Annotated in this window: 38 protein-coding genes and 2 pseudogenes (1 of these 40 running past the window's edge); 34 read left to right on the top strand and 6 right to left on the bottom strand. The window is 55.8% G+C overall.

All coding sequences use genetic code 11. The annotated features are described in order from the left end of the window. From ACFQZG_RS00200 to ACFQZG_RS00170, 7 genes and pseudogenes are all read left to right on the top strand, one after another. Window positions 1–105, top strand: partial view of a hypothetical protein gene (locus tag ACFQZG_RS00200; RefSeq protein WP_378148982.1) — the 3' portion only. Its footprint begins 87 nt before the window's first position; only the last 105 of its 192 coding nucleotides appear in the window; its start codon lies beyond the left edge, outside the window; it ends in the stop codon at window positions 103–105. Between the two features lie 215 nt (window positions 106–320). After that, window positions 321–560 carry a DUF2512 family protein gene (locus ACFQZG_RS00195; RefSeq protein WP_378148981.1) on the top strand — a complete coding sequence of 80 codons (240 nt, stop codon included), beginning with the start codon at window positions 321–323 and terminating at the stop codon, window positions 558–560. 107 nt (window positions 561–667) lie between these two features. After that, on the top strand, window positions 668–1,138 hold the full coding sequence (locus tag ACFQZG_RS00190) for a DUF2243 domain-containing protein (protein ID WP_378148979.1): 471 nt from the start codon (window positions 668–670) through the stop codon (window positions 1,136–1,138). Next, window positions 1,033–1,419: pseudogene (locus ACFQZG_RS00185) on the top strand (cytochrome c oxidase assembly protein); the annotation flags it as partial. The gene ACFQZG_RS00190 and the pseudogene ACFQZG_RS00185, both read left to right, overlap by 106 nt. Window positions 1,420–1,648: 229 nt before the next feature. Then, window positions 1,649–3,214 carry an extracellular solute-binding protein gene (locus ACFQZG_RS00180; protein WP_378148977.1) on the top strand — a complete coding sequence of 522 codons (1,566 nt, stop codon included), beginning with the start codon at window positions 1,649–1,651 and terminating at the stop codon, window positions 3,212–3,214. Beyond that, complete coding sequence (locus tag ACFQZG_RS00175) at window positions 3,211–5,559, top strand: helix-turn-helix domain-containing protein (protein WP_378148975.1); 2,349 nt, start codon at window positions 3,211–3,213, stop codon at window positions 5,557–5,559. The genes ACFQZG_RS00180 and ACFQZG_RS00175 overlap by 4 nt, the downstream gene beginning before the upstream one ends. Window positions 5,560–5,779: 220 nt before the next feature. Then, entirely contained in the window at window positions 5,780–8,254 is a 2,475-nt protein-coding gene (locus ACFQZG_RS00170) for a glycoside hydrolase family 16 protein (protein WP_378148974.1), read from the top strand. 219 nt (window positions 8,255–8,473) lie between these two features. Here ACFQZG_RS00170 and ACFQZG_RS00165 read toward each other — a convergent pair whose 3' ends face one another. Continuing rightward, the gene (locus tag ACFQZG_RS00165; RefSeq protein WP_378148972.1) at window positions 8,474–9,778 is read right to left on the bottom strand and encodes a condensation domain-containing protein; all 1,305 of its coding nucleotides are present in this window, start codon (window positions 9,776–9,778) and stop codon (window positions 8,474–8,476) included. A 93-nt stretch (window positions 9,779–9,871) separates the two neighbouring features. Between ACFQZG_RS00165 and ACFQZG_RS00160 the strand changes: the two genes are divergently transcribed. From ACFQZG_RS00160 to ACFQZG_RS00145, 4 genes are read left to right on the top strand one after another with little or no spacing between them, the layout of a single operon-like run. After that, window positions 9,872–10,588: a RibD family protein gene (locus tag ACFQZG_RS00160; protein ID WP_378148971.1), complete on the top strand. Its 717-nt coding sequence runs from the start codon at window positions 9,872–9,874 to the stop codon at window positions 10,586–10,588. Further along, window positions 10,578–11,597, top strand: a complete 1,020-nt coding sequence (locus tag ACFQZG_RS00155) for a zinc-dependent alcohol dehydrogenase (RefSeq protein WP_378148970.1) — start codon at window positions 10,578–10,580, stop codon at window positions 11,595–11,597. The genes ACFQZG_RS00160 and ACFQZG_RS00155 overlap by 11 nt, the downstream gene beginning before the upstream one ends. Window positions 11,598–11,621: 24 nt before the next feature. Then, window positions 11,622–12,011 carry a 6-pyruvoyl trahydropterin synthase family protein gene (locus tag ACFQZG_RS00150; protein WP_378148969.1) on the top strand — a complete coding sequence of 130 codons (390 nt, stop codon included), beginning with the start codon at window positions 11,622–11,624 and terminating at the stop codon, window positions 12,009–12,011. Between the two features lie 49 nt (window positions 12,012–12,060). Continuing rightward, window positions 12,061–12,771 carry a GTP cyclohydrolase II gene (locus ACFQZG_RS00145; RefSeq protein ID WP_378148968.1) on the top strand — a complete coding sequence of 237 codons (711 nt, stop codon included), beginning with the start codon at window positions 12,061–12,063 and terminating at the stop codon, window positions 12,769–12,771. A gap of 316 nt (window positions 12,772–13,087) precedes the next feature. On the opposite strand, the gene ACFQZG_RS00140 is transcribed toward ACFQZG_RS00145, so the two are convergent. Then, window positions 13,088–14,056, bottom strand: a complete 969-nt coding sequence (locus ACFQZG_RS00140; RefSeq protein ID WP_378148966.1) for a helix-turn-helix transcriptional regulator — start codon at window positions 14,054–14,056, stop codon at window positions 13,088–13,090. 116 nt (window positions 14,057–14,172) lie between these two features. On the opposite strand from ACFQZG_RS00140, the gene ACFQZG_RS00135 reads away from it, so the two are divergent. The 6 genes from ACFQZG_RS00135 to ACFQZG_RS00110 all read left to right on the top strand — a co-directional run bounded on the left by ACFQZG_RS00135 (window position 14,173) and on the right by ACFQZG_RS00110 (window position 22,110). Further along, window positions 14,173–14,652, top strand: coding sequence for a hypothetical protein (locus ACFQZG_RS00135; RefSeq protein WP_378148965.1), 480 nt, complete (start codon window positions 14,173–14,175; stop codon window positions 14,650–14,652). A 32-nt stretch (window positions 14,653–14,684) separates the two neighbouring features. Continuing rightward, window positions 14,685–15,161: a GyrI-like domain-containing protein gene (locus ACFQZG_RS00130; protein ID WP_378148963.1), complete on the top strand. Its 477-nt coding sequence runs from the start codon at window positions 14,685–14,687 to the stop codon at window positions 15,159–15,161. Between the two features lie 202 nt (window positions 15,162–15,363). After that, entirely contained in the window at window positions 15,364–16,140 is a 777-nt protein-coding gene (locus tag ACFQZG_RS00125) for a hypothetical protein (RefSeq protein ID WP_378148962.1), read from the top strand. 41 nt (window positions 16,141–16,181) lie between these two features. Beyond that, entirely contained in the window at window positions 16,182–17,612 is a 1,431-nt protein-coding gene (locus ACFQZG_RS00120; protein ID WP_378148961.1) for a hypothetical protein, read from the top strand. Window positions 17,613–17,782: 170 nt separating this feature from the next. Beyond that, window positions 17,783–21,334: a fibronectin type III domain-containing protein gene (locus ACFQZG_RS00115; RefSeq protein ID WP_378148960.1), complete on the top strand. Its 3,552-nt coding sequence runs from the start codon at window positions 17,783–17,785 to the stop codon at window positions 21,332–21,334. A 179-nt stretch (window positions 21,335–21,513) separates the two neighbouring features. After that, window positions 21,514–22,110, top strand: a complete 597-nt coding sequence (locus tag ACFQZG_RS00110; protein WP_378148958.1) for an RNA polymerase sigma factor — start codon at window positions 21,514–21,516, stop codon at window positions 22,108–22,110. Here ACFQZG_RS00110 and ACFQZG_RS00105 read toward each other — a convergent pair. Then, the gene (locus tag ACFQZG_RS00105; RefSeq protein WP_378148956.1) at window positions 22,075–22,953 is read right to left on the bottom strand and encodes an alpha/beta hydrolase family protein; all 879 of its coding nucleotides are present in this window, start codon (window positions 22,951–22,953) and stop codon (window positions 22,075–22,077) included. The genes ACFQZG_RS00110 and ACFQZG_RS00105 overlap by 36 nt on opposite strands. Window positions 22,954–23,086: 133 nt before the next feature. Here ACFQZG_RS00105 and ACFQZG_RS00100 point away from each other — a divergent pair, with 133 nt between their 5' ends. From ACFQZG_RS00100 to ACFQZG_RS00050, 11 genes are all read left to right on the top strand, one after another. Continuing rightward, entirely contained in the window at window positions 23,087–24,301 is a 1,215-nt protein-coding gene (locus ACFQZG_RS00100) for an RNA polymerase sigma factor (protein WP_378148954.1), read from the top strand. A gap of 148 nt (window positions 24,302–24,449) precedes the next feature. Beyond that, window positions 24,450–25,466: an aminoglycoside phosphotransferase family protein gene (locus ACFQZG_RS00095; protein ID WP_378148952.1), complete on the top strand. Its 1,017-nt coding sequence runs from the start codon at window positions 24,450–24,452 to the stop codon at window positions 25,464–25,466. Between the two features lie 106 nt (window positions 25,467–25,572). Continuing rightward, window positions 25,573–25,833, top strand: a complete 261-nt coding sequence (locus ACFQZG_RS00090; RefSeq protein WP_378148950.1) for a hypothetical protein — start codon at window positions 25,573–25,575, stop codon at window positions 25,831–25,833. Window positions 25,834–26,052: 219 nt separating this feature from the next. After that, window positions 26,053–32,472 (top strand): fibronectin type III domain-containing protein, encoded by a 6,420-nt coding sequence (locus ACFQZG_RS00085; protein ID WP_378148949.1) that lies wholly within the window; start codon window positions 26,053–26,055, stop codon window positions 32,470–32,472. Window positions 32,473–32,864: 392 nt separating this feature from the next. Beyond that, window positions 32,865–33,302: a DUF6376 family protein gene (locus tag ACFQZG_RS00080; RefSeq protein WP_378148948.1), complete on the top strand. Its 438-nt coding sequence runs from the start codon at window positions 32,865–32,867 to the stop codon at window positions 33,300–33,302. A gap of 211 nt (window positions 33,303–33,513) precedes the next feature. Next, window positions 33,514–41,088, top strand: coding sequence for an InlB B-repeat-containing protein (locus ACFQZG_RS00075; RefSeq protein WP_378148946.1), 7,575 nt, complete (start codon window positions 33,514–33,516; stop codon window positions 41,086–41,088). 173 nt (window positions 41,089–41,261) lie between these two features. Next, entirely contained in the window at window positions 41,262–42,101 is an 840-nt protein-coding gene (locus tag ACFQZG_RS00070; protein WP_378148944.1) for a M15 family metallopeptidase, read from the top strand. Between the two features lie 232 nt (window positions 42,102–42,333). Continuing rightward, complete coding sequence (locus ACFQZG_RS00065) at window positions 42,334–43,095, top strand: eCIS core domain-containing protein (protein ID WP_378148943.1); 762 nt, start codon at window positions 42,334–42,336, stop codon at window positions 43,093–43,095. A 183-nt stretch (window positions 43,096–43,278) separates the two neighbouring features. Continuing rightward, on the top strand, window positions 43,279–44,073 hold the full coding sequence (locus ACFQZG_RS00060) for a phytanoyl-CoA dioxygenase family protein (protein WP_378148941.1): 795 nt from the start codon (window positions 43,279–43,281) through the stop codon (window positions 44,071–44,073). After that, window positions 44,070–44,915, top strand: coding sequence for a helix-turn-helix transcriptional regulator (locus ACFQZG_RS00055; RefSeq protein WP_378148939.1), 846 nt, complete (start codon window positions 44,070–44,072; stop codon window positions 44,913–44,915). Before ACFQZG_RS00060 ends, ACFQZG_RS00055 begins: the two co-directional genes overlap by 4 nt. A gap of 187 nt (window positions 44,916–45,102) precedes the next feature. After that, window positions 45,103–47,151, top strand: coding sequence for a transglycosylase domain-containing protein (locus ACFQZG_RS00050; protein ID WP_378148938.1), 2,049 nt, complete (start codon window positions 45,103–45,105; stop codon window positions 47,149–47,151). A 672-nt stretch (window positions 47,152–47,823) separates the two neighbouring features. On the opposite strand, the gene ACFQZG_RS00045 is transcribed toward ACFQZG_RS00050, so the two are convergent. Then, window positions 47,824–48,747, bottom strand: coding sequence for a VanW family protein (locus tag ACFQZG_RS00045; protein ID WP_378148936.1), 924 nt, complete (start codon window positions 48,745–48,747; stop codon window positions 47,824–47,826). A 67-nt stretch (window positions 48,748–48,814) separates the two neighbouring features. On the opposite strand from ACFQZG_RS00045, the gene ACFQZG_RS00040 reads away from it, so the two are divergent. The 5 genes from ACFQZG_RS00040 (at window position 48,815) to ACFQZG_RS00020 (ending at window position 54,311) form a co-directional block, all read left to right on the top strand. Then, on the top strand, window positions 48,815–49,678 hold the full coding sequence (locus ACFQZG_RS00040; RefSeq protein ID WP_378148934.1) for a hypothetical protein: 864 nt from the start codon (window positions 48,815–48,817) through the stop codon (window positions 49,676–49,678). A 164-nt stretch (window positions 49,679–49,842) separates the two neighbouring features. Next, on the top strand, window positions 49,843–52,143 hold the full coding sequence (locus tag ACFQZG_RS00035; protein WP_378148932.1) for a glycoside hydrolase family 97 N-terminal domain-containing protein: 2,301 nt from the start codon (window positions 49,843–49,845) through the stop codon (window positions 52,141–52,143). 131 nt (window positions 52,144–52,274) lie between these two features. Beyond that, window positions 52,275–52,493: a DUF378 domain-containing protein gene (locus ACFQZG_RS00030; protein ID WP_378148930.1), complete on the top strand. Its 219-nt coding sequence runs from the start codon at window positions 52,275–52,277 to the stop codon at window positions 52,491–52,493. A gap of 203 nt (window positions 52,494–52,696) precedes the next feature. Then, on the top strand, window positions 52,697–53,890 hold the full coding sequence (locus ACFQZG_RS00025) for a copper amine oxidase N-terminal domain-containing protein (RefSeq protein WP_378148928.1): 1,194 nt from the start codon (window positions 52,697–52,699) through the stop codon (window positions 53,888–53,890). A gap of 97 nt (window positions 53,891–53,987) precedes the next feature. Next, on the top strand, window positions 53,988–54,311 hold the full coding sequence (locus ACFQZG_RS00020) for a hypothetical protein (RefSeq protein WP_378148927.1): 324 nt from the start codon (window positions 53,988–53,990) through the stop codon (window positions 54,309–54,311). 446 nt (window positions 54,312–54,757) lie between these two features. Here the strand turns inward: ACFQZG_RS00020 and ACFQZG_RS00015 are convergent, their stop codons facing one another. Both ACFQZG_RS00015 and ACFQZG_RS00010 read right to left on the bottom strand, forming a co-directional pair. Then, window positions 54,758–55,855 carry an oxidoreductase gene (locus ACFQZG_RS00015; protein ID WP_378148925.1) on the bottom strand — a complete coding sequence of 366 codons (1,098 nt, stop codon included), beginning with the start codon at window positions 55,853–55,855 and terminating at the stop codon, window positions 54,758–54,760. A gap of 182 nt (window positions 55,856–56,037) precedes the next feature. Beyond that, window positions 56,038–56,991 (bottom strand): helix-turn-helix domain-containing protein, encoded by a 954-nt coding sequence (locus ACFQZG_RS00010; protein ID WP_378148923.1) that lies wholly within the window; start codon window positions 56,989–56,991, stop codon window positions 56,038–56,040. A gap of 157 nt (window positions 56,992–57,148) precedes the next feature. Here ACFQZG_RS00010 and ACFQZG_RS00005 point away from each other — a divergent pair. Then, window positions 57,149–57,373 (top strand): annotated as a pseudogene (locus ACFQZG_RS00005) (hypothetical protein); the annotation flags it as partial. Window positions 57,374–57,671 lie beyond the last annotated feature (298 nt).

Below are 57,671 nucleotides of genomic sequence, written 5' to 3'. Positions count from 1 at the left end.
ATCGGCACCTACCTCTACGGGCGCCGAATGTACGAGTCGATGGCGTACGGGGAGACGGCGAGCGCCGCTTCCGAAGCGGCGTCGTTCATCTTCACTACCGCGTGATCGTCCGTTCGAACGCGACCCCTTGCCCCAAAAACAAAAGCCAATCGACATAATAAGGCTGTTGTCCGAAGAGATGCAAGCCGAACCGGGTCTCGGGGGGGCTGCAGTCCGCCGAGGAAACGGGCCGATCGATTCCGCATCCCAGAGTACGGAATAGAACTCAGCTCCGTCGCGAAGGCTAAGATGACCAACGATCGCTAGAAAAGGTGATAACCATGAAATTCGTGTTCAAATGGCTGCTCAACGGCGTTATCGTCGTCACGATGCTGATGATGTACGCGGACGTATCGTTCACCGAAGCCGCGATTACCGCGACCGTGCTTACGATCATCGCCTACGTCTTGGGGGACCAACTCATTCTGCGGGCCACCAACAATACGATCGCCACCTTGTGCGACGCCGTGCTCGCGTTCCTGCTGCTTGGGTGGCGGCCGAAACGATGGATTGGCCGTTAAGCTTCAACGAAATGCTGATCATTACTGCGATACTTGGCATTGCGGAATGGGTGTATCACCGTTATGTCCTAGCATCGAGACTGACGGTCTCATAGTCTTCCGGATCGATGATCGCGCAACTGAGACGCAGCTTATGGTCGGGAGTTCTACTCGGATTGGGCTTCGTCGCGTTCATCGACGAAGCGGTTTTCCATCAACTGCTGCATTGGCACCACTTCTACGACAAGTCGACGACCGGTATCGGTCTCGCGTCCGACGGGTTGTTCCATGCGTTCAGCTGGTTGGCCACGATCGGGGGCTCGTTCCTCTATGCCCACCTTCGTAGAATCGGAGAGCTAAATCGGAAGGCTTGGCTCGGAGGCATATGGGCGGGAGGAGGGACGTTCCAACTGTATGACGGTACGATCCAGCATAAGCTGATGCGACTGCACCAGATTCGCTACGTAGACGAGGTCTACCTGTACGATTGGACATGGAACGTCGTCGCGGGCGTCATGATCGTCGTCGGTCTTGCGCTCTTCAGGCGCTCAGGCCAAGAGCCGCGAGCAGCCGGGAGCGGTGCTCATGGATCTTCATGACCACGGACACGGCGGCCTCGGTGCGCGATGGCCGCTGCTCGCGTTCGCCCTGGCCGCGCTTGCCTACGGCTTGTTCTACACGACGAACGCCTACGAATCGATGCACCGAAAGCCTACTCCTGCACGCCGCGGTACATCTCCATGTCTTCGCGGCCGGTTACCTATTCGCCGCGTCCATCGTCTATACGGACATTGTCTCTCATCGGAAGGGATGCGCGTATCGTACGATCGCGCTCTTAATCGCTTTCGCCTGCCATAATACGCTGGCCAAGCATGAATACGCGAACCCGCCTTCGGGCGTATCCGTTCCGGAGCGATCATGTACTATGCGGGAGACGCCGTCGACGCCATGCTCGCGTTCATTCTATTCTTGCATTGGTATCGGAGCGTCCGGCCCCGACATTCACAGAACTGATACTTGCGTCTTTCTTCCTGCATCGCGAAACCTCTTATCACCGAGACCGGTATCGGTTATGATCGAGGTAATCATCGCGTTGGAGGTGGTCCGGCTTGATCCGATCGTCATTCCGCTTGGCAGCAGTCACCCTCTCGTGCGCAGGACTCTTATCCGGCTGCGCGGCGGTTACGGACCGTTCCCCGGCGCACGAATCCGAAGCGGCGCCAGTCAGCATCTATAGCTTCGACAGGCAGGACTATGACAATCGGCCGGACCGCGTGCTCGAGCGTATCGAATCCGAGACCCGCACGAGCATCTCCTTGCAAACAGGTACGTGGGAGGACGCCCAGCTCGACGTGCTGATGGAGATGGGGGACTATCCCGACGTCCTGACGATCGTCGATAGCGAGAAGACGGGTCGCTTCAACAAGTGGGTCAAGGAGGGCAAGATCGTTCCGTTCACGGACGAGCTGCTCGAAGGACTGCCGAACTTGCAACGCGTCGTTCGGGACCCTCGGTTCGATGAGCTGAAGATCGGCGGTCGGCTGTACGGACTGCCGTTGCAGGACGAGCTGCCTCCCGGCAGCGTCGGCCAACATGTCCTGATCATGCGCCAGGACTGGCTGAACCGATTGGGCTTGAAGTCGCCAGACACGTTGGAGGAGCTTCGCGAGACGTTGATCGCCTTCCGCGACCGCGACCCGGACGGTAACGGCAAGCCGGACACGTACGGCCTCATCTCGAACGGACTCGTCTCGATCGTGCGCAACTTGATGGGTGCCTGGGGAATTCCCGTCGACGCCCGCAGTACCGGCTTCCTGAGAGTCGGCGACCGTTACGAGTATTGGGCGATCCAGCCCGAAGTATTGGAAACGCTTCAATTCGTGAGCTCGTTGTACCGAGACAAGCTCGTCCAACCCTTCACGCTATCCGCCACGACGAATGTCCAAGTACGGCCGACGTTCCTCGAAGGACGGACCGGCGCCTTATTCGACAATGCGAACTTCGAGGAGCTGCTGAAGAAGCAAGAGCAGTTGCGCCGAGCGGCGCCGGACGCGGAGCTCGTCGAGCTGCCGGCGTTGGCCGGTCCGGAAGGGAAGCTGGGCTACAGCGTCGGTGCCGGCTATTGGGCGTTCACCGTCATCACCGACAAGGCGAAGGATCCCCGAGCAGCGGCGCGGGTGCTCGATTACTTGCTGTCGGAGGAAGGCAACAAGCTGACGCTGTACGGCATTCCAGGCGTCCATTACGTCGATTCGGGCGATTCGCTATCCTTCGATCTGGAAGAGCGGGCGAAGGACGCCGGCTTCGGCTCGCTGCATCCCGACAAGGCGCACGAGCTGAACTGGGGCATCGTCAGCTGGTCGCGGATGACGGACGACGATTACTTGCGGTTCCGGGAATCGAGCGCCCCGGGGTTCACCAAGAGCGTGACGGACAACCTCGAGCGAATCAACCGCTATTTGATCGAACCGGCTTCGTACAGTTTGACGACGTCCAAGTGGCTCTCGTTCAAGCCGACGTCAGACGAGCTCGTCGAGGAATACTTCAACGCGATCGCGCTCGGGACGTTGGAGGCTGCGGCGGGCTTCGAGAAGTTCCGTACGAAGTGGTTGGAATCGGGCGGAGCGGAAGCGATGCGGGAGATGAGCGACGCGATCGCGGCGGAGCGCCCTTGAATGCGAACGGAGGAGAGACGATCATGACGCCGTTCAAGAAGCTGTCCGCCAATCTCGCCCGGAGCCGTCTGCCCTACTACTTCTCGCTCGTCGTGCTGCTCGTCGTCGCCATGCTCGCCTTGCCGATCTATTGGATGTACGCGGAGAAGCTGAGAACCCAGATCTCTTACGTGAACGACTCGTTGATCGGCCAAGTGCAGTCCGCCTTCGATGGCATGCTGCAGGAAATCGACCGGACGTCCATCCGGCTGGCAGAGAATGCCGGGTTGACCCGCTTCGTGTTCATGGATAACAACGGGTTGTTCGAGGACGAACAATCGTATCAGCTCTCGCTGAAGGAACTGCGCGGCATTATTGCCAACGAGGAGAAGTTCAACGCGAACATCGGCAATATCTACATATACCTTCCCCGAACGGACGTCATCGTCACGAGCGATTCGACGCTCGCCTTGTCCTCGTTCTCCGACCGGGATTACGTGGCGAAAATCGCGCGCGGCGAACAGCCGGAGGTTTGGAGCGGCGTTCGCGCGTCACACGCGAAGCGCGTCGGGGGTTACCCGGCCAGGGAAGACGTCGTCACCCTTCACCGGCATTTGACGAAGGACGGACTGGTCAATGATGCTACGCTATTCATCGACGTCAAGATGAGCCTGTTCAAAGAGACGGACCGCTACCGCAGCGCGGCGCCGCTCCGCTTGATCGTCACCGATTCCGACGGCAGTCTCATTTTCGCCGGACCGGGAAGCGCCGATCCCGTGAATATCGTCGATACGATCCGATCCGACGCGCGTTCGAATTATAACGATTGGAATTATACGATCGTCTTAAGCAAGCAATGGCTTTACGAACCGATGCAGGATATCAACCGGTGGACGGTCGGGGTCGCGGTCTCGGTCTTGGCGGTCGGGCTGCTCGTCTCGCTCTACTTCAGCAGGCGATTCCACCGACCGCTCGAGGCGGCGCTATCGAGATGGCGGAGGGCGGGCGCATCGACCCGAAGACCTTCTGACGACGGGACGAAGGGGAACTCGCTGCAGGAATCGCTGCATTCGCTCGTCGACTCGACGCTGTCGTATGCCGATCTGGTCGACGCGAATAAGGCGACGATCAAGAACGCGTTGCTGCTCGAACTGCTGCAGCGCAACGAATGGCCGCAGCCGGACGCGCTCATCGGCATGGACGTTGCGCGAGGCCGCTCTTTCTACCAAGTCGTCTCGTGCACGAGGGATGCGGTCGCGGACTTGAACGAACGCGATAAGGGCATCATCCGCTACGCCGCGCTCCATCTCGCCAAGGAAGCGTTCGAGGAGACGGGCGCCGCTTGCGGCTTCGAGGTCGTCGGAATCGACGACGATGCCTTCGGCATTCTTGTCTACGGAGCAGCGGAGGGCCGTCCTTCCTTGGCCGATGCCGAGCTTGGCGCGCTTCTGGATCGGTTGCACGAGCTGCTGCGACTCTACCCGCAATTCACGTGGACGACCGGCATAGGCAATCGGTACGCGGACGACGCTTTCGTCTCCCGGTCGTACCGGGAATCGCAATTGGCCGTCCAATACCGGATCTATCGCGGCAAGGGCGGCGCCATTCGCTTCAGCGAGCTGCAAGCGGCCGATAACGGGCTGACGCCCTCGTCCGACGAATGGAAGAAGTACAAGGACAAGGCGCTCGCAGGCATCCGCTCCCGCGATCTCGCCTCTACCCGCGCCGCCGTGACGGAGCTGTGCGAATGGATGTTACGCGCGCCGGGCATCCGAAGCGGACGGACGCGTCTTAACGGCATATACTACATCGGCTTCTCGGTGTTCACCGAGATCGAGAAGCTGATCTACGATCTGAACATGGATCGGGTCTCGATCTATCCGAACGATCGATCGTTCGCCAGGCTCATCGAATCCGACCCGACCGTCGTCGACATTCGCGATCTGCTTCTGGATACGTGCGAGCGAATGATCGGCTATCTGAACGACAAGCCGACGACCGGCAAATCCTCGTTCGTCGCGTCTATCGTCGATTACATTCGCGACGCATACATGGAGCAACAGATCAGTCTCGAGAGCACGGCCGCCCGGTTCGGCATGAACCCGTCCTATCTCGGACAGCTGCTCAAGAAGGAGCTGAACCGCACGTTCCTGCAAGTGCTGAGCGAAGCGCGGATCGAGCAGGCGAAACGGCTGCTCGCCGATCCGACCGTTCAAATCCAAGACGTCGCAGACCGCGTCGGGTACGGCAACCGTTCCACGTTCATCCGCATGTTCAAATCCTACGCCGGCCTTACGCCGTCAGAATTCCGCAACCGCACGTTGTTGGAAGCCAGGGAAATAACGCCGCTCAAGCAGGAAGGCTAACGAAAAATCCGAGGCGAACATGCCGCGGAAGGAACAACCCGAGCCGTATCCGGCTCGGGTTGTTTCGGCGTTCCGTCGGGCCTGGCGGGCGGCTCGTATCAGATTTCTGAATGTGTTGCAGATTCGTCGTTCGGCCTTCAAGCGATCTTGCGGGACGCAGGCGGGGCTGAAATAATAGCGATGCAATCACATATTCAGGCGAGAAGGGGAAGGTGGATTCATGAAATCGAAATGGAAGAAAGGCTTGTTGACAGCCGCCAGCGTGGCGCTGGCGATCGGAGGCTTGCAGATCGTCTCTCCGAAGGCCGACGCGTACGATTGGTACGGCCAGACCGACACGGGGACATTCCGGGAGGACTTCAACGGAACCGAGCTGGACCCGACCAAGTGGCTCATCGCTGCCAAGCAATGGGGAGGCAGCAACAACGGCGTCGTGCCGGAGAACGTCAAGCTGCAGGACGGCAAGCTTATTCTGGAAGCACATGGAGACGCTTACAACGGTCCGGTGACAGGATTGAAGAGGGACGGCTCCGTGCCCGGCAAAGTCAAGCAAGGCGGCAAGACGAGGGTGGGCTCCGCCATCGCTTCCAGAGAGTACCTCGGATCGGGCAAGTACACGATGCGCGCGAAGATTATCGGCGAGTTGGGCGTGGCGTCCACGATGTGGACGTTCCACTACCAGGAATACTACGAGGGAGATCCGGAATTCCAACGCGCGGTCAACGCGGGTCTCGTCCCACCGAACGCCGACTATTACGCATACAACCACGAGATCGACATCGAGCTGCCGGGACGTCCGGGACCCGCCCATTCGGGCCAATCGTTCAGCAAGGCGCTGTTCAACACGTTCACCGGCGAACAGGAAGGCGAATATCAGACGACGTACGGCAACTTGCCGGCCAACGTCGCCGACGGCCAATTCCACGACTTCAGCTTCGAATGGCATACCGGAAGCCCGACGGAGTCGCCGCGCGTCGACTTCTTCATCGACGGCGTCAAAGTCGCGACGAACACGAACAACATCCCGACGAACGCGGGCCGGCTGTGGCTCGGCGCCTGGTTCCCCGACACGTGGGCAGGCAGCCCTCCGAACTTCGACGTTCGCCAGATGGAGGTCGATTGGTTCGAGTTCACGCCGTTCCACGAACCGGGCGACACCTGGATGCCGGAGTCGTTCCCGGACGACGGCTGGGAGACGATGGACTTCCGTCCGATGACCGCCGCGGAGATCAACCAGCGCAATCCGTCCGCGAACGGCGTATGGAAAGACGATTTCAACGGCACGACGCTCGACCCGAACGATTGGCTCATCGCCAAGAAGAACTGGGGAGGACAGCTGGGCAACGGCCTTACGGGCCAAAGCTGGAACGGCGGCGTCCATCCCGACAACGTCAAGCTGGACGGACAGGGCAACCTCGTCCTCGAGGCGCACGGCAATTACTATAACGGCTTGCCGCTCGGCATCAACAAGAACGGCACGTCCCGCAAGGACGGCAAACGCGTCGGTTCCGCGATCGCCACGTCCCGTTATTTCGGCTCGGGCGAGTACGAGGTGCGAATGAAGGTGCCGAACGTGAACGGCGGATCCGCCCACGGGGCCGTTCCGGCAATCTGGACGTTCCACTACCAGGAGTTCGACGAAGGTTCGCCGGAATATAACGCGAACAACGGGTCGGGCGATTATTGGGCGAGCAACCACGAGATCGACATCGAATTGCCGGGACGTCCGGGGCCGGCGCACACCGGCATGACGTTCGAGAAGGCGCTGTTCAACACGTGGCAGGGCGAGCGGGAGAGCCCTCAGGAATACCACGCGAACTTCACGGAGCTCGGCGAGAACGTCGCCATCACGGACGGTGGCTGGCATACGTTCAAGTTCATCTGGCAGACCGGCGACGCGTCGCGCGGCATTCAGCCGAGCGTCGAGTTCTATCTGGACGGCGAGCTGAAATGGACGGCGAATACGTCGCATTACATTCCGAATAAGCCGGGCAGATTGTGGCTGGGCTACTGGTTCCCGCGGAACTGGGCGGGCACCGCGAACTTCTCGACGTCGCAGTTGCTCATCGATTACGTGAGCATCAAACCTTACGACGTCGGCGGAGCCGTCGTTCAATCCGAATCGTACCCGCTCGACGGCTTCGCGGCGTGGGAAGAGTATCCGGGATACTGCACGTTCCCTTGCGGCGGCGGAACGACGCCGACACCGACGCCAACACCAACACCAACACCAACGCCTACACCAACACCAACGCCTACACCTACACCAACGCCTCCGCCTTCGACGAACCTGCTGACGAACGGGGACTTCGCGAACGGGACGACGGGATGGACGCAGACCGGCGGCAGCGTCACGGCGACCGGAGGAGAGCTGGCGCTCGCATCGAACGCCGTCACGTCGCGCGCGGAGCAAGTCGTTACGGTTACGCCGGGCAAGACGTACCGGCTATCCGGTAGCTTGAAGAATAGCAACGGCTCTTCCTGGACCTATCTCGGGCTGAGCGGAACGGTTTCAAACGTAACGAATAGCCAGGGCACACCGAATACGGAGGCGGGAACCAACGCCACCTCTTATACGCCGGGATGGGTGCAGTTCACCGCGAGCTCCGGTAGCGTGACCGTCTATACCTCGTTCTACAAGGATCAACCGGGAAGCGGCTACGCGGATAACTTGACGCTGGTCGAGCTTCCGTAACGGAACGACGCGAATGATCTTGCGCAAGACAGATTCACCCTTAATCGTTCCGCCAGGAACGGTTAAGGGCTTTTTTACCGTCGAAAGGGTTGTCAAGATCTTGACCGCGCTGATGCAGCCTTACGGTGAAATCTACGAAGCTCTACTCGATAGCGAAAAATGAAAAAATATGGCGTTTTTTATGCAAAAAATGTTATTCTAGCAACATAAGGTCGAAATTTACGAGAGAGTGATATCGGATAGGTTGTAAGAACGATCGCTCAGCAAATCATCGACGAGTCGCAGGTAGGCCGCATCCCACTTGGCAAGGTCTTCCGTTCGGAGAATTCGGCTGTCGTATCTCCACTCGATTCCCGCGAAATAGGGCATCGCCGAATAGATCGTGAGCCCTATGGCATGATGCTCCAAGCCGTTCCAATAGATCCAATCGTTCGCTCCGGGGACGGAACGGACGGCCGCTTGTCCGTAAGACGGCGTATGGTCCGGCATCGGTATCAAATTGAAAAAGTAGCGCGGAATTCGGTCGTAGTCTTCTTGGAAGATCTCGCTGAATAGCTGCAAATACGGAAGCTTCGCATGACGGGATGCTTGGTATACGGAAGCTCTTGTCAACGCCAGCAGCTCTTGGAGCGAAGGATCTCCGTCTAATCGCGTTCGATAAATAACGATGTTGGCCAAATACCCGATCGTCGTTTGAAATTCCTTGGAGCGGTTAGCCAATATCGAGAAGACGCCGACGTCGTCATGTCCGAACGCGCAAGCCAGCAATCCGACGAACGCGGCTTTCAACACGATCTGGGCATGGGCCAAAGATCCGTCTCCCGACTCGGCCAATTTACGAATCGTTTCCTGCGGCAGCTGCGATCGGTGCAGGGACAGCTTCTCCGGAGCCGTCGGCATCGACGGCGAATCCGACGGATCGAACCCCTCCAAATACCGGCGCCAGAACGTCATCTGTTTGGAAGCATGCGGCCCCGCAAGAAAGCGGTTCTGTTCTTCGATGAATCGGTCGAAGTTGTGGGGCGTCGATGCCGAATGATCATCGTTGAAGAGATCTGCGCAGCGGACGAGAAGCAGGTAAGCCGATTGCCCGTCCGCGGCCATATGATTCAGCGTAGCGATCCAGCGGAAGTCCTTGTCTCCCAATCGATACATGCATCCTCGAATCGCCAAGGCAGACGTAAGCGGCATCGGGTCGGAATAGATTCTGTCCAAAGCGTCTCGGACAATCTCATCTTGTCGGTCCGGCGATTCGTTCCGAATATCCGCGAAATCAAAATCGATCCGACTTTCGGCGTGTACCTGTCTGAGCAGAACGCCGTCGCTTTCTCGAAAGGACGTTCGTAACGACTCTTGCTCGTTCGCCAACCGCGTTAAAGCGTCCCGAAAGCCCGCCGGGTCGACCGCTCCGTTCAATTGAAGATGGATATTGATGTTCATGAACGGCAGGTCCGGCCTGCGCGTTACGGTACGCCAAAGCAGCCGTTGTTGATGGGTCGTTTGCCGCATTTCGGTATTGTTCATCGAGAGCGCCTCCGTTATCGTGCAATTATTATCAAACTACTCATTTTATCGAAAACTGTCAACTATTGGCATAAGGATAGGAGAGGATCATTCGTGATTCTGGAGAGGGTACGGGAACGGTTGGCCAACGCGGACGATATCCAACGAGAGACGGGCTTTCCCTATTGCACGATTACGTATGCCCAAAGCATCGACGGAAGCATTGCCGCCGGCGCGGGATTGCCTCTCGCGATCAGCGGGACCGAATCGATGAAGATGACGCATCATCTGAGGGCGAACCATGACGCCATCCTCGTCGGTATCGAGACGGTGCTGTCCGACGATCCGAAACTGACGGTTCGGTTGGTCGACGGAGAGCATCCGCGACCGATCGTCTTGGATACGAGATTGCGTTGTCCGACTTTCGCCCGCGTGCTCGAGAATCCCAAGAGACCTTGGGTAATCACGGGAGACGACGCGTGTCCGAACCGCAAGTCGGAACTGGAGCAGTCCGGCGCGCGCGTCTATCCGATAAGGAAGAACGAGAATGGGCACCTCGACCTTTCGCAGGCGCTTCGAACCTTGGGACAATTGGGCATCCGAAGCGTAATGATCGAGGGCGGAGCACGGATCATCGCCGGTTTTCTCGAGAGAGGCCTCGGCAATCAGCTGATCGTGACGACCAGCCCGATGCTGGTCGGCGGCGTGCGACCGGTGGGGAACCCTTCTTCCTCCGGCAAGTATCCTTCGTTGAGCCGTGCCGTCTATCAACAATGGGGTCCGGACATGGTAATGGCCGCGGATCTGGAATGGAGCTCGAATGAGCCTTAAAACGTTGTATTTCACCGGTCCGGGATCTGTCGACATTCGCGAAAGCGAGATTCCGTCTCCGGAAGCGAATACGGTTCTCGTCAGAACGATCGCGTCGGGGATCAGCCCGGGAACCGAGTTGTTGATCTACCGCGGACAAGCCCCTTCGGATATGGTAGCTGACGCGACCATTTCCTCGCTTTCTCACGCGCTGACCTTTCCTTTTCCATACGGTTACTGCGCGGTGGGGGAAGTCGTCGAGACAGGGGTTGGCGTTCATGCGAGTTGGATCGGAAAGCGGGTGTTCGCCTTCCATCACCATGCCTCTTACTTCGTGGCTGCACCCGATACGTTGATCGAGGTGCCCTCGGATATCGGCACAGAGGAAGCGATCTTCATGCCGAATATGGAGACGGCAGTGAACTTGCTATTGGACGGCAGGCCGTTGATCGGAGAACGCGCGGCCGTGTTCGGACAAGGCATCGTCGGTTTATTGACGTTGAGCTTGCTGGCGATGCAGCCGATCTTTCGGTTGATCAGCTTCGATCCGAATCCGGAGCGGAGGAGAGCTTCGCTTGCGGCCGGCGCGCACTTCAGTCTAGACCCGCTCGCGACCGATTGCCGGGAACAAGCGAACGCCTTACTGTCCGATAACGGGTTCGACCTGGTCTACGAATTGTCCGGATCGCCCGCGGCTTTGGATCAAGCCGTCTCGATGACCGGATACGACGGACGCGTCATTGTCGGCTCGTGGTACGGAACGAAGCGCGCCTCATTGGACTTAGGCTCGCATTTCCATCGAAGCCGAATGAAGCTGATCAGCAGTCAAGTCAGCACGATCTCGCCCGACTTGCTCGGACGTTGGAATAACGCGAGAAGAATCGACGCGGCATGGGAGATGATTCGCCGCATTCGTCCCGCGAAGTACATTACGCACCGATACCCGATCGAGCGGGCGGCGGAAGCTTACGAAGCGTTGGACAACCAGGCGGACGCGATTATGCAAGCCGTCCTGACCTACGATAACTAATCCGAAAGCGAAGGAGAGTCATTCATGTACACGGTTGCCGTGAAAAGAGATTTTATTGCCCAGCATTATTTGATAGGCGGAGATTGGGGGAGAGAGAACTTCCCGCATTCCCATCACTTCGTCGCCGAGCTACGATTGCACGGGGAGCGGTTGGATCGACATGGCTATCTGGTGGATATTAAGGATATCGAAGCTGCATTCGAAGAGATTCTGGAAACGTATCGCGACCGCACGTTGAACGACCTTCACGAGTTTGTCGGTCTCAATCCGAGCATCGAGCATTTTTCCAGGATCCTATGTATCGCGTTCAACGATCGGATCGTCGCGCCCAACATCGCCGCCATTACGCTTAAGCTCTGGGAAACGACGGAGGCATGGGCTTCTTATCGCTTAGAGAGAGCAGCCCAACTTTAATCGGGAAGGGGAAATTGCCATGCATACGCTATCTCCGGAGCATAGAAGCATGCTGCTATCCAAATTGCGAACGTCCGTGAACGGAGAAGGGGAAGCGATACACCTCTTCGGACCCGTCAGCATGCCGATTCAGATCGATGAACAGACGCATTCGTTCCAATGGTACACCTGGTTGAAGCATCCGGACTTGCCTTCCGACCCCGAGGCGCTGCTGGATCGGCTAGACCGTCTGCCCTTGGCGGATTGGCAGCAAAGCTCGGTGTTGACTTGCGGCGATTTCGGAGACGCGGAGCTCGCCAAAGTGCGCATCCACAGCATTTGCCATACGGGCGACATCTTCGGCAGCCAACGTTGCGATTGCGGAAGCCAGCTGAAGTCGGCCTTTCGGCAGATCGTCTCGTTCGGAGCCGGAGCTGTCGTCTACGTCGCGGATCATGAAGGTCGCGGAATCGGACTCTTCAACAAATCGCTTGCCTATGCACTTCAAGAGCACGGCTTCGATACGGCGGAGGCGAACTTGGCGCTCGGTCATCCCTTAGACGAAAGAAGCTATCAGGACGTGGCCGTCGTGTTGACCCTTCTTCGGGAACTTCCGATTCGGCTTCTAAGCAATAACCCCTTGAAGCTCCAATCGCTTCGAAAGTACGGAGTTAACGTGACAGGCGCGGAGAAGCTGCACGGAGACGTCTCCGACTTCAACCGCTTATACTTGGAAATCAAAAAACAGCGGTTCAACCATACGCTCGAGACGTTGGTGTGAGGGAGGAAGGCCAACAACTTTTAACCCCCGTGTAACGAGGGGTTTTATTTTTTTGCGATCGGAATAAATCACCTCGTCCGATCGCGTCGTGACAAGCCTCTCTTCGTCCGCATATGAATGAACATGGACAAAGGAGTGATCGACATGGGTTGCGTCATTATCGGCAAAGTGATCATCGTGATCAATAAAGGAACCGTCATCATCGGGAAAAGAAGGGCGATCGACCCGACGAATCAAGAGAAGGACGTAAGAGGCTCCGGAACAGGCTTGTCCAGCAACCAAATCCGCGATACCGTAAACAGCGTTCGCGACGAACTTAGAACGTTGGCGGTACCCTTAACCGCTCTTCCAGCATCGCGCGCAGCTCAGCGGGAATCCGTTCGAACGCGACGCCTTTACCCAAGAACAAAAGCCAATCGACGTAATAAGTCAACGCCTCGGCGTCGGTGACGTCCAGTTGAACATGGAAAATCCCGCTCGTCTGAAACATCCCGGTAAAGGATAGAATAATGCCCGGCGGGTGCATGCGTTTAAAACGCTGAATCCCCGTCTTATCAAGCTTCACGACAAGATTGGACTCGCGCGCGGCAAGCCGTTTTCGGCTGACGATCTCTTGCTCGGACAACTTCAGCTCTTGCTCGGAAATCGCCGAATCCCGCAGCATGTCGACGGGCAAGTAACGAAACTCGTCCGTACCGAAATCATAGACTTCGGCCTGCCACTGGGCGTTCGAGTTGAAAATATGCAGCAAAAAAACGTCCATCAACTGCGGCCAGCCGGGACTCGTCTCGTACGTCAACCGCAAGTGCTTGTCCCGCACGGCAAGCGAAATCAGCTGGTTCAGCTCCGCGGGCGCCGCATCGTCGAGCTCCAGAAGATTCGGATTGGCAGGGTTCGTATTCTCGAACAGCAGGACGTTATTCAGCTCGATCAGCTCGTCTTGCTGGGACTGCGACGCGATGCCGATGAGTTTCTCCGTGATGGAGCGGCGATTATGCAGATACGGCAGCTGCGAATTTTTCGAGGCGATGAAGCTGATGAAGATCGCCTTCAACTCGTCCGGCGTGAAGCGGACGGAGGGCAGATACTGATTCTGCAGCACATGGTAGCCGCCGCCGCGCCCGAGCTCGGTCGTCAACGGGAAACCCAACGCCTGAATCTCGTTAATGTCGCGGATCGCCGTCGCGCGGGAAATCTTGAACTCCCGCCGAATCTCGGCGATCGTAAAATGCGCCCGGTTATTGATGTAGCGCATGATCAGGTTCACTCGTTCGGTTTTATTCATCATACTCCCTCCCCGAATCGGATGGTTTGGTTTGTTGAAAAAGAGTATCACTTTCTGATACATTCAGCAACTAGAATCAATCTTGTAAAGACCAAACCACAAGGGAGAGAATAACAATGACGAACTACTCCATCAAAAGCATCTCGGAAAACTACAAAATGACGGCTTACGGCGTCCCGTTCGAAGACTTCAACGACTGGGCGGGCAACGCGGCCAAAACCGCGGCGAAAAAAGCCGAAATCACCGAAAACGGCAAGCTTGCCGAGCTTCTCGCGCTCGCCGACGGGCAACCCTATCAAATCAACTACGTTCTCGACGGCAAAGCTTGGCGCGGATTCGGCGTAATGGGCGAGTTCGACGCGGAAGGCGCCGTCGTCCTCGATTTCCTCGCCGGAGATTACATCGTCGTTCCCGGCACCGGTACGGACCAAGACCGCCTTGCCGACGAAATCACGGGCAACGTATTCGGCGGTCTGTTGAATGAAATCAAAGACTACAAATACGTCGGTCCCGGCAACGCAACATTCGTCAAAGAAGCAGGAAACGGCGAGTTCTACGGCGAAATGTGGCTTCGTGCAAAAAAAACGGAAGGCTAATCTCCGATGTCGGGGAGAGAAGGAGGGTTCGCATGGCCGATTACACGCTGGAACATAAAAAATCGTTCACGCTGACCGCCTACGGGTTTTCGATCCGGTCGAACTTCCAAGACATGACGGCCTTGCAGAAGGAAAAAGCCGAGTTCTGGGGCGGACTTAAGGCCGACGGTCGATTCGATAAGCTGAAGAGCGCCGCGAAAAACGAGCTCGAATGGTCGGTCAACGAGGTCTATCAGGGCAAACCGTGGAATTATTTCGCGGTAGAAGCCGGCAAAGCGGTGGCCGACGCGACGCGCATTATCGAGTTCCCGGACAGCGAGTACATCGTGGTCGCGGGAGAGGGCGACAAGGAAGCCTTATTCGATCAATTGACTTATCGCGCTTTCGGCGAAGTGCTGGCCCACGTCACCGACTACGCTTACATCGGCGGTCCGAACGCGACTTATCGCAAAGACAACGGAGACGGCACTTTCTACGGCGAGTTCTGGGTTCCGGTTGTTAAGAGATAATCCATCATACTCGAAGTATTCTTAAACTCCGCGCGCTGCGCGGAGTTTTTGTTACCTCATGACTCCGAGGCTCCCGTATGTGACGTTAATGATGACCAGAGTCACTATGCGGAATTACAATTTCAATGGTAATTTCTATAACGTTGCCATACTTCAGTGGATCGTTGCACTGATGAAATTGAATATTTTGGAGGAGTCATTCATGAAGAAAGCTTTAAGGAAAAGCGCCGTATCCGTGCTCGCGGCCGCCGCGATCGTTACTTCGTTCGCAACCGCATCCGCCGGCACGAAAGGCGTCTCGGTGCAGGTGAACGGCCATGCGATCGCATCGGCGTCCAACGCGATTATTAACGGTAAAACCTACGTCGATCTTGCCGCATTCTCGAAAACGACGGGAATCGCGTACACGTATGACGCGGCCAAGAAGACCGCCGTCGTACACGGGGTTAAGCTGAAGGTCGTCGTTAAAGACGGCAAACCGACGGTCGCCGTTCGCGACCTGGCGGCCGCGGCCGGGTTCTCGGGCGTCGGCTGGAATCCCGAGTCGTTAACGGCAACGCTGAAAGCCGGCAACTTGTCCGTATTCGGCGACGCCGTCTCGCAAAACTTGGGCTGCGTGTTGACGAGCCGATTCGAAGTCGGAGACGCGATCGTCTTCCGCATGAAAGCAGTAGACGCGAAAGGAAAGCTGGCGAAGGACGCCAAGCTTCAAGTGAAGCTTGCGACCGGCGAGACGCTCGACATGATGCTGTTCGAAGAGCCGGGCATGCCGGAAGATATGCTGTTCTGGAGAGCGGTCTACCGGATTACCGAGGAAACGCCGAAAGGCGTGCTGCGTTATTCGGTTACGGCGGGGTCGGCTTCCGCGCAAGGAACCTTCGAGCCGTTCAACGTCGAGCCTTCCTTGATCACGATCGTCGCCGCGGAACAAGGCGCTGCCGATGATGAAGCTCCGGCCGCCGAACCTGCGGCGCAATAAGAGAGGGGATGTCGGCAGTGAATGTTAGGGTGAATATGTCGATGAAAATATGGCTGTCCGTGCTGCTCGCGGTATGTCTTGCGTGGTTGCCTAGCGCTCCGCAAGCGTTCGCGGCAGGGGCGAAGGCAGCGATCAAACTCGGTCAAACCATGGGTACGATCGGCTCGAAGGTTGATTTTACCGCGACGGGACTTGCGCCCAATAAGACCGCTAAGCTCGTCTGGCTTACGGTTGAAGGGAGCTACCAGCTGGAAGGCATCTACACGGTCATCGGCGCGCAGTACAAGGAGAAGGAAATCGTCATTCTGCAAGGCACGGCGGACAAGAACGGAGTATGGCAAGGATCGTTCGCCGTACCGAAGGGCTTCGGCGGAGATCATACCGTGTTCGTGCGCCAGAATAACGTTAACGCGGCGCAGACCAACTACTACGTCAATCCGACGTTCAAGATGTCTCCTGCCTCCGGACCGGTCGGAACCGAGATTACGCTTACGGCGGAAGGCATCGGCCCGGCCAACATGGAGAGCAATTGGCAGGTGACCTACGACAACAAGATGACCGGCCTCATGACGGCCATCTCGACCGACGGATCGGCAACGGCTAAGTTCCGCGCATCCGGATCAAGCGGCAAGCATTCCATTACCGTATGGCACGGCTACTTGGGAATGGGATACATTAACCACCAACAAGCGCCGAATGCCTACTTGCCGGTTCCTTCGTTCCGTTTCGAGATCACCGACGAGAAGCCGGATCTACGGAATAGGATCGGTCCGATTCCCGCCTCGGCGGCGGACGGGGGCGTGAAGATGCCCGCGCTGAAGCTGAAACCCGGAGTCAAGGTTTCTCTCAGCAAACAGGAAGGCACCGTCGGAGAGAAAGTCGCGCTTCAAGCAAGCGGCGTGCTGGCGAACCAATCCTATCAACTCGTATGGTACACGATGGTCGGCAACCGCGTAACGTCGGCCGGATTCTCGGAGCAGGCCAAGGCGCTGGGTACCGTGAAATCGGACAGAAGCGGGAACATCTCGTACGAATTCCCGATTCCCGACGATCTTGGCGGCGTTCCTCATCGAATCGAGCTGAAGTCGGATCAACAGTCCTATGGAGAAGCGTATTTGCGGATTCTGCCCTCGATCGTCTCGGTCAACAAGTCCTCCGGTCCCGCGGGAACGGAGATCGAAGTCGAGATCAAGGGCGCCGGCTGGACCGAATTCGATAATGCCTATTACTTGGTCTACGACAATGCGTATACCGGTTATATGTGCGCGTTCAATAGCCAAGGGACGTTGAAGTTCACGATCATCGCGGCCGGCGAACCCGGACACCATCTGATCGACCTGTATCCCGGCATCTACCGCGGGAAGAAGACGGTTCCGGACGTTTATCTGGCTCCGCAGCTCACGTACGAGCAGGATCATCCCGGCTCCGCCATGCCGGCGATCCATCTAAGCTTCGAAATCACGGAACAATAATCGTCGCGCGAAGAAGAAGGGGGCGTCCGGATGCCGGACGTCCCCTTTATTTTACTATGATGAGAAATGAAGATATAAAAAGTCAATGAAAGCCATCGAATCGCGATACCTTCCGCCCGTTCCGGAGAATACGATTGAGGTGCATCTCAAATTCAAAGGAGGGATTTGATTTGAAGAAGCGTTATTCGGCATGGTTAACCGGTTTACTGGCGATCGTAACGGTCGTCGGCAGCATTGTCGTCGCTCCGCCTAACAGAGCGGAAGCGGCAAGCGCGAAGCTCTCGCTGAACACGGGCATGGTGACGAACGAATCCGGTCTTGGAGAAGCATGGAGGCTTGTCGACGAGCAGTCGCTTGCAGGCGATCCCCGCGGCGGCACGGGAGGCGCGACGACGTCCAACTGGCAGCCGGGATGGAACAACGCGCTACTACCGGCATACGCATACATCGACCTGGGGTCGAATTACAACGTGACGGATATTTACTTGCGGGATGGCCCCGGCAATGCGGACGTGACGTTCTACTACGGAAGCCCCGGAAGTTGGACATCGTTGTTCACCGATCCGCTGACCGGGTACCTGACTTGGAACGCGCATCCGGTCAGCGTGACGACGCGCTATATCCGGGTCGGCATGACGACGACCTCTACGAACTTCTCGGAAATCGTCATCTACGGCGAACTTTCGGGCAGCGACACGACCGCCCCGGCAGCCATCTCGAACTTGGCCGCTCCGACTTCCGGCTCCGCGAACGTCAACCTGACTTGGACGGCTCCGGGCGACGACAACGCGACGGGCACGGCTTCATCCTACGACATCCGGTACAGCACGTCGACGATTACGAGCGGCAACTGGGCTTCCGCCTCGCAAGCGACCGGCGAACCGAACCCAGCGGTCGCGGGCACCAGCCAGTCGTTCAACGTGACCGGGCTCACCGCCAACACCACTTATTACTTCGCGATCCGCGCTTCCGACGAAGTGCCGAACGTCGGCGCTCTGTCCAACGTGGTCAGCAAAGCGACGACCGCCGCGACCAGCGCGAAGCTCTCGCTGAACGCGGGCATGGTGACGAACGAATCCGGTCTCGGAGACGCGGGGATGCTGGTCGACGAGCAGTCGCTGGCGGGCGATCCTCGCGGCGGCACGGGAGGCGCGACGACGTTCAACTGGCAGCCGGGCTGGAACAATGCGTTGCTCCCGGCTTACGCGTACATCGACCTGGGGTCGAATTACAACGTGACGGACATCTACTTACGGGATGGCCCCGGCAATGCCAACGTGACGTTCTACGCCGGAAGCCCCGGCAGTTGGACATCGCTGTTCACCGATCCGCTGACCGGGTACCTGACGTGGAACGCGCATTCGGTCAGCGTAACGACGCGTTATATTCGGGTCGGCATGGCGACGACCGCGACGAACTTCTCGGAAATCGTCATTTACGGCGCATCTTCGGGAGGAGGCGGAAGCGACACGACCGCTCCGGCAGCGATCTCCAACCTGGCCGCGCCGACTTCCGGATCCGCGAACGTCAATCTGACGTGGACGGCCCCGGGCGACGACAACGTGACCGGCACGGCGTCGTCCTACGACATCCGTTACAGTACGTCGACGATCACGACCGGCAACTGGGCTTCCGCCTCGCAAGCGACCGGCGAACCGAACCCGGCGGTCGCGGGCACTAGCCAATCGTTCAACGTGACCGGATTGAACCCGTCGACGACGTATTACTTTGCCATCCGCGCTTCCGACGAAGCGTCGAACGTCGCCAACTTGTCCAACGTCGTGAGCAAGGCCACGACTGCTGCCATGACCAGCAGCAAGATCGTTCTGAACGCATCGATGCTCCTCGACGAAGGGGTCATTGCCTCCCCGGCGCCGATCGTCGACGAACAGACGCTTGCCGGCGACCCGCGCGCCGGTCTGGGCGGCGTGCCGACGACCTACTGGAATACGACCTGGAATACGGTCATGTATCCGGTGAGCGTCGTCATCGACCTGGGCACCGAATACGCGCTGACCGACATGTACTTCTACGACCGGACATGGGGCGGCTCGGCCACGACCGTATCGACCGGTACGCCGTTCGATTGGGACTTCCAGTTCACGGAGACGATGAACAACACGCCGGAAGTATGGATCGGCCGCAGCCTCAACGTCACGACGCGCTACATTCAACTGAAAGCGGACGCTTGCTGCATGTATTTCAACGAGCTTGTCTTATACGGAACGAAGGTAGGCGGCGATCCGGCAGCTCCGCCGACGCCGGTGGCGCACGCCCGCCCGACGATGGATCAGCTGATCGGCACCAACATGCTCAACGACGACCCGCTCGACAAAGCCGCCGCCGTCGGCTTCGTCCGCGAATACCACAACTGGATCTGGGACGACGATGACAAATGGACGTACGGCACGATCAACACCGGCTATCCGGGGTATCCGAACAACTTGCATCGATTCAATGGAAGCTACGGCGGACCGGACTGGAACTTCGACGCCTATTACGACACCATGAAGGACATGGGCATCACGGTCTCGCCCGCCATCATGGGTTCTCCGACTTGGCTGGAAACCGCGTTCGTCAATAAGCCGGTCGCCGGCAACGAGGATCCGATGAACCCGTTGTCGTACGCCGAGCACGCCAGCGAGATGTTCCAGTTCATGGCCCGCTACGGCAGCACGACGGTCGCCGACGGCAAGCTGAAGCTGGCAAGCGATCAGCAGCGCCTGTCGGGAATGAACCTGCTCAAGTACGTCGAGAACTGGAACGAGCAGGACAACTGGTGGGGGACGCGCGACGCGCATTTCAAGCCGTACGAATACGCGGCGATGACCAGCGCGGACTACGACGGCCACATGGGCGCGCTGAGCAACGTGCACGGCGTGAAGAACGCCGACCCGAACGCCAAGCTCGTCATGGGCGGCATCGCTTACCTGACCGTCGACTATCTGAAGGCGATCAAATTCTGGTCCGACTTCAACCGCGGCGGGGATGTGCCGTTCGACGTCATCAACGTGCACCAATACAGCCATGACGGTTACGGTCAAGGGAACGGCACGATCGGGCTGAGCCCCGAGGCCGACAACTTCAAGGGATTGATGAAGGAGTTCGTCGATTACCGCGACCAATACATGCCCGGCAAGGAAGTATGGGTCACCGAATTCGGCTACGACATTCACCCGGGATCGATCGGGCGGGCTCCCGCCATCGGCGCGACGTCCGCTTACGACGTTCAAGCCGACTGGCTCGTCCGTACCTATCTGGCGGCCGCGGCCGCGGGCATCGACAAGGCGGCGCAATTCATGCTCCGCGACGAAGACACGACCAGCTCCGCCCGTTTCTCGACGATGGGGCTGCTGACCGACCGCGCTTCCGGCTTCCAGCCGAAGCTCAGCTGGTACGCCGTCTACACGATGAAGGAGACGCTGACCGGCATGCGCTACCACGACGAGATCGCCTCCGGCAATCCGAACGTCATGATCTACCGCTTCAAGAGCGCGACCGGCAACAACGGCGCTTACGTGCTCTGGTCGCCGACGAGCAACAACACGACCGTCGGCAACTACCAGCTTACGCTTGCCGGTACGCCGACGACCGCAAGCAAAGTCACGATGACGGCGGGCGACACCAATGGCGTAACGACTCCGCTGACGATCAGCGGCGGCAAAGTAACGCTGAACGTGAGCGAACGTCCGGTGTACGTGCTCGTTAACGACATCGATTGATCTATGCCTCATTAGAACGGACCAAACCGGCTTCTCCTCGGGGAGAGCCGGTTTGGTTCATTTGCGCTCAAGCACATTTAAGAAAAACTTAAAGATTACCCCGCTACCTATTTTATATTTCTACTCTATTCTGATTCTTGACTCTATTAAACGAAAACCCGCAAAGGGGTGTGTGCGATATGCAAATTCATTCGACTTACGATAACCTGTTAAAGCCTCATATGGATGATTTGCGAAAGTACTGTGCCTATCTGACGAAATCTCGCTGGGATGCCGAAGATTTAGTCCAAGAGACGTTAGTAAGGACGTTGCAATATTTCAAGAACGTCGAACCTCGCCAGGGAACGAAGCCTTTTCTCTTCCGGGTGGCACGTAATTTGTGGATCGACCAAATTCGGGCGAAGCGGAGGAGGGGGGAGAACGCCGTATTCGATAACGACGACGCTCTGGCTTGTACCGATTCGGATTATGGAGAGGTTCGCAGCTTAATCGAGTGGATGGCGAATAAGTTTCCGCGCCGCAACATTCAATTCTGGCTCCTTGCCAACTATTTCGGGTACGCCATGCACGAAATCTCCGAGCTGACGGAGTGTTCCGTGTCGAACGTGAAAACCGTCTTGTATCGGACTCGTCATCGCTTGCATTCGCTTAAACGCAATCCTGGTTTCCCAAGAGCAAACCAAGCTCATTCCGAAGACGTGGAACGATGGTCCAGAGCGATCCTGACGGATAACCCGAAGTCATTGTGGGGCGGCTCCGAGAGAAGAACAAGCTGACGTCCCGAGCCAATCGAACATCCGACGCACCGCCGTCTCATGCAGCTTCAAGGGCAGATGGTGCCCGTACCCTTCGTAGACGTGCATCTCGACGGGCATGCCGAGCGCATTCAGCTCCTCGTACATGCGGAGCCCATGGCCGTAATCGACCTGCTCGTCCGCCGTGCCGTGGATGATCAGCGTCGGGCAGGAGATTCGCCCGGCCATCGCGGCCGGAGAACGGGCTTCGTAATCCGGCGCACGGTTGGAAGGCGTGCCGCCGATGACGCGCCTGAACATGCGGCGTAGGTCGACCCGCTCCTCGTACGTCCGGGCGAGATCGGATACGCCGCCCCAGAGCACGAGGCCGCTTAGCTTCGCGTTCGACGCCGCCAACCGGGCCGCGTTCACCGCGCCCCGGGAGAAGCCCAGGACGGAGATGCGTCCGGCATCGACGAAAGGCAAGCTCGCGGCGAACCGATGAAGGGCATCGACGTCTTCTTGCTCGACGCCTCCGAAGAAGTCGCGGCCTTCGCCGCCTTCGTTGCCCCGGTAACACGGCGCGAGAACGATATGTCCGCCGATATTCGCGAACGAGTCGATCCAATGCTTTTGCACCGCGCCGACTTTGCCGATTCCGCCCCGGCAATAGATCAGGACGGGCATTCGGCATGTCCGGATATCCGTTCGCTCTTCGACTCCGACGACGGATTCGGCGACGACCTCCGCCTGTAACGACGCGTCTTCATAGAAACCGCGCAGCGCCGCCTCGATAGACACCTTGTCCCACGCGATATCGCCGGGAATGCTCATATACCCTTTGACCCGGAACTCGTCCGAGACGTAATCGAATTGATATACCATAAGCGCCTGCTTTCCGATCGTCCTGTTTCGTCCATGCCCTTCAGTATAGCGAAAAAGAAGCCAAGGCTAAAGGACAGGAAAATGCGTTAAAGACTTCGAAATTATCTTTATTGGATTGTGGCTTTTACCTGGCGTGAACCGTCTAACCTATAGATCGCGAGAAGGGAGGGGCATTCTTATCGAGCCGGCCGGCATCGACGAACTTTATAGACAGCACTATAAGCGTATATTTCGATTGGTGTGCGTGAAGCTCGGGCCTGACGAGGCCGAGGACTTGGCGCAGCAAGTATTCAGCAAACTGCTTGAGCATCTGCATCGTCACCGAGGGGAATCAAGCCTATTCACATGGATCTACCGAATAACGCACAATGCTGTCATTGACGAGCTGCGAAAACGGCAGATCCGTAGAGAGGCGGGCGATATGCTCCAGTATGCGCAACCCACGATCAGCATTGATTTTACGAGTGACGTAGATTTGCGATTGGACCTGTCCGAAGCGCTGTCGAACTATCATCCGCTGGATCGCGATATTATCGCGCTTCGTTACTTCGTCGATTGCACGCTTGCCGAAATTGCGGATATTGTCGGCATGAAAGAAAGCGCAGTCAAGAACAGGCTGTACCGAGCGCTCGGTCGATTAAAGAATGAATTATCACAATGGAGAGGGGACCGGTCTATGTCCGCGCAAGAGCTTATTTCCTTGATTCGAACGTTCGAGATCGAAGGGCATGCGAATAGAGAACAGGAAACCGAGGCGCGTATTGTCCGTACATTGCAAGAACGGTTAGCTCAGATCACTGAACATCTGCAATGCAAACTCGATAAGAAAGTGGTCATCGAGCTCTATCCCAGCTTAGAAGCGCTGCGCCGGGAAGCGAATAAGCCGGATGCGCCGGATTGGTTCGTCGCCTATCTTGCGAAAGACTGTACCACCATAAAATCCGTTACGCCTCTCCATCCGGGACCGTTACATTCGGATGACTCGGTGACGGAAGCGATTCTCGCGCTATTCGCGACAGCCGTCGCGCTTCAAATGAATCAAGAGCTGCCGATTTGGCTAAGGTTCGGAATCGGCAGCTATGAGGCAGGCAGAACGTGGGGGACTGTTCGAGAACCGCGTACCGTGCAAACCTTGCCGTCGCTCGACGATCTCGATCAGGATTGGGACAGCTTCGGCGGCAATAACGGCCCTATGTACGCCTACACGATCGTTGCCTACATCGTAGAGAAGTTCGGTTATGACAAGCTTGTCGGGTTCATTAGACAACCGGATGCTTACGATTTCCTGTTCGGCTGCGATAAAACACAGTTCGAGAACGACTGGAAGGAATATGTGCTCGCTCAATGAATCCGCACGGCAACTGGTCTTTACGATCAGTTGCCTTTCTCGTTACTAAGGGCAGAATGGTTATATTTAAAGTCTTCCAGAAAATAGGGGATGCATTTGATATAATCATCACATGGAGCCAACAAACGAAGAAGAAACGAGAGGGGGCGTGCCTATCCAATATGACAAGCTGATCTATGCCTTAAGCCAACAGTTCAAGACGGATATTATTACCGCCGACTTCCAAACTACACCGTTACGGGGCGGAACCGTAGGGAATGTGCAACTGGTAACGGGGATCGCCGTAACCGCGAACGGCGAACGATTGCCGTACCGTATCGTCCTGAAAGTCCAGCATCAATGGGAGCGTTACGGCGATCCGGGTTCATGGCGAAGGGAATACGATCTCTATTCGTCCGACTTGGGATCGACGTTCTCGCAAGCCCTTCGCCGGCCGACCTGTTATCACGCCGAGTTCAATGCCGAAGGAAACGAATACCGGCTGTGGCTGGAATATATCGACGGCGTAACCGGATTAGCCTTGACCGACGACATGTATGAACGGGCCGCGTTGGAGTTGGGGCGCTTTCAAGGCAAGCTGTATGCGGAGCAGCCTTCAGCGCTGCAGACTCTGACCAACCTAAGCCATGCGGATCTCATGAAACATACGTACCTGCATTACCGGTCATGGCCGCTCGTCTACGACTATATCCGCTCGGAGGGCTGCGAATTTCCGCTTCACGTGCGGCGAATGCTCATCGACATCGATGAGCAAGCGGACGAGATTTTCGCCCGTATCGAGCAACTGCCGCTCGTGCTATGTCACCGGGACTTCTGGGTCACCAACTTGATCTACGCCGACGGAAATATCGCGCTCATCGACTGGGATACGAGCGGATGGGGCTATCTGGGCGAGGACCTCGCAAGCCTGATCGCGGACGAACCGGATATCGATCGCATGGTCGAACGCTACCGGCGATGCGTCCCCGCTTATTACGAAGGCTTCTCGGAGTATGCGGACGTAACCCGGATCGCCGATCATTGCGTCTACGAGTTCATCCTTCTCGTATTCGGTTACAGGCTAGTGGAGGGGTACCTCCACGCGGAGGCCGATGACGAGAAGACGAATTACGTCCGTACGCTCCAACGAATCCATGAAATGAAGGCCATTCCTATGGGGTCATAACGAACAGAGGACACTTACTATAGCAGAGTCATCTTGCGGGAACATCGGTTGATTGATAAACTAATTGTCTATCAACGGAAATTCGGAAAGAGGACAGAATAGGACCATGAATAACTTTATGAGGAAATGGGAGCGCACGCGAGCAAAAGGAAGAGGGGCTTTCGTCCTTCGTTACGGCGTTCTCTATATCGGCATGATCACTACTTTAATCTTTTCCATTGCTGAAATCGTTAACTTCGGCAAAATATCGGTCGCTTATTTAGTGGCAAGAATGATTATCTTCCCTACGATCGGCGCAATGATCGCAGGTCAACTGTGGGAAAGCCGAGAGAAGAAGTACGTAAGGCTCAACGCTCCGAAATTATAGCTAATTAACATTGTCGCAGTAAACGTCGCGTTCATCGCGGCTTTTTTTATTTATGGGATCAAATTCTTGTCATTGGCCGTCGACAAAAATCGATCACATTGGAGAAAGCGCATACATTCAGATATGAAAAGTCAACGAAAGCTATCGAATCGCGATATCTTACCCCGTGTCGAATTGTTACGATTGAAGTGCATCTCATAATCAAAGGAGGGATTTGATTTGAAGAAGCGTTATTCATCATGGTTAACCGGTTTGCTGGCGATCGCGACGTTCGTCGGCAGCATTGTCGTCACTCCGCCTAACAAAGCGGAAGCGGCAAGCATGAAGCTCTCTCTGAACACGGGCATGGTAACGAACGAATCCGGTCTTGGAGACGCGTGGAGGCTTGTCGACGAGCAGTCGATCGTCGGCGATCCCCGCGGCGGCACGGGAGGCGCGACGACGTCCAACTGGCAGCCCGGTTGGAACAACGCGCTGCTACCGGCTTACGCGTACATCGACTTGGGGGCGAATTACAACGTTACGGACATCTACTTACGGGATGGCCCCGGCAATGCGGACGTAACGTTCTACTACGGAAGCCCCGGCAGTTGGACATCGCTGTTCACCGATCCGCTGACGGGATACCTGACGTGGAACGCGCATCCGGTCAGCGTGACGACGCGATATATTCGTGTCGGCATGGCGACGACTTCGACGAACTTCTCGGAGATCGCCATATACGGCGAGCTTGCGGGCGACACGACCGCTCCCGCGGCGATCTCCGATCTGGCAGCGCCGACTTCCGGCTCCGCGAACGTCAATCTGACGTGGACGGCTCCGGGCGACGACAACGCGACCGGCACGGCGACGTCTTACGACATCCGCTACAGCACGTCTACGATCACGAGCGGCAACTGGGCGTCCGCCACGACGGTGACGGGTGAACCGACGCCGGCGGTCGCGGGTACAAGCCAGTCGTATAACGTAACCGGACTTACGGCGGGCACCACGTATTACTTCGCGATCCGCGCTTCCGACGAAGTGCCGAACGACGGCGCTCTATCTAACGTCGTCAGCAAAGCGACGACCGCGGCGGCGGGTAACGGGAAGCTCTCGCTGAACACTGGCATGGTGACCAACGAATCCGGCCTCGGAGACGCGTCGAAGCTGGTCGACGAGCAGACGTTGGCGGGCGATCCCCGCGGCGGCACGGGAGGTGCGACGACGTTCAACTGGCAGCCGGGCTGGAACAACGCGCTGCTCCCGGCTTACGCGTACATCGACCTGGGATCGGATTACGACATCACGGACATTTACTTGCGGGACGGGCCCAGCAACGCCGACGTGACGTTCTCCTACGGAAGCCCAGGCAGCTGGACTTCGCTGTTCACAGATCCGCTAATCGGGTATTTGACATGGAACGCGCATCCGGTCAGCGTGACGACGCGATATATTCGGGTCGGCATGACGACGACCTCGACGAACTTCTCGGAGATCGTCATCTACGGCGAACCTTCGAGCGGAGGCGGAAGCGACACGATCGCTCCCGCGGCGATATCCAACTTGGCCGCACCGACCTCCGGTTCCGCGAACGTCAATCTGACGTGGACTGCTCCGGGCGACGACAACGCGACCGGCACGGCGACGTCCTACGACATCCGCTACAGCACGTCTACGATCACGAACGGCAACTGGGCTTCCGCCGCGACGGTGACGGGCGAACCGACGCCGGCGGTCGCGGGCACGAGCGAGTCGTTCAACGTCACCGGACTGACGGCTAACACGACGTACTACTTCGCGATCCGCGCTTCGGACGAAGCGTCTAACGTCGGCGCTCTGTCCAACGTCGCAAGCAGTACGACGACAACCGTCGACGAAGACGGATGGGTCACGATAGGCGACACGCAGGTCGTAGGCGTGGAAAGATCTTGGCTGGGCGTTAAAGGCGACGATACGACCCCAGGCAACCCGTATCTGCTGTTCCGCGGATACGACGACTATAAGGACTTCACGTCGTTCGGGCAGATCAGCGCGGCGAGCCCGTCCGGCTTCTGGCCGATCCTGAGCCAATCCGACCGGCTGATCCCGAACGAAAGCACCGACAAGGTGTGGAGATCGGGAGCCGGAAGCGCGTGGAATACGAACAGAGTGCTCGAGATCGAGCTGAAACAGCGGCAAGAGCTCGAGGAGATCTGGTTCTTCGACGGCGGCGCGTACCGCCCATCGGCGTATTGGGATTTCACGGATCCGAATAACCCCGTTCCCGACGTCCCGAGCGATCCGCTAGGCGTAGGCAGCAAGTGGGAGGTCATCGGCGGATCCATTAACGTGTACGGCTATCTGGAAGACGAGGCCAGATATGAGCTGTTGTTCTCGTACGACATGAACAACGACGACAGCTGGGTGCAGGCAGACCTTAGCGATCTGAGCGCTTTCGCCAACCACACCAGCCTCACCTACGACGAGATCAAGAGAGTCTCGAAGATCAAGATCGAGAAGGTCAGCGAGGACAAGTACCACTGGTGGGAAGGCGCGGACGTCTACCGCAACTTCGACACCGACGTCAACCTCTCGAGCTTCGTCATGCTCGGCAAGCCGATCACCCGCAGCGCGGTGGCGGCGGTGCAACGGTCTTGGCTGGGCAACGACGGCAAGGCCGAAGGAGACGGATCTCCTTACCTGCTGTTCGACGGATACGACAGCTACAAGAACTTCACGACGTTCGAGCAGATCAGCGCAGCTAGCCCGGATGGCTACTGGCCGATACTCGGCAACGAAGAGATAGCTCTCCCGGAGAACGACAGCGTATGGAGAACGGGCGAGGGCGATAGCAACACGCTCGAGATCGCGCTCAATCAGAAGCATACGCTTCAGGAAATCTGGATGTTCGACGGCGCGGCGTACGGCGCCACGTCATCCGCCATTCCGGGACAGACCAGCGCATGGCAAGTCGCCGGCGGTTCCGTCAAGGTGTCCGCTTATGTAGACGACCATTACGTGGAGCTGTTCACCTACGCGATGGACAACGACGACGACTGGGCGAGAATGGACCTCGCCAACCCGGCCAGCTTCGGCGGAAGTTACGTCTACGAAGACATTAAGAACGCTACGAAACTCAAGATCGAGAAGCTGAGCGGCGGCACTTATAAGTATAAGAACTTCGCGGACGATATCATTACGGTCAATCGCGACGTCAACCTGTCCGAGTTCGTCATTCTCGGGTTGCCGCTCGAACCGCTCGTCGCGGATAGCGGCAAGAGGGACATCGTACCGATCGACTGGAACAAAGAGCCTCAGACGGTACCGGACTTCAACATCGACATCGATACGTTCGTCGGCACCAACAGCTTCTTCAACGACCCCAACCTCAATGAATTCGTCGTCCCGGTGAGCGGAACGACGAGAGAATATCACACGTGGGCGTGGACGGAATACATGGTCGGCAACGACTTGGGCTACGGCGACAACGATCCGCGGATGATCGACGATCCGGAGAAGCCGATGGTCGCGTTCGTCAACAAGTGGGGCGCGTTCGATGCGTTCTACAGAAACATGAAGGCGGCAGGCGCGATCGTCTATCTGTGCCTGCAGAATCTGCATGTCGGAGATGCCGAGAGAACGGATCCCGCGTTCATGATTCCCAACTTCCAAGGAGACGGGGACAGACAAAACCCTGAATCTTATCTCGGCCATGCCATGAGTTTATGGCAGCACGTGGCGAGATACGGCAGCGCCAAGAGCACGGCGGAGGGCGGCACCATTGATCCGGATCTGGTTCACGTCGCGCCGGGCACCTCCAAGGAAATCGGGTTGAACCTGATCGAGACGTACGAGAACGGCAACGAATTGAACCTGAAGGGCGTGAACGGCTACGAGTTCGCGGCCATGACCAGCGCGGACTACGACGGCCACATGAACTCCATGAAGTCGTGGATTCACGACACGGACATCGACGTCGACTCCCGGAGCGGCAATTACATCTACACCGAAGAAGCGACCGGCAAGCCTTACTCCGGCGTAGGCCTCAAGAACGCCGATCCGAACGCGAAGCTGTCCATCGCGGGCGTGGGCGGCCTTGACCTCAAGTTCATGGAAGAGATGACGGAGTGGTTCCTGACCTACAGAACCGAAGACGATTACCTGGCTATCAACTATGTCCTCGACGCGGGTTCGTACTTCAGGAAACACGATACCGAGAAGACGCAGCCTTACACCCGCGCGCAAGCGCTGCTCGGCGAAGAGAATCCCGCAGCGCAAGAGAACTTCCTGTACCGGTTCGAGCAATTCCCGGTAGACGTACTGAACGTGCACCACTATACGCCGGACTCCAAGGACGTCGCGAACGGCAGGCCGATCGGCGGCGTGGCGCCTGAGGAAGACCAGTGGACGAACCAGACGTGGAACCAGGACGTTCCGCTCGAGTACGGCATGAAATGGGTCATGAACCTTCGCGCGTTGTATTATCCGAACGCCGAAGTGTGGATTTCCGAGCTGGGTTGGGACTCCGCCCAAGGTACGGCTACCACGGCCAAAGCGGATCAGACTTATTATCCGGGCATTAACGCAGAACTCGAATTGGACCCGGCTCAGTATGCGAGCTTACCAGGCAGCAATAATCCGGCAACGCTGCAGAACGTCGCCGGCGGGTTCGAGATGCAAGGCCGCTGGATGGTCAGGGAGTTCCTGCTTCTGGCGTCATGGGGCGTAGATCGTGCCCAACAATTCATGCTGCGCGGATCGGGAACGGGTACCGCCGGCAAGTTCAACACGAGCGGCTATCTGGATACGCAAGAGGTACTAGGCGAAGGTACGACCGCCAAGAAACCCGCTTGGTATTATGTCGCGGCCATGCGCAACTGGTTGGGCGATATGCGATTCGAGCAGGAAGTAGAGACGCCTACCTATACGAAGAAGGTAGAACCGTGGGATTCCGCGGGCAACGCGTTCAGCAATAACAATACGACGCCGGCGAACGCGCTGAACGTCCTTCGCTTCGGCTTCGACGACGAGAACGAAGGGAAAGACGAGGAAGACCAGAAGAAGGGCAAGGGCTTCGCGCTCTGGCTCGGTACGTCCAAAGGCGACGTGGACGGCAACTACATGGATTACGAGCTCGATCTGTCCGAAATTCCGCTAGCGGATATCGAAGACATTAAGCTGGTCGAGCTGGTGCACAAGAACGCGACCGGTTCCGCCACATCGATCCTTTCTCAACTGGTAGGCGGAAAGGTAACCGTACGAGTTACGGAGAAGCCGGTGTTCGTCATGGTGACGGGAGAGCAACCGGTGCCTACGGCGCACAGCGTTACGATCGGCTCAACTTCTAATGGAGCTGTAACGACGAATAAAGCCCAGGCGATCGCGGGAGAGATGGTCACCTTGACCGTTGCTCCGAACCCCGAATACCAAATGCAGTTGGGCTCGCTCAAGGTCAACGGCAGCGCGGCCGGCTTGACCAGCCTCGGCGACAACAAGTACCTGTTCGCCATGCCCGACCAGAACGTTACCGTGACGGTCTCGTTCGTAGCGCTGGATGCCGACAACGAATACGCAGTCCTGTACGACGAGAACTTCGACGGCGACGTCAGCGTCGGCGGAGGAGCATGGGCCGGCGATATAGCGGCGATCGTGAACCGTCCGGATGGAGGCGTCGGCGACAAGGCGGTCGAGCTTACGCATGGCGCCGGCAGCAACTTGTATCAATTACCCGGCATCACCTTCGAGTCGGGCGTCGACTATACCTTGGAGTATGACTTCAGGGGCGACGGCGGCATCGACGGAACGAGCTTCTTCTTCAACGACAGCCAACGGCTATTCGACGGAGACGCCCCGGTGACCGGCTTGATGAACGTGCGTTCGGCCAGCACTTGGACCACGAAGACGTATTCCCAGAACGCGTGGCATCACTTCAAGTTGCAATTCAGGCACGACGGTGTCAAATGGACGTTCGCGCTCTTCATCGACAACGTCCTTATGGCCAGCGGCCCCGTCGCTAACGCTACCGCGATCGGAAGCCTGACGCCGAAGCTGAAGAACGGCTACCTGAGCGACGAAGGCGGCAAAGCGTACTTCGACAACTTCGAGCTCTATCAAGGCGACAAGCCGGCAACCGTCTTGGTCGAGGAGAATTTCGACACGCGTAACGCTCCGAGCGAGGTGACCGGATGGGCAGGATCCGGCAGCGCGATTGTAACCGCGCCGGGCGGAGTAGGCGGCAAGTCGCTGGAGATCACGTACACGGATGCCAATAGCATGTATCAGTTCCCTGCGGTCACGTTTAACCCGAACGTCGACTACACCCTAGAATACGACTTCAGGGGCAGCGGAACCGCTACCGGCAACGCTCTGTATCTCGGGTGGGGCGCGAGATTCTACGACAGCGACGGCCCGGCTCAGGGCAGTAATATGAATGCGCGTCCGTGGAACACTTGGGTCAACTCGTATTACTCCAAAGACGCTTGGCATCATTTCAAAGTGGACTTTACGCACAACGGCTCGCAGTGGCTCTTCGCGCTCTATCTGGACAACGTCGTCGTGGCAAGCGGACCTTGCGCCGCGAACGTCACCGGAAGCGTACAGCTGATGCTTAGACTCGCCGCGACGGCCGTCGGCGGCAAAGGATACTTCGACAACGTCGTCTTGTCTCAAATCCAGTAATCGTATCGTCATGGCAGCCTTGACTTGCAGCTTAAGTCAAGGCTGCTTCTTGTTGGGTCCGAAGCAGAATCTCGCGAGGAGTGGAAGGAACTGAACCAGAGCCATAGATCCGGATTGAAGTTATACTTACGGTTCCGACAATGACGCAATTGGTTATTGCGCATCGACTGATTACCGTCACTTACGCAGATCGAATCCATGTGCTCGACAATGGGGTTATCGTTGAAAGCGGTACATACGATGAACTAAAGGCAAGCGATTCCTATTTCCGTCGGCTGATCGACGCCGAGCGGACGCTAGAACGCAATAGGATAGGATGAAACCCTTTTCCTACGCGTTCGTAAAAAAGTAAAAATAAAGCAATCGCGAGCGGAAGGGAAGAGGGTTGCTCCATGAGAAAAATGATGATGCTAGTCCTGGTTCTGTCAACGATGACGCTTAGCGCGTGTTCGCTTTTCCAAGAAACGAACAACTCCCTGCAATATGCGGATCAAGCCACGGAACACTTAAATAACTTAGCCGATTTCGCCGCACAAGCCCCTCAACAGATCAAAGAGGCCGCAACGAATCCCGAAACCAAGCAAGAGCTCAATGATCGATTAATGGCATTAAAGAATGAAATCGCTCAATTTAATCTGATTGATGCCCCGGGCTATGCCAAGGATCTTCACCGACAAATCGTCGAAAAAAACCAGGTACTGTTAGACGAGATCAATCAAGCATTAGCCGGCGGCAATCTGGCGCTCGATCAGTTGCAGAACTCGCCGATTATCTCGACGATCACCGATGTGACAAGCTTCATGAACCGGATCGAAAATTTGGGGTTGTAACCTCAAGAAGATACAGGGAGTAGACTCCGCGTCCATCGCGGAGTTTTTTGTTGCGAAAAGAATCGAACGGGATTGTCATTTGTCGTATGGTGCAAGCAATGGAGAATGAAGATAAAAATAGTAAACGAAAGCTATGGATTTACAATATCTACCCCCTAGCCCTATTGATAGGATTGAGGTGCATCTCAATATCAAGGGAGGGAATGAATGGATGAAGGGTCTATCGGCATGGTTGAAAAGTTTGCTGGCAATCGTTACGGTCGTCGGCAGCATTGTCGTCGCTCCGCCGAACAGGGCGGAAGCGGCAAGCACGAAGCTCGCATTGAACACGGGCATGGTGACGAACGAATCCGGTCTTGGAGAAGCATGGAGGCTTGTCGACGAGCAGTCGCTTGCGGGCGATCCCCGCGGCGGCACGGGAGGCGCGACGACGTCCAACTGGCAGCCGGGTTGGAACAACGCGCTGCTCCCGGCTTACGCGTACATCGACTTGGGGTCGAATTACAACGTGACGGACATCTACTTACGGGATGGCCCCGGCAATGCCAACGTGACGTTCTCCTACGGTAGCCCAGGTAGTTGGACTTCGCTGTTCACCGATCCGCTGACGGGGTACTTGACGTGGAACGCGCATCCGGTCAGCGTGACGACGCGATATATTCGGGTCGGCATGACGACGACCTCGACGAACTTCTCGGAAATCGTCATCTACGGCGAACTTTCGGGCAGCGATACGACCGCGCCGGCAGCCATCTCCAACCTGGCCGCTCCGACTTCAGGCACCGCGAACGTCAACTTGACGTGGACGGCTCCGGGCGACGACAACGCGACCGGCACGGCGGCATCCTACGACATCCGCTATAGCACGTCGACGATAACGGCCGGCAACTGGGCTTCCGCCACGCAAGCGACGGGCGAGCCGACGCCGGCGGTCGCGGGCACTAGCCAGTCGTTCGACGTCACCGGACTTACGGCCGACACCGCCTATTACTTCGCGATCCGCGCTTCCGACGAGGCGTCGAACGTCGGCGCGCTGTCCAACGTCGTCAGCCGCGCGACGGCCGACGTCTCCGTGGGAGAACAAGATTGGATCACCATAGGCGACAAGCATGTCATCGGCGTAGAGAGATCTTGGCTAGGCGAGAAGGGAGACAATACGAATCCCGGCAACCCATATCTGCTATTCCGCGGATACGAGACTTATAAGGACTTCACGACGTTCGATCAGATCAGCGCGGCGAGTCCGTCCGGCTACTGGCCGATCCTGAGCCAAGCCGACCGGCTGATCCCGAACGGCAACACCGACAAGGTGTGGAGATCGGGAGCCGGCAGCGCATGGAACTTGAACAGAGTGCTCGAGATTGATCTCAAGCAGCGGCATGAGCTGGAGGAATTCTGGTTCTTCGACGGCGGCGCGTACCGTCCATCGGCGTATTGGAACTTCACCGACCCGAGTAACCCCGTTCCCGACGTCCCTGGCGATCCGCTAGGCGTGGGCAGCAAGTGGGAAGTCATCGGCGGGTCTATTAACGTGTACGGTTATTTGGAAGAAGAATCGAGATATGAACTGCTGTTCTCGTACGACATGAACAACGACGACAGCTGGGTGCAGGTAGACCTTAGCGATCTGAGCGCTTTCGCCAACCATACGAATCTTACTTACGAGCAAATCAAGAGAGTCTCGAAGATCAAGATCGAGAAGGTGAGCGAGGATAAATACCACTGGTGGGAAGGTGCCGACGTCTACCGGAACTTCGACACCGACGTCAACCTGTCGAGCTTCGTCATGGTCGGCAAGCCGATCACCCGCAGCCATGTCGCGGCGGTGCAGCGGTCTTGGCTGGGCAATGACGGCAAGTCCGAGGTCGACGGATCGCCTTACCTGTTGTTCGACGGATACGACAGCTACAAGAACTTCACGACTTTCGAGGAGATCAGCGCAGCGGCTCCGAACGGCTACTGGCCGATTCTCGGCAATGAAGTGAAAGCGCTTCCGACCAACGATAGCGTATGGAGAACGGGCGAAGGCGGCAGCAACGCGCTCGAGATCGCGCTCAATCAGAAGCATACGCTACAGGAGCTATGGTTGTTCGACGGCGCGGCGTACGGCGCCACATCGAACGCCATACCGGGCCAGACCAGCCAGTGGCAGGTCGCCGGCGGTTCGGTCAAGGTGTCCGCCTATGTGGACGATCAATACGTGGAGCTGTTCACCCGCGCGATGAACAACGACGACAGCTGGGTGCGGATGGACCTCGCAAGTCCGGCAAGCTTCGGGGCCGTCTACGACTACGACGACATCAAGAACGCCACGAAGCTCAAGATCGAGAAGCTGAGCGGCGGGACTTACAAGTATAAGAACTTCGCGGACGATATCATTACGGTCGACCGCGACGTCAACCTGTCCGAGCTCGTCATTGTCGGCCTGCCGCTCGAACCGCTGGTCGCGGATAGCGCCAAGCGGGACATCGTGCCGATCGACTGGAACAAAGAGCCTCAGACCGTACCTGATTTCGACATCGACTTCGGTACGTCCGTCGGCACGAACAGCTTCTTCAACGACCCTAACCTCAATGAATTCGTCGTCCCGATCAGCGGAACGACGAGAGAATACCATACGTGGGCGTGGACGGAATACATGGTCGGCAACGACCTCGGCTACGGCGACAACGATCCGCGCATGATCGAAGATCCCGAGAAGCCGCTCGTTGCGTTCGTTAATACCTGGGGCGCGTTCGACGCGTTCTACAGGAACATGAAGGCCGCCGGCGCGATCGTCTATCTGTGCATGCAGAACCTGCATGTCGGAGATGCCAATCGAACCGATCCCGCGTTCATGATCCCGAACTTCCAAGGCGACGGGGACAGACAGAACCCGAATTCCTATCTGGCCCACGCCATGAGCTTCTGGCAGCACGTCGCGAGATACGGCAGCGCCAAGAGCATAGCTGAGGGTGGCACCATCGATCCGGATCTGGTGCACGTCGCCCCCGGCACCTCCAAGGAGATCGGGCTCAACCTGATCGAATATTACGAGAACGGCAACGAGCTGAACCTCAAGGGCGTGAACGGCTACGAGTTCGCGGCCATGACCAGCGCGGACTACGATGGCCACATGAATTCCATGAAAGCTTGGATTCACGATACGGACATCCCGGTTAACTCCCGGAGCGGCAACTACATCTACACCGAAGAAGCGACCGGCAAGCCATACTCCGGCGTGGGAATCAAGAACGCCGATCCGAACGCCAAGCTGTCCATCGCGGGCGTAGGCGGTCTCGACCTCAAGTTCATGGAAGAAATGACGGAGTGGTTCCTCACCTACAGAACCGAAGACGATTACCTGGCATTCAACTATGTCCTCGTCGGAGGATCCTACTACAGAACGCACGATACCGGGAGAACGCATCCGTATACGAGAGCGCAAGCGCTGCTCGGCGAAGAGAATCCCGCAGCGCAAGAGAACTTCCTGTACCGGTTCGAGCAGTTCCCGGTAGACGTACTGAACGTGCACCACTATACGCCTGACTCCAAGGACGTCGCGAACGGCAGACCGATCGGCGGCGTGGCGCCGGAGGAAGACCAGTGGACCCATCAGACGTGGAACCAGGACGTTCCGCTCGAGTACGGCATGAAGTGGGTCATGAATCTTCGCTCGCTGTATTATCCGAATGCCGAAGTATGGCTATCCGAGCTTGGCTGGGATACCGCCCAAGGCACGGCGACGAGCGCCAAGGCGAATCAGACTTACTATCCGGGCGTCAATGCCCAGCTCGAATTGGACCCGGCTCATTATGCCAGCTTACCGGGCAGCAATAATCCGGCAACGCTGCAGAACGTAGCCGGCGGGTTCGAGATGCAAGGCCGCTGGATGGTCAGGGAATTCCTGCTCCTGGCGTCCTGGGGCGTGGATCGCGCCCAGCAGTTCATGCTGCGCGGTTCGGGAACGGGTACGACCGGCAAGTTCAACACGAGCGGCTATCTGGATACGCAAGAGGTACTAGGCGAAGGTACGACCGCCAAGAAGCCTGCGTGGTACTATGTCGCGGCCATGCGCAACTGGCTGGGCGATATGCAATTCGAGCAGGAAGTAGAGACGCCTACGTATACGAAGAAGGTAGAACCGTGGGATTCGGCGGGCAACGCGTTCAGCAATAACAACACGACGCCAGCGAACGCGTTGAACGTCCTCCGGTTCGGCCACGACGACGAGAACGAAGGCAAGGACGAGGAAGAGCAAGATCACAGCAAGGGCTTCGCGCTCTGGCTCGGTACGTCCAAGGGCGACATCGCCGGCAACTACGTGGATTACGAGCTGGATCTGTCCAACATCGATCTCGCGGACGTCGAGGACATCAAGCTGGTCGAGCTGGAGCACAAGAATGCGACCGGCGTCACGACGTCGATCCTGTCTCAATTAGCGAACGGCAAAGTGACCGTAAGAGTGACCGAGAAGCCGGTGTTCGTCATCGTGGCGGGAGAAGCTCCCGTACCTACGGCGCACAACGTAACGATCGGATTGGCGGCGCACGGCAGCGTCACGACGAATAAAGCGCAAGCGATCGAGGGAGAGATGGTCACCCTGACCGTTGCTCCGAACCCGGAATACCGGTTGCAGCTCGGTTCGCTCAAGGTCAATGGCAGCGCGGCCGGCTTGACCAGTCTGGGCAATAATCAGTATGCGTTCGCTATGCCGGACGAGAACGTTACCGTGACGGTTACGTTCGTCGCGCTAGATGCCGACAACGATTATGCCGTCTTGTACGAAGAGAACTTCAACGCTAGCGTCAGCGTCGGAGGAGGGGCATGGGCAGGCGATAGCGCGGCGATCGTGAATCGTCCGGATGGCGACGCAGGCGACAAGGCGGTTCAGATTACGCAAGTCGCAGGCAATAACCTGTATCAATTGCCTGGGATTTCCTTCGAGTCGGGCGTCGATTATACGTTCGAATACGACTTCAGAGGCGATAGCGGCATCGACGGAACGAGTTTCTTCTTCAATGACAGCCAGAGGCTCTTCGACGGCGACGCGCCGGTGGACGGCTTGATGAATGTCCGTTCGGCGAGCACCTGGAGCGCGAAGACGTACGCCAAGGACCAGTGGCACCACTTCAAGTTACAATTCAGGCATGACGGCGTGAAATGGTCGTTCACGCTCTATATCGACAACGTCCTCATGGCTAACGGACCGGTCGCTACCGCTACGGCTACCGGAAGCCAGACCGTGAAGCTGAAGAACGGCTACCTGAGCGATGTGGGCGGCAAAGCATACTATGATAACTTCCTTCTGTATCAGGGTCAGCAAGAGGTCGTGAAGACGCCGCACAGTATTACGGTTCCCGGAGCAATGACGGGCGGCTCGGTCACGGCGAACAAGACGACCGCTACCGAAGGCGAGACTTTCACTCTGACCATCGCTCCGCAAGACGGGTACGCACTGTCTTGGCTGAAGATTAACGGCATTAATCAATCGGTCGCAGGCGGGAGTCACATCGTCCTCATGCCTGATGAAGCTGTCGTCGTGACGGCCGCATTCGAGGAACGGGACGTTCCCTATGTCGTCCTCTACGAGGAGAACTACGACTCTCGCAATGCGCCGAGCGAACTGAGCGGATGGGCAGGCACCGGCAGCGCCATCGTCGCCGCACCGGGCGGCGGGAGCGGCAAGGCGCTAGAGATCACGCAGACGAGCGGCAATAGCTTGTATCAATTCCCGTTAATCAACTTCGAATCCGGGATCGACTACACCTTGGAATACGATTATATGGGTAAAGGCACAAGCACCGGCAACGCCCTCTTCCTCGGGTGGAGCGAGAGATTCTACGACAGCGACGGCGGCAGCGATCCGAGCAAGCTGCATCTGCGCATGTGGCAGAGCTGGATCGCGAAATCGTATGCGAAGGACGCCTGGCACCACTTCAAAGCGGAGTTCAAGCATAACGGCGCGAAGTGGACCGTCAGACTGTTCCTGAACGGCGTGCTCGTAGACGAGAACAGCGTGAACGGCGCGGTCTCTCTCAACCAGCAATTGATGCTGAAGGTCGGCGGGACCGGAGGCATCAACTACTTCGACAACGTCGTGCTCTATCAAGGCGAGAATTCGGGTGTCGAATATGCGGTCACGCTTCCCGGCGGAGTTACCGGCGGCTCGATCACCGCTGACAAGGTAACCGCGGCCGAAGGCGATACCGTCACGCTTACCGTCGTCCGCGAGAGCGGCTACAGACTGAAGTCCATCGCGGCTACGCTAGACGGTTATGGCACGGAAGTCGCGTTAACGCCTGCAGGCAGCAACAAGTTCGCATTCCTAATGCCAGCCAGAGCGATCACCGTAACGGCAGCGTTCGACGATGACTACGCGGTCCTGCTCGAGGAGAACTTCGACTCGCGCAGCGTGCCGGGCGAAGTGATCGGATGGGCAGGCACCGGCAGCGCGATCGTCGCCGCTCCGGGCGGAGTGGGCGGCAAGGCGCTCGAGATCACGCAGACCGACAACAATAGCATGTATCAATTCCCTTCGATCACGCTTGAGCCGAACGTTAACTACACCTTGGAATACGACTTCAGAGGCAGCGGCACGGCTACAGGCAACGCGCTCTATCTCGGGTGGAGCTCGAGATTCTATGACAGCGACGGCCCGGCGCAGGGCAATGAGCTGAATCTTCGTCCGTGGAACACATGGAGCAATAAGTATTATTCGAAGGACGCATGGCATCATTTCAAAGTGACCTTCACGCACGACGGCACGCAGTGGAACTTCACGCTCTATCTGGACAACGTCGCCGTAGCAGCCGGTCCTAGCGGCGCGAACGTAACCGGAAGCGTTCAGCTAATGTTGAAGCTTGGAGCGACCGCCGCCGGCGGCAAAGGGACCTTCGACAACATCGTCTTGTACAAAGACGTAATTGACGAGCCTGCTCCTGACCAAGTTCCGCCGAATACGTCCGCCGTGACAACCGGAGACCTGCAGGCGGGCGTGTACCGATCCGCCGTCCAGATCGCCTTCGTATCGTCCGATGACGACTCCGGCGTTGCTGCGACTTATTATCAGATCGACGATGGCGAGCCGGTAATCGGGACCCAGACGACGATCGCGACGGAGGGGGAGCATACCGTTCGGTATTGGAGCATCGACCAAGAAGGGAACGAAGAGAGTCTGAAGTCGCTCTCGTTCACGATCGATCTCACGCCGCCGACCGACCATGCGACCGCCGCGCCCGGCGTACCCGTTCTCTCGAACGACAACGGATACGACACGGGGCTGAGAGACGGATCGTACACGGTGAAGATGAATGTCTGGTGGGGCAACAACGGCACGAAGGTTAAGCTGTACGAGAACGGAACGCTTATACGTACCGTGAACTTATCCGACCGCTCGCCGACCGCGCAATCCGCGGACTTCGTCATTACCGCCCGGAACAACGGCACTTACGTCTATACCTGCGAGCTGAGCAATGCGTACGGTTCGACATCCTGCGCGCCGATGACCGTAACCGTAACGGATGCATCGCCGGGGCAAGCCGTGTTGTCTAACGATAACTGGGACCAAGACGGCAATTATCGCGTAACGATGAATCTATGGTGGGGGACGAACGCGACAAGCTACGAGCTGTACGAGAACGGCATTCGTATCGATTCGCAGAGTCTGGTCGCCAGTACGCCGAACGCGCAATCGGCTTCGACTACGATTACCGGCAGAGCTCCGGGAACTTACGTATACGAAGCCAGATTGATCAATGACGCCGGCGCAACCGCCACCTCCAAGATGACAATCACGGTACGCTAAGACAGCTTGATTGCACGAACGGCGCCGCTTCTTCGGAAGCAGGCGCCGTTTGTGTTTTATTAATGCGATTAACGCTCCCCGTATCTCATCTCGACAGTTAATGATAGAATTTAAGAAAGTAGGGCAAGCCGATTCAGGACATCATCGATCACGATTAGGAGACCCCCAGTCACATGACACTTCCGCGGAAGACCAAGGCGATACCAGGCATGCTGGTCGTCACGCTGCTGCTCATGGCAGGATGCACGTCACGAGCGGTAGAGGTCGAACCTGTCTCGCGGATAGGATCGACTTCAGAGACGACTACGCCGACCGCGACTTCGACGCCATCACCAACACCGTCACCCACACCGTCACCAACACCGTCTCCATCGCCTACGCCTATTCCCGATGCCAGAGCGGAGCTCCCGCAGGGATTCGTATACGTGGACGAGCTTATTCCGACGGCTATCCTCGATATTCGGTATTACTCTCCGTATAACTTCGTCGGGGAACGAATCGACGGCTACGAAGCGCCGCTGGCCATTCTGACCCAAGAAGCTGCGAAAGCTCTTCGGAAGGCAGCCGAGGAGCTGGAGCCGCGAAGACTTAAGATTAAAGTATACGATGCCTATCGGCCGCAGAAAGCAGTCGACCACTTCATCCGTTGGGCGGACGATCCCGATCAGAACCTGATGAAGGACGTATTCTATCCAGAGGTGGACAAGGAGCAGGTGTTCGAGCTTGGCTATTTGGCGAAGCGCTCGGGCCATTCGAGAGGCAGCACCATCGACTTGTCGCTTGTCGATGCGAATACCGATGAAGAGCTGGACATGGGCAGCCCATATGATCTCTTGGGAGAGATATCGTCTCACGGAACGAAGGGGATAACGGCGGAACAAGCGGCGAACCGCAGCCTGCTGAAGAAGGTCATGGAGAAGCATGGCTTCGAGGCGTATCGGAAGGAATGGTGGCATTACACGCTGAAGAACGAGCCGTATCCGGACAAGGCGTTTGATTTCGACATTCGATAGATCTTCTCGTCTGATTATCTTCATCTATCTGTAATTCGATGGTAATGGTATAATTTATATATTTGAGACATAGGGCGGTGTTAAGTTGAGTACACGTTCTCATGCTAGTCGCACTCATTCCAATCCATCCACGAAATCAACGAATCGCAATTCACCGGCTATAGCTCGATCCTCAGCGGAACAGATTATCCAACTGCAGAGAGCTCTCGGCAATCAGGGAGCTATGCAGTTCATGAAACCGGAATCGCAGGAAAGAGAGAATCATACGGGTATGCCCGATCAATTGAAAGCCGGGGTAGAGGCGCTGTCGGGGATTGATGTCTCGGATGTAAAAGTCAACTATAACTCCGATAAACCAGCCCAATTGAATGCGCTGGCTTATGCGAAGGGGAACGATATTCACCTGGGACCAGGCCAGGAGAAACACCTCCCGCACGAAGCCTGGCATGTCGTTCAACAAAGACAAGGAAGAGTGAACGCCACCGTACAGGCCAAAGGCCTTGCCGTTAACGAGGACGAATCTTTGGAAACGGAAGCGGACGAGATGGGCGAGCAGGCGATGCAGTTGAAGACAGAATCGCCCGTCAAGTTATCGGCAGGCAATACTTCCAATACAGGCGTAGCTCAATTGCAGGATGATTACTATCCAAGCGGAGACAAAGAACCGCATATCCATATGCATGCCGGGGGCATCACTTATACAGATGTCGGCCATAGCCATAAGACGCTGCAGAGCGGAGATCAAGTACGGGAAAATGCGATTATGGAAGTGTATCAGACACTCCAAGAGCTCGATACGGATCGGGCAAGAGATATCATTCAGTGGATACAGAATAAGTTCGATATCGATCCGCCTGAGCCGGATGTCGAGGAAGAATCTGATGAAGATCGCGAGTTGAGAGAGTGGACTGAGGGCGAAATGGAAGATCACAATCCGGATCGCTTGCCTCCGGAGGGATTCAGTTACGGATCGTACACTTCCAAGTTAAAGTAGGTAACGCTAGATCATTCATTATTCAACCTCCGCATCCATCGCGGAGGTTTTGTTTTAACCGGACACTCCCGAATGTATCGTGTGATATCGAACCCCATTATGAATGAATAACGCGCTGTAATATGGCCAATCGTGCAGTATAATGTGGAAAACCGCACCAATGCGAGAGGATGATCGGAGCCTATGGACGCCAAGCAAATCGATTTTTTCGACACGTTCGGATTTATCAAATTTCCCGGATTGTTGAAGGCGGATATCGAATGGATTCAAGAGGAGTTCGAGAACGTATTCCCCATGTTCCCGAACTTGAAGCATAACGGCTCCAAGCGCACGATGATCGTGCCGTTCATCGACCAACGGGAGAAGCTTAGCGCGCTGCTGGACCATCCGGCGATCGACGACATTCTGACGAGCTTGCTCGGAAGCGATTACAACTACATGGGCAGCGACGGCAACTTCTATTCGGGAGACACGCCTTGGCATCCGGACGGGCAGGAGAGACGCCGCAAGCATATCAAGATCGCCTTCTACCTCGATCCGCTGACCGCCGCCACCGGCGCGCTCCGGGTCATTCCCGGCAGTCACCAGTTCGACGACAAGTTCTACCAGGATCTGATGGGCAAAATCTGGCATTCCGCGGATCACTGGGGAATCGGCGGAAGCGAAGTGCCGGCGGTGCCTCTCGATGTCGTTCCGGGAGACGTGCTCGTGTTCAAGCACGAGACGTTCCACTCCTCGTGGGGCGGCAACGGTTATCGGCGAATGTTCACGATCAACGCTTGCCAACGATTCGGCGGAGAGCAGCCACTGGAGGACTTAGAAGAACAGTGTCTCGCGCATTACCACTATGCCCGAGACCATTATTACGGCCCGGCGATGCGCGGTGGCGCGCGGCCCGGACGACAGAAGCACCTGGAACAAGTCATGTCTCTGGGCACTGACTGGGCGGAGCGGACGAAGCACCTGCCTTCGCTATGAAGCAGCAGACGGGCAAGCCGCAGGAAGATTCGGAAGTGTGGCATGAGGGTGCTTGTCCTCCCTATGTCGCACTGGCTCATCAGTTCGTGGCCAGCGATAGTTGGTCGATGCCAGAGCGGCAAATCAAGCACCATCAACTGCAGTACATGACGGAAGGCGAAGGCTTCATCCCGGTGGAGGACACGGTCTACGAGATGAAGCAAGGCGATCTGCTCTACATTCCGCCTCATTTTCCGCATTCCTCTTGGAAGAGAACAAACCTGCCGTATGCTTGCATCTCCGTGTCGTTCCACTTCGGGGATGCTCCGCTGCCTCCTCTCGGTTATTTAGGAAGCGCTACCTTGTTCGCATCCCTCTCGGAGCTGCCGGTCCACCGGCGGCTTCGCCGTCTTGTGTCTTACAAGCACCAGACCGGCGCCGCGGCGGTGCTGGAGTGCCAATCCGAGCTGCTGGGCATTCTGGCCGAGTTGTCGCGAATGGCGGAAGAGGACGGCCCGTGCGGCAGCGGCCGGCGGCGCAACGCGGGTGCGGTGCTGCAGATCAAGAACCATCTGCTGGAGCATTACCGAGATACGCTGAGTCTGGAAGATTTGGAGAGGCTGACGGGGTTCTCGGTGAATTACGTGATCCGTATTTTCAAAGATGCGACGGGCATGACGCCGTTCCAGTACTTGCGGTGGACACGGCTCCAGAAGGCGTTGGAGCTGGCGTTCCACACGTCGATGACGGTCGGGGAAATCGCGCTCGAGCTCGGTTATTCGGACGTCCGCGCCTTCGGCAAAATGTTCAAGAAGAGCATGGGCAGCACCTTCAGCGCTTATCGGGACGGGATGTTCTTGTAAGGGATAGGAGAGAGACGTTCGGCGCGGTTGTCCGCCCGGCGTCTTTCTTCGCGTTACGCAGTTTGAACGATATGAATCTAGCGTTTATCGCGCCGCGGGAAGGCAGAACCCTCTGAAATTCGGTCTTCGTTACGAATAGTTATCTATGAGGGCATCAGGTCAACGGACACCGCATGGAGGAAGCGAAATGAAATCAGTCATCAAAGAGAAAGCAACGCGGGGCAAACCATGGAGGACGTACTTCGTAGCCGTCATTGCGATCGGGTTCTTGATTGCCATATTCGGATGGGTCGCGTTCGGCATATTGGTCGATAGGCAGGATGTTTCCCTGCTGGACAAGCCGCTTCCCGCGGCGACGGTCTTCTATGACCGCAACGATGAGGAAGCGTTGCGCCTATCGCCGCAGCGCGCGACAGAGGCCGTGAGCTATGATCGATTGCCGAAGCACTTGGTCGAGGCGGTCGTCGCCGTGGAGGACAAACGATTCTTCGAGCATGGCGGGACGGATCTGCGGGGAATCGGCCGCGCGCTGCTGGCCAATCTGACGAGCGGCAAGACGGTACAAGGCGCGAGCACCCTGACGCAGCAGTTGGCCAAGAACGTGTTCCTAACGCAGGAGCGCACATGGAAGCGGAAGTGGAAGGAGCTGCTGCTCGCCCACAAGATCGAGAAGACTTACGATAAACCGCAAATCATCGAGATGTATCTCAATCAAGTCTATTTCGGCGAAGGCGCTTGGGGCATTCAGAAGGCAGCCGACGTTTATTACGGGATAAGCGCGGACCGGTTGACGCTATCGCAATCGGCGACGCTGGCGGGAATCCTCAAGGCGCCTTCGGCGCTATCGCCCTACGCGCACAAGGAAAAAGCGAAGGAGAGGCGCGACGTCGTCCTGCAGCTGATGAAGGAACAAGGGAAAATTACGACCGAAGCATACGATGCCGCCGTTCATGAACCGCTCCGACTACGCAGCGCCGCCAAGACGAGCGCAGTCGAAACGTTGAAATACCCGTATTACATCGACCAGGTCATCCGCGAGGCCGTCGATCGGTACGGACTGACGGAGAACGAGGTGCTGCATGGAGGCCTGCGCATATACACGGCGCTTGAGCCGCGCATGCAGCAAGCCGCGGAAACCGTCTATGCGCAGTCATCCGCGTTTCCGGCAAGCGTGTCCGATCAACTGATTCAGAGCGGAGCCGCGTTGGTCGATCCGCGCGACGGCGGCATCAGGGCGCTCGTCGGCGGGAGAGGCAAACAACCGTTCCGCGGGTTTAACCGCGCCGTGCAGCTGAAGCGTCAACCCGGCTCTACGATGAAGCCGATTTCGGTTTACACGCCGGCATTCGAGCGCGGGTATACCCCGGAGGATAAACTGCTAGACGAGCCTGTCGATTACGGCGGCTATCAACCGCGGAATGCAGGAGGGGGATACCACGGAGAAGTCTCGATCGCCGATGCGATCGTTAACTCCTATAATATCCCGGCCGTTCGGCTGCTGAACGATATCGGGATCGATGCCGGCGTGGATGCGGCAGATCGGTTCGGCCTTGCGCTTACGGACGCGGACAACAATCTCGGTTTGGCTCTTGGCGGCTTGCACGAAGGGGTATCGCCGCTGGATATGGCCGAGGCGTTCGGCGTATTCGCGAACGACGGCACGCGAATTCCGGCTCATTCGATTATCCGCATCGAGACCGCCGATGGCGAGACGATGCCGAGCGCTTACGAACCGACGCCGGTCAAGACGACCGAACCGGCCGTGGCCCGGACGATGACCTCGGTGCTCGAAGACGTCGTGAGCGAAGGAACGGGCCAATTAGCCGCGCTAGCGGATCGCCCCGTCGCCGGCAAGACGGGAACGACGGAGATGCCGGGCACCGGAGGGAAGGGCGTCAAAGATAACTGGTTCGTCGGGTATACGCCGCAGCTTGTCGCCGCCGTCTGGATCGGGTACGACCATTCGGACGGCAGCCATTATTTAACGACGACCTCGAAGGCGGCGGCCGCCGTCTTTCAGAAGCTGATGAGCGAAGCGCTTCGCGGGGAGCCGGTCATTCCTTTCCCGATAACAGCAGGCAATTCGAAGAAGAAGCCCGAGAAACAGAATAAATCGCATCTGAACAAAGAACAAGGCAAAGACAAGCGCGGGAAATCGAATCCGGCGCATGAGAAGAAGGACAAGAATCAGAAGAATGGCAAATCAAACGACAAGAAGAACAAACGGGACGAGTAACTTTCAGTTGTGAACAGTTGAGGATCCCTCTTGTTCGGCTCCAGTGTTAAAAACGCCGGTTTGGTTTTTTTGAGAAAGAGCTTTTGTTTATCTCTGTTTGGATATGACCCGACGAATGAGACGGAAAGCCATGTATAGGATCGCTCCCCAGAACAATAAGCCAATCCAATTAATCCCTCCGAATCCTCCGAAGCCTCCATAGCCGAACGGGTTCAGCAAGCTGCCAAACAAGGTGCCGGCGAACAAGCCGCCGAAGAAACCTCCGAACGGGCTCGGTCTTGCAGCAGGAGTTCTTCCGACTGGCACTTGATCGCTAGGGCGTTGACCGGTTCGATTCGTTCCGGGGACCACACCCGTGTTACCTCTATTGGGAGCGCGATAGGTACGACGTCCGGATCGAAAAGCGTACGGATTAACCGTATCGTTATCATTGGGTGTAGGAGAGGATTCGATCGCATCTTGCACTTCGATAACTTGGGACGAATTCGGTACAACGGAGTGGCTAGGCGATAGCCCTAGGGAAAAAATAATGGACAACACGATAATCAACCTCAAGCGATCTCCTCCGATACATCGAAGCGGAAATGATAATCGGGGGTAGTATGGAGTTTGTCAGTGTTTTTTATTCATCGATATGAGCCGCAATAAGCGTCGACCTTAGGAGGTCGGCGCTTACTTCATGGAGTGGACGCCCCGGTCGATCGGCACTTCCTCGGGTAGCCGCTCGGACATGCCGGGCACGTTACGCGGATGAAAGTCGATAAATTCGGAGGAATAGACAGTAACGTACAAACTTCCGTTCCCTGCGAAAGCGCGAAGAAGAATCGGCTGGTCGTACTGGTTTTGGAACGAGAAATCCGGTCCGTTCCAGCTGACCGTCGCATCTCGGCCAGGCAGGACATAAGGGACTTGGCGGCTGTGCGAATAGCGCTCCAATATCGTGAGACCCGCCCGATCGACCGCGTTGTACAGCGTGGAGGACACTTGGCAGATACCGCCGCCGATGTCCTCCGCCAGCTCGCCCCGAACGATTACTTTGGCGCGCCGGTAGCCTTTTTGGTGGTTGCGTACGCCGACAATCTTGTTGAACGAGAACGTTTCATTCGGAAAGACGACCGTGTTGTTGATCGCTTGGGCTGCAAGAGCGATGTTATTCGAACGGTTCTTATTGCCGGCGCGGAAATACGTGGCGTAGCTGCCGATCGGCTTTTCCCGGATCAATGACAGCAGCTCGACATCGACTCTCGGATAGACGGCGGTCTGCGGCGTCTGAAGCGATAAGGGGCCGTTCCCATAAAAGTATTCGTAGCACCGCTCTTCGAACTTACGGCGATCGAGCTTAACGCCGAGCCGCTCGGATTCGATTCCGCCGCCTACGCCGATGCGAGCATTGACGGGCGGACGATCGGTTTGACGGGCAACGGAATCCAACAGTGCTTGCAGCTTCGTCGGATGGATGAGCGGAAATACGGACAACGTATAATCAGCGCGGTTCACGCGAATTACGGTACGTCCTTCATGTTCGATCGTCATATCATCGGGGGCTGCGGCTTGGCTGAGCCAAATCGCAAGGCCAAGCGCCCATATTCCTCGCATGCGTACACCTTCCTTCAAGCAGTTACGATTCCCAGACGTCATCAGAAATATGGGCGGAGGAGACCAATTGCACAAATCATTAATCATGCTGACCGCGAAGTGGATCGCGGCAACGACGCTGCTCGCGGTTCTATTCGGACCGAACGCCGCCGTTGCGGCGCCGAACGGGCAATCGGAGAATACGGTCGCTTACGGACGTCTGCTTCGTTGGCAGGAAGCCGATCGGATTTTTTATCGAAATTGCGTCTTTACCGTAGAGGACTTAGAGACGGGACTATCCTTCCAAGTACAGCGGCGGGCGGGACGCGATCATGCGGATGTTCAGCCGTTGACGCGCGAGGATACGAAGGTGATGAATCTCATCTACGGCGGGCAGTGGAGCTGGAAACGCAGAGCGATCGTCGTACGGTTGGGAGAAGAGCGAGTCGCCGCTTCCATGAACGGAAAGCCGCATGGAGGGGATGGCATTCCGGATAACGATTTCTCGGGCCATTTTTGCATTCATTTCTTGGAAAGCACGACGCACAAGTCCACGGTGCCGGACATGGCTCATCAGATGATGGTGTACAAAGCCGCGGGACAATCCCGGGTCTTTACTAACGCCGCGGCGCCGGAGCAGCTGGCGGAAAGCTTGGTTCACGCGATGAACGAACGGGATCCGGAATGGGCGAGGCTGCTGACGGAAGACATGGAGCTCATCAAGCAGAATGAAGTTTTGCGGAAAATGGACACGCTCGCAGCGATTCGATCCGCAGCGCCGAGGAAGCAGGATGCGGTCGATGCGACGGATGCCCTTGCGGTCACGATCTCGTGGAACGTCGATATGTATCCTTCCGAAGGAGCTAGACGAATCGCAACGTGGAACATGCGGTACATCCGAACTTCGTTTTTCTCTCCGTGGCAATTGATCGATATCGTGTTTGACCCTTAACCCAGTCCGCGTAGATCGCGGGCTTTTTTATTTATCGACTCAAGCGTAAGATCGTTCGTTTCCGATAGGATTCTGAGGAAATTGTGATAGATTAACGCTCTCCGTCTCCCAGATAATGGAGTCAGTTGGCAGGTAGCCAACCCCATTATTAAGGAGGGAAATTAATGTCATTAAAGAAGGCAGTCAGCTTCATCATGGTTTGGATGATTATGCTTACGTCTGTTCCTTCGGCCTTTGCGATCGATCCCGGAACGCAGTACGCCACATCCTCGCCTAACGGCTCGCTCACGGCAACGATGTACTTGGAAGGCGGAGAATTATTCTACACCGTCACGAAGAACGGCGCGACGATCATCGAGAAATCGAGGCTGGGACTCAAGACGACCGCTACGGATTTCTACTCGGGACTGTCGTTCGTATCCACCAACACGTCATCATGGAACAATACCTATACGATACCGGGCGGCAAAAAAAGCACCAACCAAGATAACGCGGTACAAAGGGAATACGTCGTTACGAAGGGCTCCGCCCAGCTTAAAATCTACATGAGAGTCTATAATGATGGAATCGGTTTCAGATACTATCTTCCCGGGCCGGGAGAAACGTTTATCGAAAAGGAATATACCGAATACAACTTTCCTAACGGAACGGGAGGATGGGGATTCCCGCCGGTCAACACTTACGAGGGGACTTGGCAATATTACGGTTCCTCGACGTTAGACACCAGTACGGTGTCCATGCCATTCTTAGCATCCATTAACAACAATGCTTATTGGGCTTTATTCACCGAAGCGAATGTCTATAACGCCGACGGAACGTATTGCCCGTCGATTCTCACCGGGAGCTCGGGTCAGAACATGAAGTTCTCCTGCGGGGCGGACCAAGCTCAGTATGGCACGCAGATCCAAGCGGCATTGCCTTTTCAGACTCCTTATCGGGCAGTAATCATCACGGACAATCTCAACGATCTCGTCAATTCAAACCTGGCGCAGAACCTGAATCCGCCGTCCAAAATCGCCGACACCAGTTGGATTAAACCGGGCGTCGCCGCATGGTCTTGGTGGTCCGAGGACTATTACGGCGACCCGGGCGTTCCCGAAGGTTATCGCGAAGTGCCTTATACTTACGCGCGCCAAAAAGATTACGTGGACTTCGCGGCCTCCATGGGATGGGAATACGTCACCGTTGACGCCGGATGGGTGAAATGGACCGACGGCACGATCGCTGATCTCGTCCAATACGCCAACACGAAGAACGTGGGCATATTCATATGGGCAAGTCCGTATGTCCATACCCCCTATGGCGCGAGCAGGATGAATCTGCGTAAATGGGCAAGCTGGGGCATCAAAGGGGTGAAAGTGGACATGACGGCGAACGAATCCCAGGTCGGTATGAGCTTCCTGGAGTCGGTAGCCGATTATTGCGCCGAGCTTCATCTGATGGTCTACTTCCACAACGCAACGAAACCGGGCGGAGAAGAGCGTACTTGGCCGAATATTATCGGTTCGGAAGGGGTGCTAGGCTCCGAACGCTATAAATTGTATTGGCCTCCGGCTCCGACTGCCGTCCACAATACCACGCTTCCGTTCACGAGAAACGTGCTGGGCTCCATGGACTACACGCCCGTCGCTCTAAGCAACACGAACAAGAACACGACGCAGGGCCACCAGTTGGCGATGTCCGTCGTCTATGAAACCAAAATTCAAAACTATGCAGACTCCATAGACATCTATGGGAACTGGAAAGGCACCGAGCTTCTGCGGGTCGTGCCGGGCTCATGGGATGAGACGAAGCTCCTTGACGGATTCCCGGGGAGTCACGTCGTGATGGCAAGACGAAGCGGTTCGGATTGGTATATCGGGGCGATGACCAACGCCGCGAGGACGGTCACGATTCCGTTGTCGAGCCTGAACCTGAGCTCCGGCAACTACACGGCTTATGTCTATAAGGACGGAGCCACGGGAGAAATTATCGATAAAACGACAAGTACGGTAACCTCATCTTCAACGCTGACGATTCCTCTGCTGCAAACCGGTGGGGCCTCGGTGTTGATATCTAAGACTACCGTACCGAGCATGCCCGCCGATCCTTATACTTACTATGAAGCGGAAAGCGGCACTCTTGCCGGTACCGCTAACGTCGTAAGCTGCGTCAACTGCTCGAACGGCAATAAAGTCGGCAACATGGGCAGTAACGCAGGCTCCGTGCAATTCAACGTGACCGTACCGGCAGCCGGCACTTACAAAGTCAAGCTGAATTATCTGGCAGCCGACGAAAGGTGGCCGAACTACAGTCTGAACGGCGGTGCGAACACCTTGCTTAAGATCAGGCTGGATTCGGGCAGCTGGAACGTTGTTCGAAGCTATGTAACCTCCATGAATTTGAATGCGGGAAGCAATACGATCAAGTTCTCTTATCCCAACTGGGGGGCTGAAATCGACAAGCTCGGAATCTTGGTACCGTAACGTGCAGTAAAAGCATTAACTAAGTGGCCTTAGCCCTGAATGCCAAGGGGCTAAGGCCATTACGTATGAATGACGACAAAGTTACGCATAATGATAATTGTAAGATATTGAAGGCAAAAGGTGGTAAAGGCATGGGTAAACTAGCGTTGACGTTGGTTATCGTGGGGGCACTGAACTGGCTGCTCGTCGGATTGTTCGAATGGGATCTGGTCTCCGCATTGCTCGGAGGAGACTTCCACCGGGAATCGTCTTGGATCAGTCGCACCGTTTATATACTGGTTGGAATTAGCGGACTGTACTGCATCAGATATTTATTCGCGGACACGGATTACGCTCGTGCGAGAACGTAATAAAGCGAAACGTCGTAAAGTCCATGGCGCAACAAGAACATAGTTCGAATGAAGTCCGCGGAAACCGCGGGCTTTTTTATTTATCGGATCAAGGTATCCGAGGAGCGCCGGTATGTTATTGACGAATTTTGTTGAACGCTATTGCAATTATCGATAGTATTGTAGGTGAACTGAGGAAGTGATTTGAAGTTATGGGGGTTCTTATGAGGAAACTAATCGCCATCTCACTTGTGTTTGTATTCATGATCTGTTTTAGTGGAATTGCTTCATTCGCAGCCAGCTCAACGAAAAATATCACATATAAGAACGCTAACGTCACGATTGACGGTGTAAACCAGTCCTTCCAGCAATCGGCCGTGGTTTCTTCTGAGGGTAACACGTTCGTCCCGATGAGAGCTATCTTTGAAAAACTCGGAGCTACGGTAAAGTGGGATCAAAACACGAAGACTGCTACGGCTGCCAAAGGCAAGACGGTAGTTAAATTAACGATTGGGAAGACAACTGCTACAGTCAACGGGAAATCGGTGGCGTTGACGGCAGCTGCTATTACGCTCAATAGGAATACGATGGTTCCGTTGCGTTTTGTTGCTGAGGCTCTTGGGGCTGAAGTAGGTTGGGAAAATGCAACTCAGACGGCGATCATCACTTCCGCAGAAAAGCTCATCCAGGAAAAACTGGAAGCCTATTTCAATAAAGAAGGCTCGGTCGAGGATCTGTTCACGATGGATTATCCGGATCGTATTTACTGGGAGGATTCTTCCGACCTTAGGAAACTTCCCCGGAGAAGTTACGATTTTTGGATGGGAGACATCACGTATACTACGGCCGGAGTAGCCATCGTCTCCGCCGGATACCGCTCCGAAACCCAGACGTTGAAGTCGAGCGTCGAAACGAAATTCACCCTTCGCCGGGAAGGTGGTACATGGAAAATCGCGGAAAGGGAGTGGGTGCATTTCACATTCGATTTGCCGGCAGACGCAGATGAAACGGCTGGTAGAATAAGTTCGGAGAACGCTAGCGAAACGCAAAAGTTAATAAGCGACTTAAAAAAACACTACGAAACGATGAACGGTAGAAAGCTAGAGGCGGCCATGGCGACGCTCTCTCCCTACTTTATTGAAGAGTGGGAGAGGATGACCTACACGGAGTCGACGTATCGCGAATTCCTGCAAGAACTGTTCGAAGGAGGATATGCGGACCGTAATGAGCTCCTAGACGCCAGAGTGCTTTATCTCGGCGATTCCCACGCGGTCATTCATGCCCGGGTGCTTTTCAGCATGACGACCGAGTTACGAGGGGAAGAATCCCACGAGTACGATCTACTAATCGATATGGACCGAACCGCGGACGGGCGCTGGACTTATTACGACGACTGGGATTTGGACGGGGATTATTGATATCGGATGGGATGGTTGTTATCAACCTCCAAAATGTCTCAATCCCATCAAGAAGTTTCCATTTATCAATCTGTACAACAAGGAGCAATTGTTGATTATGTTCCAAGATAATGAACAATATATAAAGATTTTAAATGATCTACGGAAACCAATCGAAGATATTACAATAGCCGTAATGACCATGGGTGAAATAAGTGATCAACAAAAAGAAGCGCTCTACAATCAACTAGCACAAATGTCGGCATACGTGTCAAAAGAGCCGATGATTCCTAGAGATTTAACTGATCTTCTTTTTAAGTTCTATTTACGTGTTACGGCAGAAGGGAAGTATAAAGAACAAAAAGACAGATCATTTCTATTTTTTATCGGTAAACTACAAACTTATCTAGCAGAAATTTTATGTAAAGAAGATAAATTATAAACTTTGTTCTGTAAATCAGAAGGTGATCTGAAATGCGATATGCCCAATAAAAGACCAACCAGATCTGAAGTGCCCCCCGTCAAGTAGACAGTATAATAAATAATAATTGTTACGCGGCCTTGCAGACGATCTTAGCCGATCCTTCAGGCAATGTGATCCGCATTGTGGAAGATGCCTTGATTAAGGGTATCACATCTGAAGAGCAGGCATTGTGTTTACAGCAAGGGTAAGGAATCTTTGTTAATAGAAAGATTCAACTAAATGAATAAATTGAACAGCAGTAAAAACGAAACCGACCTTAACGGGTCGGTTTCGTTTTTAGATTACATAAATTGAATTCGGAACTCAAGGAATTTATTAGTAGAGCGTTTCGAGATAATGTTTTGTCTAGGTCATCCTAACTCTGAATACCATCAACGTATATTTTTCAGATTTTATCTTTTCAGTTATTGTTCTTGTTCCTTGATTTGGATGGTCGGTTGAAGGAGAGCATAATCAAATGCTCTAGGCGACTTGCCTGCTTCCAGTTTATGTACATAATCCTGATTAGCTAAAGCGCCTTTACCAAGTGAAATAAAATCAGCCTCTCCTCTAGCCAACATAGCTTCCGCCTTATCCGGCTGATCCAATTGGCCATTAGCAATGATGGGAATGGATTTGGCATATTGTTTGGCAAGCGCCGCCAAGCTCGGCCCATTCTCCTCGAATGCAGGGGCAATTGCATCATATTCTGTCACGTGAATATAATCAACGCCTTCTTGGGCCAGACTGGTGAAGATCAGCTTCGCGTCCTCCTGTTTACCAGCCCACTTATGTTCAAAGTCAGTCGCTTTCCCTTGGGAGATGCGAACGCCTATGATGAAATCTTCACCTGCCGACTTCTTCACAGCACGAATAATCTCCAGCATGAAACGCAATCGGTTCATGATTGTTCCTCCATATTCGTCTGATCGCTGATTCATATAATCCGTAAGAAATTGATCGAGCAAATATCCGTTCGCGCCATGGACCTCAACACCATCGAAGCCGGCTTCCCTAGCACGCTTGGTGGCATCTGCAAAGGATTGGATTACATCATTGATTTCCTGCCGAGTCATTTCTCTCGGAATATCGTACGGCCCGCTGCCGCCCACCATTGCAAGCTTTTCACCTTTGGGGCGAACAGGGGAGGGAGCAATGGTTTCCGTACGATAAGCATTGCCTAATACCTGTGAACCCGCATGCATTAATTGCAGTACAATCAAAGATCCTGCTTGGTGAACGGCATTCGTTATTTTCTCCCACGCTTGTACATGTTGCTGGGTAGCTATGCCCGGTTGATTCCAATAGCCTTGACTATGCGTTATGTCGGAATAAGTGCCTTCCGCTATGATCAAGCCATAGCCGCCGCGTGCAAACTTGGCGTAATAGTGCATCATGGCCTCCGTAGCTTCTCCGGTTTTTGTTGCGCTGGTACGGCTCATGGGAGCCACGATTAGACGGTTTTTTACATGGTGCCTACCGATTTCCCCTTGGCTTAGTAAGTGTTCATACTGCTTGTGCATCTGCTCTCATCCTTTCGTAAACTTCGCTTTTACTCTCTTAGCTTACCTGACCTTACGATGCTTTTCTTTGCTCCCAGGTTCAAAAAATGTTGTCTATTTGGTTCACAACTGCAGAAGTTAATAAAGTAAAAGAAAAAACCCCGCACAACAATCGGTTGTGTCAGGGTTTTGCAATAAGGTGCTTATCTCTGTTTTTTGAACGCAGATGGGGAGAAGCCGAACCGATTTTTAAATACTTTGGAGAAGTGAGTCACATTCTCAAATCCGGTTGAATAGCAAACATCTGTGACGGAAAGCGCAGAAGAGGATAGAAGCATCTGCGCCATATCCAAACGCTTGTTGCGTATCCATTTAGAGGGGGAGGAATTGTAGGTTGCCTGGAAATCCCGTTTGAAGCTGGATAAGCTCCTTCCAGATAGAGAAGCTAGTTCATGAAGAGAAACGGAATTTGCTATATTCGCTTCGACAACATCCACAATCTCTTTCCTTTCCGGATGATCCTGTATCGGGTACGGCCATAGATGATCATGGTTCGCATCTGCTACATCATAGAGTAATTCCAGCAATTTCACCCTAAGAAGCCCTTCGCGTATTTGATCCGGTTTATTGAAATAGGTCTTTAACGATGCAAGGTAGCCGGAGAGACGCTCATTCACAACATGAACGGAAGGCGGGGAAGGTATGGAGGAATAAGCAGTAGGAGTGTGCATGTATGAAAACTCTCTAAGCAAATCATCCCTCAGAAAAAATGTTATATATTGGAACAAATAGTCGCGCGCAGGGTGCCCCGACTTTTCCCATTGAATCATAATGGCTTTAGGTATAAGAATCATTTCATTTTTATGTGCAATGAACTCGTTGCTGCCATATCGGACGGTAAACATTCCTTCCAGCACAAACAGAAGAAGATGGTCCTCCAGAAAGCGGTAGCCCTTCTTTCCCTGTGTGCGCATACCAGCTTCCATAACAGGATTTTCTCGGATCTTGAGTACGCTTTCGTTTTCTATGTACGTTGGCACAGCTGAAGGGGTTTGTTCGATTGTATGATTCGAAAAAGCCAATATGAGCTTCACCTCATTCCCTTCTTGGGGATCATATGTTTGGTTTAGCGTATCATGTTTATGAAGTGGGATCAAGAATCAGGCCTCCGATCAACCTGGGGGATAGTGCCGGAAAAGGCTAGGATCCCTTGGCACAACTGCATCAAATGAATAGAAAAGTGCTTATCCTGGACGCGACTATTATGATCAACTAAAAAATCCAGTTCTCCATGATGAAACCTGTCCATTTTGCGCATATTTCATCGTAAAGACACTCGATCACTACTTGCCAAAACACTACTTTCCTACTTTGGCAGTATCACCGAGGAATCTGGTTCCGGCGTGTAAAGATTGTAATGAATCAAAAACTACTCGATTTCCGAGAAGAAGTGAAGAGGCCACTCTTCATCCATATTTTGATAATATTAATGGCGATCAGTGGCTTTTCGCAATCATCATACAGACCCAGTTAGCGTAAGTTTTGAGATTAGGCCGCCTGCGACGGCAGATCGCGTGCTTGCAGAGAGGGTTGCTTTTCATTTTAAAAATATAGACTTAATAAAACTTACAGTACTCAGGCTGGCAGAGAAATAAGAAATCTTGCACAAGAATTGCAACATCTACGGAACTGGGAGGGTTCAGGCTATTTTGATATGCTCCCCACACGGTAGACAGGTGAAATAATAAAACCTGTTTGTCGTGAGGGGAGCATTTTCATGTCCAAAAATAAACTTAAAGCTTTAGAGAAATTAGCCATCATTCAAGAGATCGAAAGT

It is taken from the genome of Cohnella sp. GCM10027633 (assembly GCF_042675445.1).
Lineage (GTDB): Bacteria > Bacillota > Bacilli > Paenibacillales > Paenibacillaceae > Cohnella.
The sequence above is the reverse complement of the archived record's forward strand: the minus strand, read 5'-3'. Positions and strand labels throughout refer to the sequence as shown.

Excerpts from the sequence above, each read along its gene's own strand:
- ACFQZG_RS00065 (WP_378148943.1), top strand. The coding sequence starts at position 42,334 with ATGAAACCGGAATCGCAGGAAAGAGAGAATCATACGGGTATGCCCGAT.
- ACFQZG_RS00110 (WP_378148958.1), top strand. The coding sequence starts at position 21,514 with ATGCAAATTCATTCGACTTACGATAACCTGTTAAAGCCTCATATGGAT.
- ACFQZG_RS00015 (WP_378148925.1), bottom strand. The coding sequence starts at position 55,855 with ATGCACAAGCAGTATGAACACTTACTAAGCCAAGGGGAAATCGGTAGG.
- ACFQZG_RS00195 (WP_378148981.1), top strand. The coding sequence starts at position 321 with ATGAAATTCGTGTTCAAATGGCTGCTCAACGGCGTTATCGTCGTCACG.
- ACFQZG_RS00105 (WP_378148956.1), bottom strand. The coding sequence starts at position 22,953 with ATGGTATATCAATTCGATTACGTCTCGGACGAGTTCCGGGTCAAAGGG.
- ACFQZG_RS00140 (WP_378148966.1), bottom strand. The coding sequence starts at position 14,056 with ATGAATAAAACCGAACGAGTGAACCTGATCATGCGCTACATCAATAAC.
- ACFQZG_RS00030 (WP_378148930.1), top strand. The coding sequence starts at position 52,275 with ATGGGTAAACTAGCGTTGACGTTGGTTATCGTGGGGGCACTGAACTGG.
- ACFQZG_RS00045 (WP_378148936.1), bottom strand. The coding sequence starts at position 48,747 with ATGCGAGGAATATGGGCGCTTGGCCTTGCGATTTGGCTCAGCCAAGCC.
- ACFQZG_RS00080 (WP_378148948.1), top strand. The coding sequence starts at position 32,865 with ATGAGAAAAATGATGATGCTAGTCCTGGTTCTGTCAACGATGACGCTT.
- ACFQZG_RS00050 (WP_378148938.1), top strand. The coding sequence starts at position 45,103 with ATGAAATCAGTCATCAAAGAGAAAGCAACGCGGGGCAAACCATGGAGG.
- ACFQZG_RS00130 (WP_378148963.1), top strand. The coding sequence starts at position 14,685 with ATGGCCGATTACACGCTGGAACATAAAAAATCGTTCACGCTGACCGCC.
- ACFQZG_RS00060 (WP_378148941.1), top strand. The coding sequence starts at position 43,279 with ATGGACGCCAAGCAAATCGATTTTTTCGACACGTTCGGATTTATCAAA.
- ACFQZG_RS00150 (WP_378148969.1), top strand. The coding sequence starts at position 11,622 with ATGTACACGGTTGCCGTGAAAAGAGATTTTATTGCCCAGCATTATTTG.
- ACFQZG_RS00155 (WP_378148970.1), top strand. The coding sequence starts at position 10,578 with ATGAGCCTTAAAACGTTGTATTTCACCGGTCCGGGATCTGTCGACATT.
- ACFQZG_RS00165 (WP_378148972.1), bottom strand. The coding sequence starts at position 9,778 with ATGAACAATACCGAAATGCGGCAAACGACCCATCAACAACGGCTGCTT.
- ACFQZG_RS00090 (WP_378148950.1), top strand. The coding sequence starts at position 25,573 with ATGAATAACTTTATGAGGAAATGGGAGCGCACGCGAGCAAAAGGAAGA.
- ACFQZG_RS00020 (WP_378148927.1), top strand. The coding sequence starts at position 53,988 with ATGTTCCAAGATAATGAACAATATATAAAGATTTTAAATGATCTACGG.
- ACFQZG_RS00025 (WP_378148928.1), top strand. The coding sequence starts at position 52,697 with ATGAGGAAACTAATCGCCATCTCACTTGTGTTTGTATTCATGATCTGT.
- ACFQZG_RS00135 (WP_378148965.1), top strand. The coding sequence starts at position 14,173 with ATGACGAACTACTCCATCAAAAGCATCTCGGAAAACTACAAAATGACG.
- ACFQZG_RS00055 (WP_378148939.1), top strand. The coding sequence starts at position 44,070 with ATGAAGCAGCAGACGGGCAAGCCGCAGGAAGATTCGGAAGTGTGGCAT.
- ACFQZG_RS00190 (WP_378148979.1), top strand. The coding sequence starts at position 668 with ATGATCGCGCAACTGAGACGCAGCTTATGGTCGGGAGTTCTACTCGGA.
- ACFQZG_RS00120 (WP_378148961.1), top strand. The coding sequence starts at position 16,182 with ATGAAAATATGGCTGTCCGTGCTGCTCGCGGTATGTCTTGCGTGGTTG.
- ACFQZG_RS00075 (WP_378148946.1), top strand. The coding sequence starts at position 33,514 with ATGAAGGGTCTATCGGCATGGTTGAAAAGTTTGCTGGCAATCGTTACG.
- ACFQZG_RS00170 (WP_378148974.1), top strand. The coding sequence starts at position 5,780 with ATGAAATCGAAATGGAAGAAAGGCTTGTTGACAGCCGCCAGCGTGGCG.
- ACFQZG_RS00145 (WP_378148968.1), top strand. The coding sequence starts at position 12,061 with ATGCTGCTATCCAAATTGCGAACGTCCGTGAACGGAGAAGGGGAAGCG.
- ACFQZG_RS00035 (WP_378148932.1), top strand. The coding sequence starts at position 49,843 with ATGTCATTAAAGAAGGCAGTCAGCTTCATCATGGTTTGGATGATTATG.
- ACFQZG_RS00070 (WP_378148944.1), top strand. The coding sequence starts at position 41,262 with ATGACACTTCCGCGGAAGACCAAGGCGATACCAGGCATGCTGGTCGTC.
- ACFQZG_RS00125 (WP_378148962.1), top strand. The coding sequence starts at position 15,364 with ATGAAGAAAGCTTTAAGGAAAAGCGCCGTATCCGTGCTCGCGGCCGCC.